At 64.0% G+C, this 56,648-nt stretch carries 44 protein-coding genes and 5 pseudogenes (1 of these 49 cut by a window edge); 19 read left to right on the forward strand and 30 right to left on the reverse strand.

Going from position 1 to position 56,648, the window contains the following annotated elements; all coding sequences use genetic code 11:
* Positions 1 to 180: 180 nt before the first annotated feature.
* Positions 181 to 1,044: a LysR family transcriptional regulator gene (locus M1B35_RS06325; protein ID WP_268261504.1), complete on the forward strand. Its 864-nt coding sequence runs from the start codon at positions 181 to 183 to the stop codon at positions 1,042 to 1,044.
* A 46-nt stretch (positions 1,045 to 1,090) separates the two neighbouring features.
* Here M1B35_RS06325 and M1B35_RS06330 read toward each other — a convergent pair whose 3' ends face one another.
* The 10 genes and pseudogenes from M1B35_RS06330 to arnB all read right to left on the reverse strand — a co-directional run bounded on the left by M1B35_RS06330 (position 1,091) and on the right by arnB (position 12,456).
* Positions 1,091 to 1,798 carry an HPP family protein gene (locus M1B35_RS06330; RefSeq protein ID WP_123332965.1) on the reverse strand — a complete coding sequence of 236 codons (708 nt, stop codon included), beginning with the start codon at positions 1,796 to 1,798 and terminating at the stop codon, positions 1,091 to 1,093.
* A 220-nt stretch (positions 1,799 to 2,018) separates the two neighbouring features.
* Entirely contained in the window at positions 2,019 to 3,632 is a 1,614-nt protein-coding gene (locus tag M1B35_RS06335; protein WP_123332967.1) for an ArnT family glycosyltransferase, read from the reverse strand.
* Positions 3,633 to 5,006, reverse strand: a complete 1,374-nt coding sequence (locus M1B35_RS06340; protein ID WP_268261505.1) for a UDP-glucose dehydrogenase family protein — start codon at positions 5,004 to 5,006, stop codon at positions 3,633 to 3,635.
* On the reverse strand, positions 5,003 to 5,422 hold the full coding sequence (arnF, locus tag M1B35_RS06345) for a 4-amino-4-deoxy-L-arabinose-phosphoundecaprenol flippase subunit ArnF (protein WP_268261506.1): 420 nt from the start codon (positions 5,420 to 5,422) through the stop codon (positions 5,003 to 5,005). The genes M1B35_RS06340 and arnF overlap by 4 nt, the downstream gene beginning before the upstream one ends.
* Positions 5,419 to 5,763, reverse strand: a complete 345-nt coding sequence (arnE, locus tag M1B35_RS06350; RefSeq protein WP_123332973.1) for a 4-amino-4-deoxy-L-arabinose-phosphoundecaprenol flippase subunit ArnE — start codon at positions 5,761 to 5,763, stop codon at positions 5,419 to 5,421. Before arnE ends, arnF begins: the two co-directional genes overlap by 4 nt.
* Positions 5,760 to 7,408 (reverse strand): annotated as a pseudogene (arnT, locus tag M1B35_RS06355) (lipid IV(A) 4-amino-4-deoxy-L-arabinosyltransferase). The gene arnE and the pseudogene arnT overlap by 4 nt, the downstream one beginning before the upstream one ends.
* The gene (arnD, locus tag M1B35_RS06360) at positions 7,405 to 8,289 is read right to left on the reverse strand and encodes a 4-deoxy-4-formamido-L-arabinose-phosphoundecaprenol deformylase (protein ID WP_268261507.1); all 885 of its coding nucleotides are present in this window, start codon (positions 8,287 to 8,289) and stop codon (positions 7,405 to 7,407) included. The pseudogene arnT and the gene arnD overlap by 4 nt, the downstream one beginning before the upstream one ends.
* Positions 8,289 to 10,295: a bifunctional UDP-4-amino-4-deoxy-L-arabinose formyltransferase/UDP-glucuronic acid oxidase ArnA gene (gene arnA, locus M1B35_RS06365; protein WP_268261508.1), complete on the reverse strand. Its 2,007-nt coding sequence runs from the start codon at positions 10,293 to 10,295 to the stop codon at positions 8,289 to 8,291. Before arnA ends, arnD begins: the two co-directional genes overlap by 1 nt.
* On the reverse strand, positions 10,292 to 11,311 hold the full coding sequence (gene arnC / locus M1B35_RS06370) for an undecaprenyl-phosphate 4-deoxy-4-formamido-L-arabinose transferase (protein WP_123332981.1): 1,020 nt from the start codon (positions 11,309 to 11,311) through the stop codon (positions 10,292 to 10,294). The genes arnA and arnC overlap by 4 nt, the downstream gene beginning before the upstream one ends.
* Before the next feature lie 5 nt (positions 11,312 to 11,316).
* Positions 11,317 to 12,456 carry a UDP-4-amino-4-deoxy-L-arabinose aminotransferase gene (gene arnB, locus M1B35_RS06375; RefSeq protein ID WP_268261509.1) on the reverse strand — a complete coding sequence of 380 codons (1,140 nt, stop codon included), beginning with the start codon at positions 12,454 to 12,456 and terminating at the stop codon, positions 11,317 to 11,319.
* Between the two features lie 573 nt (positions 12,457 to 13,029).
* On the opposite strand from arnB, the gene M1B35_RS06380 reads away from it, so the two are divergent.
* The 4 genes from M1B35_RS06380 (at position 13,030) to M1B35_RS06395 (ending at position 15,476) form a co-directional block, all read left to right on the forward strand.
* A complete protein-coding gene (locus M1B35_RS06380; protein WP_425273395.1) occupies positions 13,030 to 13,875 on the forward strand; it encodes a site-specific integrase in 846 nt (281 codons plus the stop codon).
* A 121-nt stretch (positions 13,876 to 13,996) separates the two neighbouring features.
* A complete protein-coding gene (locus tag M1B35_RS06385; protein WP_259740388.1) occupies positions 13,997 to 14,428 on the forward strand; it encodes a tetratricopeptide repeat protein in 432 nt (143 codons plus the stop codon).
* Between the two features lie 134 nt (positions 14,429 to 14,562).
* The gene (locus tag M1B35_RS06390) at positions 14,563 to 15,012 is read left to right on the forward strand and encodes a glucosaminidase domain-containing protein (RefSeq protein ID WP_185039236.1); all 450 of its coding nucleotides are present in this window, start codon (positions 14,563 to 14,565) and stop codon (positions 15,010 to 15,012) included.
* Positions 15,006 to 15,476, forward strand: coding sequence for a hypothetical protein (locus tag M1B35_RS06395; RefSeq protein ID WP_268261510.1), 471 nt, complete (start codon positions 15,006 to 15,008; stop codon positions 15,474 to 15,476). The genes M1B35_RS06390 and M1B35_RS06395 overlap by 7 nt, the downstream gene beginning before the upstream one ends.
* Positions 15,477 to 15,515: 39 nt before the next feature.
* On the opposite strand, the gene M1B35_RS06400 is transcribed toward M1B35_RS06395, so the two are convergent.
* From M1B35_RS06400 to M1B35_RS06425, 6 genes are all read right to left on the reverse strand, one after another.
* On the reverse strand, positions 15,516 to 15,833 hold the full coding sequence (locus M1B35_RS06400; RefSeq protein WP_123332989.1) for a hypothetical protein: 318 nt from the start codon (positions 15,831 to 15,833) through the stop codon (positions 15,516 to 15,518).
* Positions 15,830 to 16,540 carry an AzlC family ABC transporter permease gene (locus M1B35_RS06405; protein WP_268261511.1) on the reverse strand — a complete coding sequence of 237 codons (711 nt, stop codon included), beginning with the start codon at positions 16,538 to 16,540 and terminating at the stop codon, positions 15,830 to 15,832. Before M1B35_RS06405 ends, M1B35_RS06400 begins: the two co-directional genes overlap by 4 nt.
* Positions 16,541 to 16,579: 39 nt before the next feature.
* Complete coding sequence (locus M1B35_RS06410; RefSeq protein WP_123332993.1) at positions 16,580 to 17,317, reverse strand: 2OG-Fe dioxygenase family protein; 738 nt, start codon at positions 17,315 to 17,317, stop codon at positions 16,580 to 16,582.
* 29 nt (positions 17,318 to 17,346) lie between these two features.
* A complete protein-coding gene (locus M1B35_RS06415) occupies positions 17,347 to 18,852 on the reverse strand; it encodes a radical SAM/SPASM domain-containing protein (protein ID WP_185039238.1) in 1,506 nt (501 codons plus the stop codon).
* A gap of 564 nt (positions 18,853 to 19,416) precedes the next feature.
* Positions 19,417 to 20,220, reverse strand: a complete 804-nt coding sequence (locus tag M1B35_RS06420) for an AraC family transcriptional regulator (protein ID WP_123332999.1) — start codon at positions 20,218 to 20,220, stop codon at positions 19,417 to 19,419.
* Positions 20,221 to 20,514: 294 nt separating this feature from the next.
* Complete coding sequence (locus M1B35_RS06425) at positions 20,515 to 21,993, reverse strand: alpha/beta hydrolase (RefSeq protein ID WP_268261512.1); 1,479 nt, start codon at positions 21,991 to 21,993, stop codon at positions 20,515 to 20,517.
* Between the two features lie 402 nt (positions 21,994 to 22,395).
* Between M1B35_RS06425 and M1B35_RS06430 the strand changes: the two genes are divergently transcribed.
* Positions 22,396 to 23,079, forward strand: coding sequence for a substrate-binding periplasmic protein (locus M1B35_RS06430; protein ID WP_341870139.1), 684 nt, complete (start codon positions 22,396 to 22,398; stop codon positions 23,077 to 23,079).
* Positions 23,080 to 23,127: 48 nt separating this feature from the next.
* Here M1B35_RS06430 and M1B35_RS06435 read toward each other — a convergent pair whose 3' ends face one another.
* Genes M1B35_RS06435 through M1B35_RS06450 form a run of 4 tightly spaced genes read right to left on the reverse strand, consistent with a single transcriptional unit; the run spans position 23,128 to position 27,772 of the window.
* Positions 23,128 to 24,402 carry an efflux RND transporter periplasmic adaptor subunit gene (locus M1B35_RS06435; RefSeq protein WP_268261513.1) on the reverse strand — a complete coding sequence of 425 codons (1,275 nt, stop codon included), beginning with the start codon at positions 24,400 to 24,402 and terminating at the stop codon, positions 23,128 to 23,130.
* The gene (locus M1B35_RS06440) at positions 24,392 to 25,879 is read right to left on the reverse strand and encodes a TolC family protein (protein WP_268261514.1); all 1,488 of its coding nucleotides are present in this window, start codon (positions 25,877 to 25,879) and stop codon (positions 24,392 to 24,394) included. The genes M1B35_RS06435 and M1B35_RS06440 overlap by 11 nt, the downstream gene beginning before the upstream one ends.
* On the reverse strand, positions 25,872 to 27,071 hold the full coding sequence (locus M1B35_RS06445; protein WP_268261515.1) for an ABC transporter permease: 1,200 nt from the start codon (positions 27,069 to 27,071) through the stop codon (positions 25,872 to 25,874). The genes M1B35_RS06440 and M1B35_RS06445 overlap by 8 nt, the downstream gene beginning before the upstream one ends.
* Positions 27,068 to 27,772, reverse strand: coding sequence for an ABC transporter ATP-binding protein (locus M1B35_RS06450; RefSeq protein ID WP_268261516.1), 705 nt, complete (start codon positions 27,770 to 27,772; stop codon positions 27,068 to 27,070). The genes M1B35_RS06445 and M1B35_RS06450 overlap by 4 nt, the downstream gene beginning before the upstream one ends.
* Positions 27,773 to 28,119: 347 nt before the next feature.
* On the opposite strand from M1B35_RS06450, the gene M1B35_RS06455 reads away from it, so the two are divergent.
* Both M1B35_RS06455 and M1B35_RS06460 read left to right on the forward strand, forming a co-directional pair.
* Positions 28,120 to 28,869, forward strand: coding sequence for a TetR/AcrR family transcriptional regulator (locus M1B35_RS06455; protein WP_123333011.1), 750 nt, complete (start codon positions 28,120 to 28,122; stop codon positions 28,867 to 28,869).
* Positions 28,870 to 28,913: 44 nt separating this feature from the next.
* Positions 28,914 to 30,098 (forward strand): MFS transporter, encoded by a 1,185-nt coding sequence (locus M1B35_RS06460; RefSeq protein WP_268261517.1) that lies wholly within the window; start codon positions 28,914 to 28,916, stop codon positions 30,096 to 30,098.
* Positions 30,099 to 30,105: 7 nt separating this feature from the next.
* Here M1B35_RS06460 and M1B35_RS06465 read toward each other — a convergent pair whose 3' ends face one another.
* Positions 30,106 to 31,218: an FAD-dependent monooxygenase gene (locus M1B35_RS06465; protein WP_268261518.1), complete on the reverse strand. Its 1,113-nt coding sequence runs from the start codon at positions 31,216 to 31,218 to the stop codon at positions 30,106 to 30,108.
* Positions 31,218 to 34,184: a LodA/GoxA family CTQ-dependent oxidase gene (locus tag M1B35_RS06470; RefSeq protein WP_268261519.1), complete on the reverse strand. Its 2,967-nt coding sequence runs from the start codon at positions 34,182 to 34,184 to the stop codon at positions 31,218 to 31,220. Before M1B35_RS06470 ends, M1B35_RS06465 begins: the two co-directional genes overlap by 1 nt.
* Before the next feature lie 212 nt (positions 34,185 to 34,396).
* Here M1B35_RS06470 and M1B35_RS06475 point away from each other — a divergent pair, with 212 nt between their 5' ends.
* Positions 34,397 to 35,350 (forward strand): alpha/beta fold hydrolase, encoded by a 954-nt coding sequence (locus M1B35_RS06475; RefSeq protein WP_268261520.1) that lies wholly within the window; start codon positions 34,397 to 34,399, stop codon positions 35,348 to 35,350.
* 10 nt (positions 35,351 to 35,360) lie between these two features.
* On the opposite strand, the gene M1B35_RS06480 is transcribed toward M1B35_RS06475, so the two are convergent.
* From M1B35_RS06480 to M1B35_RS06490, 3 genes and pseudogenes are all read right to left on the reverse strand, one after another.
* Complete coding sequence (locus tag M1B35_RS06480) at positions 35,361 to 36,659, reverse strand: NAD(P)/FAD-dependent oxidoreductase (protein WP_268261521.1); 1,299 nt, start codon at positions 36,657 to 36,659, stop codon at positions 35,361 to 35,363.
* A pseudogene (locus M1B35_RS06485) lies at positions 36,656 to 37,745 on the reverse strand (polyamine ABC transporter substrate-binding protein). Before M1B35_RS06485 ends, M1B35_RS06480 begins: the two are co-directional and overlap by 4 nt.
* Positions 37,746 to 37,784: 39 nt before the next feature.
* Positions 37,785 to 39,143: a glutamine synthetase family protein gene (locus M1B35_RS06490; RefSeq protein WP_268261522.1), complete on the reverse strand. Its 1,359-nt coding sequence runs from the start codon at positions 39,141 to 39,143 to the stop codon at positions 37,785 to 37,787.
* A 152-nt stretch (positions 39,144 to 39,295) separates the two neighbouring features.
* Between M1B35_RS06490 and M1B35_RS06495 the strand changes: the two genes are divergently transcribed.
* The 3 genes and pseudogenes from M1B35_RS06495 to M1B35_RS32155 all read left to right on the forward strand — a co-directional run.
* Positions 39,296 to 40,201 carry a helix-turn-helix domain-containing protein gene (locus M1B35_RS06495; protein WP_268261523.1) on the forward strand — a complete coding sequence of 302 codons (906 nt, stop codon included), beginning with the start codon at positions 39,296 to 39,298 and terminating at the stop codon, positions 40,199 to 40,201.
* A gap of 226 nt (positions 40,202 to 40,427) precedes the next feature.
* Positions 40,428 to 41,111: pseudogene (locus M1B35_RS32150) on the forward strand (PAS domain-containing protein); the annotation flags it as partial.
* A 102-nt stretch (positions 41,112 to 41,213) separates the two neighbouring features.
* A pseudogene (locus M1B35_RS32155) lies at positions 41,214 to 41,651 on the forward strand (methyl-accepting chemotaxis protein); the annotation flags it as partial.
* 54 nt (positions 41,652 to 41,705) lie between these two features.
* Here the strand turns inward: M1B35_RS32155 and M1B35_RS06510 are convergent.
* Both M1B35_RS06510 and M1B35_RS06515 read right to left on the reverse strand, forming a co-directional pair.
* Positions 41,706 to 43,115, reverse strand: coding sequence for a heavy metal sensor histidine kinase (locus M1B35_RS06510; protein ID WP_268261524.1), 1,410 nt, complete (start codon positions 43,113 to 43,115; stop codon positions 41,706 to 41,708).
* A complete protein-coding gene (locus M1B35_RS06515; RefSeq protein ID WP_268261525.1) occupies positions 43,112 to 43,786 on the reverse strand; it encodes a heavy metal response regulator transcription factor in 675 nt (224 codons plus the stop codon). Before M1B35_RS06515 ends, M1B35_RS06510 begins: the two co-directional genes overlap by 4 nt.
* Positions 43,787 to 44,330: 544 nt before the next feature.
* Between M1B35_RS06515 and M1B35_RS06520 the strand changes: the two genes are divergently transcribed.
* The 3 genes from M1B35_RS06520 (at position 44,331) to M1B35_RS06530 (ending at position 50,034) form a co-directional block, all read left to right on the forward strand.
* Entirely contained in the window at positions 44,331 to 45,551 is a 1,221-nt protein-coding gene (locus M1B35_RS06520) for a TolC family protein (protein ID WP_268261526.1), read from the forward strand.
* A 73-nt stretch (positions 45,552 to 45,624) separates the two neighbouring features.
* Entirely contained in the window at positions 45,625 to 46,851 is a 1,227-nt protein-coding gene (locus tag M1B35_RS06525; RefSeq protein ID WP_268261527.1) for an efflux RND transporter periplasmic adaptor subunit, read from the forward strand.
* A gap of 24 nt (positions 46,852 to 46,875) precedes the next feature.
* Positions 46,876 to 50,034, forward strand: coding sequence for a CusA/CzcA family heavy metal efflux RND transporter (locus tag M1B35_RS06530; RefSeq protein ID WP_268261528.1), 3,159 nt, complete (start codon positions 46,876 to 46,878; stop codon positions 50,032 to 50,034).
* Between the two features lie 288 nt (positions 50,035 to 50,322).
* Here M1B35_RS06530 and M1B35_RS06535 read toward each other — a convergent pair whose 3' ends face one another.
* From M1B35_RS06535 to M1B35_RS06545, 3 genes and pseudogenes are all read right to left on the reverse strand, one after another.
* A complete protein-coding gene (locus M1B35_RS06535; RefSeq protein ID WP_123333039.1) occupies positions 50,323 to 50,541 on the reverse strand; it encodes a hypothetical protein in 219 nt (72 codons plus the stop codon).
* A gap of 191 nt (positions 50,542 to 50,732) precedes the next feature.
* A complete protein-coding gene (locus tag M1B35_RS06540) occupies positions 50,733 to 52,058 on the reverse strand; it encodes an OprD family porin (protein WP_268261529.1) in 1,326 nt (441 codons plus the stop codon).
* A gap of 182 nt (positions 52,059 to 52,240) precedes the next feature.
* A pseudogene (locus M1B35_RS06545) lies at positions 52,241 to 53,154 on the reverse strand (LysR substrate-binding domain-containing protein).
* Positions 53,155 to 53,362: 208 nt separating this feature from the next.
* On the opposite strand from M1B35_RS06545, the gene M1B35_RS06550 reads away from it, so the two are divergent.
* The 4 genes in view from M1B35_RS06550 to M1B35_RS06565 are tightly spaced (each overlapping or abutting the next) and all read left to right on the forward strand, a layout consistent with a single transcriptional unit that may run on beyond the window.
* Positions 53,363 to 54,310, forward strand: coding sequence for a branched-chain amino acid ABC transporter permease (locus M1B35_RS06550; protein ID WP_123333045.1), 948 nt, complete (start codon positions 53,363 to 53,365; stop codon positions 54,308 to 54,310).
* Positions 54,307 to 55,410, forward strand: coding sequence for a branched-chain amino acid ABC transporter permease (locus M1B35_RS06555; RefSeq protein WP_123333047.1), 1,104 nt, complete (start codon positions 54,307 to 54,309; stop codon positions 55,408 to 55,410). Before M1B35_RS06550 ends, M1B35_RS06555 begins: the two co-directional genes overlap by 4 nt.
* Positions 55,407 to 56,180, forward strand: a complete 774-nt coding sequence (locus M1B35_RS06560) for an ABC transporter ATP-binding protein (protein ID WP_268261530.1) — start codon at positions 55,407 to 55,409, stop codon at positions 56,178 to 56,180. The genes M1B35_RS06555 and M1B35_RS06560 overlap by 4 nt, the downstream gene beginning before the upstream one ends.
* Positions 56,173 to 56,648, forward strand: the 5' portion of a protein-coding gene (locus tag M1B35_RS06565; protein ID WP_268261531.1) for an ABC transporter ATP-binding protein. The gene runs 241 nt beyond the window's last position; the window shows 476 of its 717 coding nt (coding positions 1-476); it begins with the start codon at positions 56,173 to 56,175; its stop codon lies off the right edge, out of view. The genes M1B35_RS06560 and M1B35_RS06565 overlap by 8 nt, the downstream gene beginning before the upstream one ends.

The raw sequence follows: 56,648 nt of genomic DNA on the forward strand, positions 1-56,648 counted from the left end.
CGAAGTGGGCAACCTTCGTCGGCAACGCCGAGCGGCCCGTTGATCGAATGCGCCACGGGGGAGAACCGTACGGTGTGCGCAGTAAGCCTGGCGGTGCCGTCACGGCAAATGCATGCCGCTTAGGCGCGCAGCGGGGCGGGCGCCGCTACAATGGCGCTCGACTTTCGCTCCCGAGGCAGTATGGACATCGAACTGGCCCGCACCTTCCTGGAAATCGTCCGCAGCGGCAGCCTGATTGCCGCCGCCGAACGCCTGCACCTGACCCAGACCGCCATCAGCGCCCGGGTGCAGAACCTCGAAGGCCAGCTCAACTGCAAACTCCTGGTGCGCAACCGCGCCGGCGCCCGGCTCACGGCCGACGGCGAGGCCTTCATCGTCTATGCCAACCAGTTGGTGCAGACCTGGGAGGCCGCGCAACGGGATTTGCCGCTGTTGCAGGGCTATCACAACGTGTTGCGCATTGGCGGTGAGGTCAGCCTGTGCAACCCCCTCATGCTCAATTGGGTGCGCTGCCTGCGCCAAGTCATGCCCGGCCACGCCATCCGTACCGAGATCGCCGACGGCGCCAGCCTGCAACGTCAGCTGGAACTGGGGGTGCTGGATGCGGCACTGGTCTACCAGCCGGTGTATTGGCCGGGGCTGCAGGTTGAGCAATTGCTGGAAGAAAAGCTGATTCACGTGCGCCTGGCCGACAACCCGGAGCCTTACGTGTACATCGATTGGGGCGAGGATTTTCGCCGCCAGCACGATGCCGCCTTGCCGGATCAGGCCCGGGCGGCGGTGAGTTTCAACCTCGGGCCCCTGGCCTTGCAGTTCATCCTCGACAGCGGCGGCAGCGGCTACTTTCGTACCCGGGTGGTGCAGAGCTACCTGGACAGCGGTGTGCTGGAGCGGGTGGAGAAGGCCCCGGAGTTCAGCTTTCCGACCTACCTGCTGTATGCCCGTGAGCGCGATTCGGCAGCCTTGCAACAGGCCTGCGCCGTATTGCGCGAAGTGATCGCCAGTGACAACGATTGGTCCCAGCGTTGGGACCCGCTGCTCTGAAGCCGGCCTTGGCTATCGCGATGGGTGACCCGCGATCACGCGGCAATCAGAGACGTGGCTCCAGCACCTGGCCGATGCTACGCCGCCGTGCATGGGTTTCGCTGGCGTGAATCAGTTGCTCCAGGTCCTGGGGCGTGACATCGAAGAACGCTTCCATCTCGGCCAGGGCCTCCTTCAGGTCTTCGGCGGTGATGCCCAGGCTGTCCGTCGTGCGCGGTTCGGTCGGCACCGCCACTACGGGCTCACTGGCGCCCCTGGGGTAACGAATCCGCGTCAGGTTGTTGTACGCCAGGGCGCTGCACAACAAACCTGTGGCCCCGAGCATGACCGGGCCCAGGGCTTGCCAGTCGAGGGCGATGGTCGCCGGGTCGGCCAACACCAGGGTCAGGGCCAGGGCGCCGGCTGGCGGGTGCAGGCAACGCAGCCAACACATCAGGATCAGCGCCATGCCCGCCGCCAGGCAGGCGCTGCCCAGGGTCCGCCCGAGCACATGGGCCACCAGCAAGGCAACCACGGACGCACACAGGTAGCCGCCGAGAATCGACCAGGGTTGGGCCAGCGCCCCCGACGACACGGCAAACAGCAAGACGGCGGAGGCGCCGAGGGGGCCGATCAGGTGCAAGGCCACAGCGGTACCGAACACTTGGCCACACAGCCAGACACTGAACAGGGTGCCCAGGGCCATGCCGATGGCGGCGCGGCTCCATTCCGAAGGGCGGGTATTGACGACAGCGGGTTTCCAGCGAGCAAACATGAGCAACAGGATCCGGGGCAAAAGGCAGGCAAAAAGAAGGGCTTGCCTGGATCACCAGAAAGCCCTTTAACGTTCCAACATTTGGGGGAAGGAACGGCCACAGTGTGCCGTTCGAATGGGGTGCTGACAAATTCATAATAATGCTGGTTAAGTGCATTATTTTTGCAGTTAAACCCGAACCCTCCGTTCAAGGCGGATGACCGGCGTCAAGCGGCGGCCTTCAGTCGGCGCCCGGCACGGAGGCGGGCAGGCGCAGCAGCAGGTAATCGTTATTGTCGAAACGACCGCTCAAGGCCGGGGTAACGTGTTCCAGGGGCGTGCCTCGTACTGCGCTTTGATCGAGCATCAGCCAGGCCGGTTCCGGCGAGGCCAGCAACGACGGTAGCTGCTCGCTGAACCGCGGTTGCAGGTCCTGATCGAGGTTGACCATGAACTTGATCGCCTTGGCGTCCTTGCCCATGCCGTACAGCACCAGAGGCGCGGGGTCGGTCTGGATTCGTTGCAGCACGGCATGGCTGAACGCCTGGGTGTCATACAACTGCCGTTGCACTGGCTCGAAGACCCCGATGTAACAGGTCCACACCGCAAGCACGGCGCTGTAGGCCAGGCCCACCGCTCGCCAGCGAGCTCGCAACAGGCACAGGGCCAGTAGTTGCAGCCCGCCGAGGATCGCCAAGACCGTTGGCAGCGCCACCCCTTGCTGGGGAAACCGGCGCTGCAACAGCACCAGGGCCACCAAGAGGGCCCCTGGCAACAGCAGCCACAGGCCCTGCATCAATACTCGCAACGCGGTGAAGAGCGATCCGCGCTGAGCCTGAAATGGATAGGCCGCAATAATCGCCGCCATGGGCAGCATCGGCAGCAGGTAACGGGCCTTCTTCGCCTGGGGAATCGACAGGCCGATCATCACCACCAAACCGGCGGCGGTGCACAGGCGCAGCAACCTGAAGGCCGGGCCTTGATCACCGCGCCCGGCCAGTAACACACCCACCCAGGTCAACAGGGACAGAGGGTAGGCCAAGGCGTAGTTGCCCAGGGAGCTGGTGAAGTAGAAGAACAGGCCACTGGAGCCTTCGCTGCCGTCCATGCGCCCCATGAACTGCATGCGGATCACGTCCTGGACAAAACCCGGGCCGCCACTGAGCTGGGCCAGCCACAGCAACAGCGCCACACCGGCCATGAGCAATAGCAGGGCGCTACAGCCAAAACCCAGCAGGCGCCGCCATTGGCCGTTCAACAGGTAATAGCTGCACAGCATGCCGGTGGGAATCACCAGGCCAATGGGCCCGCGAATGGCAAACCCCAGCGCCAGCAACAGCAGGATCAGCCAGGTCCGGCGCGGCGCGGCGAAGTGCTCATGGGCGTACCCCAGGTAGAACACCGCCAGGGCCACAGCGGCGAGCATCTGGTCCAGGGACACGGCACGGGTTTCGCTGATAAAGGTGTTGCTCAGCAGCAGCAAGGCCACGCTGAGCAGGGCCCAGGGGCGGGAGTAGGGCGCCACCAGGCGATACATCAGGCTGACGATCAGGGCCGCAGACAGGGCGCTGGGCAGCCAGGCGCTGAGGGTGGTGACCTGGCCCAGGGGCAGCGACAGCAGGTACACCAGCCAGGTGGATGCCGCGCTGTAGTCCGCGTAGGGCTCCCCGTAGGTGGTGGGGAAAAACCCCGGCCCGTGGCGCAGCATTTCCTTGGCGAACAGCACGAATCGAGAGTCGAAGCCGATCACCGGCTGCTGATAGACGCCCGCGCTAAACAGCAGCAAGGCCAGCAACCCCAGCCCCAGCGCTTGCCAATAAAGGCGTTTGGACGGGGCGATGGGGTCGATGTCCATTCAGGCTTGGGCAGCGTTGCCGAGGACGGCTTGCCGGGCGATCGGCAAGTGGCGGGATTCACCACGGCCCATGGGGAAGTAGGTGAAACCGGCGCGGGCCAGGCGTTCGGCGTCGTACAGGTTGCGGCCGTCGAAGATCACTGGGGCCTTGAGGCGTTTTTCGATCAGCTCGAAATCCGGGGCCTTGAACTGCTGCCACTCGGTGCAGATGATCAGGGCGTCGGCACCGTTGAGCACCGATTCCGGGGTGCCCATCAGCATCAACTGCGACTCGTTGGGGTACAGGCGCTGGGTTTCCTGCATGGCTTCGGGATCGAAGGCCCGCACTTCGGCCCCTGCGGCGAACAGTGCTTCCAGCAACACCCGGCTCGGCGCGTCGCGCATGTCGTCGGTGTTGGGCTTGAAGGCCAGGCCCCAGAGGGCAAAGGTCTTGCCGCGCAGCTCACCCTTGTAGAACGCATGGATGCGCTGGAACAGCTTGTGTTTCTGCCGCTCGTTGATGGCTTCCACCGCTTGCAGCAGGTCGCTGGAGCAGTGGGCTTGCTCGGCACTGTGGATCAGCGCGCGCATGTCCTTGGGGAAGCACGAGCCGCCGTAGCCGCAGCCGGGGTAGATAAAGTGATAGCCGATGCGCGAGTCGGCGCCGATGCCCAGGCGCACCGATTCAATGTCGGCCCCCAGGTGCTCGGCCAGCTCGGCGATCTGGTTGATAAAGCTGATCTTGGTCGCCAGCATGCAGTTGGCCGCGTACTTGGTCAGCTCGGCGCTGCGCAGGTCCATGAACATGATGCGGTCGTGGTTGCGGTTGAACGGTGCGTACAGCTCGCGCATCACCTCGCGCACCTCTTCACGCTCGCAGCCGATGATGATCCGGTCCGGGCGTCGGCAATCGGCCACGGCCGATCCTTCCTTGAGAAATTCCGGGTTGGAGACGATATCGAATTCCAGGTTCCGGCCTTCCAGGGCCGCGTCGATATGGGCCTTCAGCGTGTCGCCGGTGCCCACTGGCACGGTGGATTTTTCCACCAGGATCACTGGCTGCTCGCGGTGCCGGGCCACGGCGTCGCCCACCGACAGCACATAACGCAAGTCCGCCGAGCCGTCTTCGCTAGACGGCGTGCCCACGGCAATGAACAGCACCTGGCCATGCTGCACCGCCAGTTGCTCATCGTTGGTGAAGCTCAGGCGCTTGGCTTCCAGGTTTTCCCGCACCAGGCTGGCTAGCCCCGGCTCGAAGATACTCACGAGCCCCTGTTGCAGTTGCTTGACCTTGTGCTCGTCGATGTCCATGCAGATGACATCGTGGCCGACTTCAGCCAATACGGCGGCTTGTACCAGCCCGACATAACCACTTCCAAATACGCTGATTTTCATGGGGTATTCCTGGGACTTGTCGCGGGAGCAGGTCGAGAGTTGATAACGATGACGCCGAGGATGACCAAGGCCACCCCCAGGCTTTTGGAGAGGCTGAAGGGTTCGTTGAACGCCGGCAGGGCGGCGGCCAGCAGGTAGACCAGGGCATAACTGATGCTCAGCAGCGAATAGGCGCGGCCCAGGGGCACGTCGCGCAGGGCCAGCAGCCAGCAGAGCATGGACAGGGCGTAGGCGCCGATGGCCGCCAGCACCAGCACCAGCCCCAGGGCCGCCAGGTCCAGGCTGCCGCCGCTGAGGGCCTCGAGCCATTGGGCCGGGGCGGGCAGGCGGGTCATGCTCCAGCGCATGCCCAGTTGGGCGGCGCTGACCAGGGCCACGCTGCCCAGGGCAAAGGTAAAACCGCGGAGCCGGCTCATGCGTGTTGACTCAACAACGCCACGCCGCCGATCACCAGGGCGACGCCCAGCCAGTGACGGCGGTCGATGTGTTCATGAAAGACGAAGCGGGCAATCAGGGTGATGAGTACGAAGTTCAGGCTGAGCATCGGGTAGGCCACGCCTACCTCCATGCGTTGCAGCACCAGCAGCCACACCAGCAGGCCCAAGCCCAGGCTGGCCAATGCCAGCCACAGCCAGGGCGAGCGCAGTTTGTCGCGCAGCGCGGACGGCCGGTCGCGCCAGCTTTCCACGGCGAACTTCTGCGCCACCTGGCCCAGACAGGTCAGCAGGCAGGCCAGAAGCAAGAGCAACAGGCTCATGGCTGTACCTGGGGGATGATGAAAATCACGATATTGCCGCGCTGGTAACGCTGGGCGTCCTTGGGCAGCAAGTCGACTTCGTGCAGCTCGTCATCACTCTTGACCCGCATCACCACGCCCACCGAACCGGTTTTTCGGGCCTCGCTGATCCAGCCTTGGACCTGGTTCAGGTCGACCTTGCGCGCGGCGCTGTCCGCGTAGCCCAGGCCGTACTTCACTTCGCCTTCGGTGTTGTACAGGGCCACATCGGGCCGACGCAGGCGCCAGGCCAGGGCCGACGCTGCCCCCAGGTCATTGCTCAGCAGCGCTTTGGCCTGGCCCAGTGCCTCTTGGTGCTCGAGGATAAACTGGTCGGGCATCTTGTTATCGACCACGGAGTGGGGCAGGCCGGCCGGTACCAGGGCCACCAGCAGCCAACTGCCAAGCGCCGGCGCGCCCACAGCTGCAGAGGGCGGAAGGCTTGCAGCAGGTTGGCCATGATCCAGCCGATCAGGGCGACGAATACCAGCACCAGATGCTGGGGTTCGCCCATGTACAGCGGCTTTTTCATCTGGAAGTACACCAGGGTCAGCAACCCCAGCAGGCCGCAGATCAGGTTGAGCAGACCGTTGAGGCTGACGGCGCGGGTTTTTCCGGCGGCCAGTGTGTCCATCAGGCTGCTGCCCATCAGCAGGGCCAGGGGCAGCAGGCACGGCAGGATATAGGCCGGCAGCTTGCCCTTGCTCAGGCTGAAAAAAGCCAGGGGCAATACCAGCCACAGGATCAGGAAACCGCTGCGGGCCTGGCGCCGCGACTGCCAGGCGTGCTTGAAGGTGGCCGGCAGCAGCAACACCCAAGGCACGCTGTAAGCCACGAGCAACGGCAGGTAGTACCACCACGGCGAGGCATGTTGGGCGTCTTCACCGGCAAAGCGACGGATGTGCTCGTGCCAGAAGAAGAACCGCCAGTAGTCCGGCTCCTGGGCGTGCACCGCCAGGGCCCAGGGCAGGCTGACCAGCAGTGCCACCAGCACGCCGACCCCGCCATAGATCAGCAACTCACGGAAGCGCTTCTGCCAGAGGGCATAGGGCAGGGCGACCAGCACCGGCAACAACCAGGCGAGAAAGCCTTTGGTCATGAAGCCCATGCCACAGGCCAGGCCGAGCAGGGCCCAGGCGCCGAGGCGCCCGGCCGGGGTCTGATTGTCGAAGGCGAACCACAGGGCCACCAGACTCAGGTTGACCCAGAAGGTGAATTGCGGGTCCAGGTTGGCGTAGCCGGCCGACGCGGCGATCACCGTGAAGCTCATGTAGAGCAGGGCGCTGGCCAGGCTCTTGCGCGGGTCGTTCCACAGGCGCCGGGCGATCACATAGGCCAGCAGCACGCTCAGGCCGCTGCTCAAGGCTGAGGCCACGCGCACGCCGAACAGGTTGTCGCCGAACAGGGCCTGGCCGAGGGCGATCATCCAGTAACCGGCCACGGGTTTTTCAAAGTAGCGGATGCCCATGAAATGCGGCGACGCCCAATGGCCGCTGAGGAGCATTTCCTGGCTGATCTGGGCGTAGCGGGTTTCATCGGGAATCCACAAACCGTGGGTGCCCAGCGGCAGCAGGTAGAACAAGCCGAAGGCGATCAATAGCAGGGGTAGGGCCCAACGTCTGGTCATGCGCCTTGCACTCCCAGCCAGCCTTCCCGACCGGGCAGGGCACCGCGTACCACCTGGCCCGAGGGCAGGCTGGCGGTGTCTGCGGGGAGCAATTGACCCAGGGGTTGGAACTGAATGTCGCGTTGCTGGGCACTGGCCAGCAACTGACGGAAATCATTGGCCATGAGAATCCCTTCCACTTCGGCGTGCACGGTGTAGACGTTGAGTTTCGCCGGGCTGAACCGGTCGAGGATAAAACCGTTGAAATCCTCGGCGCTGACCAGCGGCCCGACCACCTCATCAAAGGTGGGCAGCTCCACCGGGATCTGCGTGGCGCCCAAGCGGCCATCTGCGAGGCGCGGCCGGAACAGGCTCTGGCCCCGGCAATCGCTGTTGTAGCGGAAGCCGAAGGTCTGCTTGGCTTCGATCACACGCTCGTCGGCGCGCCAGCCGGCGGACGCCGAACAGCTCACCGCCTGGCCGAGAATGTCGTTGAGGCTGTCGACGCCTTGGCGAATCTGCTCGATCAGTTGGGCCTGGCTCCAGCGCCCGGCATTGGCCTGCCAACCGTGGTGGTCCCAGGCGTGCAGGCCGACTTCATGGCCGGCGGCCAGGGCCTGGCGCATCAGGTGCCCCAGGTCGCGACCGATGGGTTTACCCGGCCAGGCAGTGCCAGCCAGCAGGATGTCCCAGCCATAGAGGCCGGCGGCGTTGGAACGAAGCATCTTCCACAGGAATTGCGGACGAATCAGGCGCCATAAATGGCGCCCCATGTTGTCCGGCCCGACACTGAAGAAGAAGGTCGCCTTGACCCCGGCTTCCTCCAGGGAGTCGAGCAACCGTGGCACGCCTTCACGGGTGCCGCGGTAGGTGTCGACATCAATGCGCAGACCCGCCTGCATCAGCGTGCTTCTTCTTTTGTGCGCTCCGCGATTTCGAGCATGGCCTCGCGCAGGAAGAAGTCCAGGGTATTGCCGATGGTCTCGCTCATTTCCACGGTCGGTTCCCAGTTCAACAGGCGCTTGGCGTTGGCGATGCTCGGTTTGCGGTGCTCCACGTCCTGGTAGCCGGCGCCGTAGAAGGCCTTGCTTTCCACGTCGCGGAAACCCGCGAACGGTGGGAAGTTGCTGCGCAGCGGGTGGGCTTCGAACTGGCGCAGCAATTCTTCGCCCAGTTGACGGATGCTGGCTTCGTTGTCGGGGTTGCCGATGTTGATGATCTGGCCGTTGCAGGCGTCATGGTCGTTGTCGATGATCCGCGCCAGGGCTTCGATGCCGTCGGCGATGTCGGTGAAGCAGCGTTTTTGCTCGCCACCGTCGAACAGGCGGATCGGCGTGCCCTCCACCAGGTTGAGAATCAACTGGGTGATGGCCCGGGAGCTGCCGATGCGGGCCGAGTCGAGGCGGTCCAGGCGCGGGCCCATCCAGTTGAAGGGGCGGAACAGGGTGAAATTCAGGCCCTTGGCGCCGTAGGCCCAGATCACCCGGTCCAGCAACTGCTTGGATACCGAGTAGATCCAGCGCTGCTTGTTGATCGGGCCGACGATCAGGTTGGAGTGGTCTTCGTCGAAGTTCTGGTCCTGGCACATGCCATAGACTTCGGAGGTCGAGGGGAAGATCACCCGCTTGTTGTACTTGACGCAGTAGCGCACCAGCTTGAGGTTTTCCTCGAAGTCCAGTTCGAACACGCGCAACGGGTTGCGGGTGTATTCGATCGGCGTGGCGATGGCCACCAGGGGCAGGACCACGTCGCATTTCTTGATGTGGTACTCGATCCACTCCGAGTGAATGCTGATGTCGCCTTCGACAAAGTGGAAGTTGGGGTGGCTGCGCAGGCGCTCGATGGCGTCGGAGCCGATGTCCAGGCCGTAGACCTCGTAGCGGTCGTCACGCAGCAGGCGCTCGGACAGGTGGTTGCCGATAAAGCCGTTGACCCCGAGGATCAGCACCCGGGTGCGGCGCGCCTTGCGTCCGGATTCGGCGCCGCGCAGCAGCGAACCGTCCACCAGGCCCAGTTCATTGGCCAGTTGCGGACCCGCCAGGTACAGGCCGTTGGCGTTGCGCTGGCCCGAGGTGATGACTAGGGAGTCTTCGCCACAGGCGATGCGCAGCGGGTCGACGCTGATGACCCGGCCCGGGGCCTGGCCGTCGTTGCCCTTGGCGACTTCGGCGCTCCAGACGATCAGCTTGTGCTCGCCCACCGCGCAGAAGGCGCCCGGGTAAGGCTGGGTCACGGCGCGCACCAGGTTGAACAGTTCTTCGGCGGGACGTTTCCATTCGATCTTGCCGTCGGCAGCGCTACGACGACCGAAGTAGCTGGCTTGGGATTCGTCCTGAGCGGTTTCACTGACCTTGCCCTGGGCCAGTTGCGGCAGGGTGTCGCGCAGCAGGCTAGAGGCCGCATCACGCAGCTTGGCGTGCAGGCTCAGGGCGGTGTCGCTGCGTTCGATGGCCACACGTTCCTGGGCAATGATGTCGCCGGCGTCGGCGCGCTTGACCATGCGGTGCAGGGTGACGCCGGTTTCGGTTTCACCTTTGACCAGCACCCAGTTGGCCGGGGCCCGGCCACGGTAGCGCGGCAGCAGGGAACCGTGCAGGTTGAACGCGCCCTTGCGTGCGGTGGCCAGCAGCGGCTCGCTCAGCAGGTTGCGGTAGTAGAACGAGAACAGGTAGTCGGGGTTGAGCTTGCTGACGCGCTCGATCCACAGCGGGTGGTTGGCGTCTTCTGGCGCGTGCACGGCAATGCCTCGGCGTGCGCAGAGTTGTGCGACCGAACCGTAGAAGGTGTTTTCCCTGGGGTCATCGGCATGGGTGAACACCGCGGCAATCTCGTAGCCGGCGTTGAGCAGGGCTTCGATGCCTGCGCAGCCAATATCGTGGTAGGCGAAGACGACAGCTTTATTGCTCATGGCGAAACCTGATCAGTATGGGTGGAAGTTAAACCGTCGACAGTCACGCTGCGAACCGGGGCCGCGGGCTGGCTGCGCAAGACTTTCTCGATAAAAAAGCGCGGACGCGCCCGCACATCGCTGTACATGCGCCCCAGGTATTCCCCCAGCAGGCCCATGCCGATGAACTGGCCACCGGTGAACACGAACAGCACGGCGAACAACACAAAGGTGCCGTCACCGGCCCAGGTGGCGCCGAAAATCAACCGCAGGACGATCAGCATCAGGGCGAACAGACCACCGAGGCCGGCCATACCGAAGCCGATGATGCTCAGCAGCCGCAGGGGCGTGGTGGTCATGCAGGTGATCAGGTCGAACATCAGGTTGATCAGGCGCATCGGGCTGTACTTGGAGTCGCCGTGCTCGCGCTCGGCGTGCTCCACCAGCACCTCGGTGGTGTGCCGGGCAAAGCTGTTGGCCAGGATCGGGATAAAGGTACTGCGCTCGGTGCAGGCCAGCATCGCGTCGATGATGGTCCGGCGATAGGCCCGCAGCATGCAGCCGTAATCGCTCATGGCGACCCCGGTGGAACGCTGCACGGCCAGGTTGATCAGCTTCGACGGCCAGCGGCGCAGGGCCGAATCCTGGCGGTTGTTGCGCACCGTGCCGACCACGTCGTAACCCAGCTCGGCCTGGGCCACCAGGCGTGGAATTTCTTCCGGCGGGTTCTGCAGGTCGGCATCCAGGGTGATCACCACGTCGCCGCGGCACTGTTCGAAGCCGGCCATGATTGCCGCGTGCTGGCCGTAGTTGCGGTTGAGAATCACCGCCACCACCGGGCTGCCTTCGCGTTCGGCGGCGGCTTGCAGAATGTTCGCCGACTCGTCGCGGCTGCCGTCGTCCACCAGTACGATTTCAAAGTCGTAGGTCAGTTGGCGGCAGGCTGCTTCGGTGCGGCGCAACAGCTCGGGCAAGCTTTGTTCTTCGTTGTAGACCGGGATGACGATCGACACGAACTGAATGGGATAGGGTTTCAAAGGCTTCAGTCCAAGAGGGTTGCAATGGCACCGGTGACCCGCTCGACGTCGTCGAGGGTCATGTCCGGGAACAGTGGGATCGAACAGAGGCGTGCGGAGTTCCACTCGGTGTTGGGCAACTGCACCTGAGGGAAGCGCTGGCGGTAATAGGTGTGCAGATGGGTGGCAATAAAATGGATGCCGGTGCCGATGTTCTGCGCCTGCAGGCCTTGCATAAACGCCTCGCGGTCAAGGCCGCAGCGCTCGGCGTCGATGCGCAGGATAAACAGGTGCCAGGCGTGTTGCTGAGGGTAGACGGGCAGTGCCAGGGGTTGGACCGGCAGGTCCTTGAGGCGCTCCAGGTAGGCCTGAGCCAGGTGTTCACGCTTGGCGTTGATTTCGTCCAGGCGTTGCAATTGCACCAGGGCGATGGCCGCGTTGATGTCGGCCAGGTTGTACTTGAAACCCGGTTCGATCACCTGGGCCTGGGGTTTGCGGCCGTGGGTCAGGCGGTCGTAGGCGTCCACCCCCAAACCGTGGAACTTGAGCATGCGCACCCGATCGGCCAGGGCCTGGTCGTCGCTGACGAACATCGCGCCTTCGGCACAGGTCATGTTCTTGATCGCATGGAAGGAAAAGATCGCCGTGCCCTGGGCACCGATCGCCCGGCCGCGATAGAAGGTACCGGCGGCGTGGGCAGCGTCTTCGATCACCGGGATACCGTGGCGCTCGGCCAAGGCATACAGCGGGTCGAGGTCAAAAGCCGCGCCGGCGTAGTGCACCGGAATGATGGCTTTGGTTCGTGGGGTGATGGCGGCTTCGATGGCCGCGACATCGCTCATCAGGGTGTCGAGGTCGACATCGACAAACACCGGGGTCGCCCCCAGCAGGCAGATCATGTTCGCGGTGGAGACCCAGGTCTGGGACGGGGTGATGACTTCATCCCCCGGGCCGATGCCTAGGGCCAGCAGGGTAATGTGCATGGCGCCGGTGGCCGAGGACAGGGCCACGGCATGGCGGGCACCGACCCGTTCGGCGAATTGCTGTTCCAGCTCCTGGTTTTTCGGCCCGGTGGTGATCCAGCCGGAACGTAGAACCTGCTCTACAGCGGCGATCTCTTCATCGCCAATGCTCGGCCGTGAAAAGGGAAGGAAAGCCTGGTTCATAGGGACCTCGGAAAAAACTTATCGCAAGACTGGGAAGTCAGAAAAAATAGAAAAAGGGATGGAGATTTCAGAGGCTATTGAGGCGACATGTTTTCATCGTCAGCGACATCCGATTGTTGGGCCAACGTAGCGTTCCGTGCAAACCCTGATTAAAGACCATGTTGGCGAAAAGTAAATGTGGATCAAGATGTTATCTTCGCTTGGCGAGAATCGCATGCATTCAAATTTGGCTGATTTCGGTGGCTGAGATTAAGCGGGAAAATGTGAAACGAATATGAAAATTAGCGTAAAACGGCGTTTATCTTCGAGGCAGACAGCCAGTGTTCAGTTTGTGGGTCTCGAGGCTTGAATCAGTGAAAGAAACAGGTGGGCGCAGGGCATTCCGTGGCCACAAAACCGTACAAAAAGTGCAGGCGCTTATGACTCAGGTCAAACCGTGGCAAGAACCCGAGCGAGGATGCTGTGACTGACGCCGTCGATTCCGCCCCTGACAAGCACGGCCAGCCCGCGAGGACGGTACCCAACCCGTTGCGACTGTACCTGGCACGCCTGGCCCCATCGAGCCAGTCGACCATGCGCTACGTGCTGCAGGACGCGGCGGACCGCCTGGGGTTCGACGAGCTGGACATCGAGGACATCCCCTGGCACGGGTTGCAGCCCCAGGACGTCAGCGCCCTGGTGGCGGCCCTGCGTGAAGACGGTTATGCGCCCAATACCTCGTCGCTGTACGTCAACGCCTTGCGTGGGGTGATGAACGAGGCCTGGCGGGTCAGCCTGATCAGCCAGGAGCACCTGCTGAAGATGCGCTCGGTCAAGCCCATGGCCGGGACGCGCCTGTCCCAGGGGCGCAACCTGCGACGCAACCTGATCCAGGAACTGATGGCCGTCTGCGCCGCCGACCCGCGCCCGCAGGGTGTGCGTGACGCGGCAATCATTGCCGTGCTGTACGGCTCGGGAATGCGCAAATCGGAGTCGGTGAACATCGACCTCGATCAGGTGGACTTCGCCGAGCGCAGCCTGCGGGTCACCGGCAAGGGCAACAAGCAATTGATCAAATACGCGCCGACCTGGGCCTTTGCCAAGCTCCAGGCCTGGCTTGAACTGCGGCGTTCGCAACTGGGGGGCGGTGAGGCGGACGACGCATTCCTGTTCAACCGTATCCGTCGTGGCGGGCACATCACCCGCGAGCGCATCAGCAAACACGCGATCTACTACATTGCCCGCCAGCGTGGCGCGCAGATCGGTGTGCCGATCATGCCCCACGATTTTCGCCGTTCCTTCATCACCCGAGTGATCGAGGAATACGACCTGTCCATCGCCCAGAAACTGGCCCACCACACCAATATCCAGACCACCGCCAACTACGATGTGCGCGAGGACAACGAACGGCGCCGGGCCATCGACCGTTTTGACCTTTGACGGGGGCTCGCATGGCGTGCGCACCCGGTGAATTTTTTGCGACATCCGCGTAAGTGCCTTCGGCACTCGGCCACAATCAGGCTGTCCAAACCCACAGCCAATCCACACAGGAGTATCGACGATGGATGAGATGGAACTGCCCGACGCGCTGCACGAACAGATCAGCGACCTTTGCGAGCAAGGTGATGAGCTGGCCGAGTCGGGCGACTACCCGGCGGCGCTGGTTGAATACCGCCAGGCCTGGCAGCTGATCCCGCAGCCCAAGGAAAACTGGGAAGCGGCGACCTGGGTCCTGGCGGCCATCGCCGATGCCTTGTATCTCAGCGGTGACCTGGCCGGGGCCCGCGACACACTGGAACACGCCATGCATTGCCCTGATGCCCTGGGCAACCCATTCCTGCATTTGCGGCTGGGCCAGGTGCTGTTCGACAGCGGTGCACCGGACCAGGCCGCCGACCAGTTGATGCGTGCCTACATGGGCGCGGGTGCGGCGATTTTCGCCGAGGAAGACCCTCGCTACCTGGCGTTCCTTGGCACCCGGGCCCAGCTCTAGCCGGAAAACTGTGAGCCATTGCACAGTCTTGCCAGCCCTCGGCGAACCCGCTGAACAGTCGCTGAGGGCCGGCCTATACTGCGCCGCTTCAACGATCCACCCACGGAATCGAATCGTCCATTGAGGGAGCAAGCGTGAGCCTGTGTAATAACGTCAGTGCAGTGACCTTTGTCAGCAAGCACAAGGCTGTGTGCCAGCCGATAGCCGACCAGTTGAATGTCCCGGTGGAGAACATCCTCGGTCTCGCCGCCCAGGAGAGCCAATACGGCACCGGGCGCATTGCCCGGGAGATGAACAACTACTTTTCCCTGCACGCCCCGGCGCCCCTGCAGATCGGCGCTGAGGCGCCCCAGGGCAATGCGCGGATCAAAGTGGCGAAGTTCTCTTCATTCCAGCAATGCGCCCAGTCGTTCGCCACCCGCTACGGCTCGGCGGTGCGTGGCAAGCAGGACCCCATGGAGTTTGCCCTGGCCCTGGTGCAGATCGGTTTTAACACCGGTGACGCCGCCACTGGCGGGCGCAATGGCTTCGCCAAGTACCTGGCGGACATCATCAAGTCAGTCAAAGGACGCATGGCGTGCTGAACAGAACATTGACCCGCCTCGGCCTGGGCCTGTTGCTCAGCGCCGAGGCCCTGGCGGCCGGTCAGGCGGCGAGCCTGCAACCGGCGCAGATCGCCCCCAGCGGCCTGAACCAAGAGCAGGCGCAGCAAGTGTTGCGCCTGGCCCTCAAGCACCAGCGCCATGACCTGAACCGCCCCGGGGTGTTTATCGACGGTGACCTGCGGGATGACCAGGGGCGGCCGCCGCATCCGGGTTACTTCGATTTCAGCCTGGGCTACAACGACCCCAAGGCCGGCGCGACCGAGTACTGGGGCCTGTATGCGGTCAGTGTGCTGACCGGTGATGTCTGGGAAATCAACCGTTGCGAGCGCCTGGTGTTCGTTGAACTCAAGCACCTGCAGGGGCAGATCATGGCCCGGACGGGCAAGACCCAGGCCGATGAAGAGGCACAGCGCCAGGGCCTGGGATGTGAGGACGAGAACTGAGGCCTAAGCAGGCGGCGCTTGAGAGCACCGCCTTGGGTTTCAAGCCACGGCCAGCCAGTGGATGGCCGCGAAGTAGGCGGCGGTGCCGATGGCAGCAGCGCCGATCAGGCCCAGCACATTGCTCAGGGCAATGGCCCCGACGATGAGCAGGGACAGGCTGGCCGCCAGAGGCTCCTTGCTCATTTCGCTGTAGGCGATGTACACCGCGAAATTGATGAACACGGCCACTGGCAGCACTCGCTCCATCCCGCGTTGCAGGCCCGCCGGCAGGCGAACATTGACGAAGGCCGGAATGATTCGTACCAGGCAACTGGTGGCGAACAGGGCGGCGATGGTGATCCAGGTCGAGGTGGTCATAGGTTGGCCTTGCTCAATACGGCGGTGGCCAGCAACACGCTGGGGATCCAGAAATACACGGGGCCCATCCACAGGATCAGCAGCAGGGCCAGGCCCACGCACACGGCCACCAGGGCCAGCATCCCCACCAATCGGCTGCGTTCGACACTCAGCCGGCTGCGCAGTTGTGACAGCGACAGGTACATCAGCACCACGCTGGCCGGGTAGCCCAGGTTGACCTCGTTACCGATCCACTCCGGGGGCAACAGCTTGCCCAGCAGGGCACCCAGCACCCCGGACACCACCCAGGCAAAAAAGATCGTCGCGCGGATCAACAGCACCGTCGCCGGGCTGTCTTCCTCATGCTCGGTGGCATAGGCTTCGTCGCCGAGCATGTGCGCCACGCTGGCTTTTTGCAGCGTGGGCCGTGGCAGGCGAGCGGACGAGGTGAAGGCAATCGGCAAGTAACGACTGTTGATCGAAGCGGTCACCAGCAACAGGGTAAAGAAGCCGGCCCCGGACTGAGCCAGAGGCAGCACCGCGAACTGGCCGCTGCCGGTGAATCCCAGCAGGCCCACCAGTGCGACCTCCAACAGTGACCAGTCGGCCCGTGCCGCGAGCACCCCGAACAGCATGCTCACCGGCACAATGGCCAATGCCGCCGGGGCAACCCGGCGCAAGGCACTGGGCCGACTTTCCACCAACTCAAGTTCTTGACCGACTTCCATATCGCCTCCCTGGGCAATTTATTATGTGAGGCCTGTGACTCAGGCCTTCAGTGCTTCACGCTCGTGGGCAATGCCGTAGGCGCGGGTTTCCCAGCGGTTGATCTCGATCACCCAGATATCGCGGTAGCCAGTGGTGCCAGACTCGGCTTCGATCTCGCTGGCGTAATGGATGTAGCGCTGGTCATCGATGAGAATCGCCTGATTTTCTTCGAGGACGTCACGGTAAACCACCTCCATGGTTTTTGGATCGATGACCTGGGTTTCGCCGCCGCGGACATTTTCCCGCTTGGCGATGGCGATGACACTGTATTCGTGACCGTCGCGGTGCGGGCCTTCGGGCACGGTGACACCGCGGAACTCGTCGTTGACCACCACGCGGATCTGGTTGACGTTGATCTGGAACAGATCACGGCGGTCGATCGGCAGGTTGTCCAGCACCCGGGCGATCAGCGGCGAGGGATCGACTTCCATGCGCTCACGGTGGCGAGCCACGCCGCCGGCTTCCTTGAGCTTGATGTAGCGCGCCGATTGCACGTATTTACGCTGGGGCAGCAGGGCGAAGACCCATTCACTTTCATCCCAGTAGCCGAAGAACTGCGACAGGCGGATTTCCCGCAGGCGGCTGAGGCTGTGGCCGTCCCGCGGCATGTTGGCGAAGGACGCCTCGACTTCGGCGGACATTTTCGGCATCTCGATCACGCAGTAGCCTTGGCGTTCGTAGTCACTGTTGGCCGACACGGTCTGGAGTTGCGGTTGGGTAGCGATAGCGCTGAGCATGGATTGGCTTCCTTGGCTGGCCGAAAAGATCAGAGGTCGACCGATTGCAGGTCGAACGTGGCGATTTCGTAAGGTTTGAGCGATTCGATGTGCTTGCGGGTAATGCCCCGGTAGAAGTCGCAGGCCGAGGGCTCGACCACATTCACCGTGGCGTATTTCTTCTCCAGCGGGCCGAGGCACAGGCCACCGCAGAAACCCTCTATTTCACAACCTTTGCAGAACTCCGGATTGTCACGGCGCAGCCGGGCGTGGGCCTGATAGGGTTCGGCGTCGAGCAGTTGCTCGCCGTCGCGGATATTGCCCAGAAGGGTGGAGCCGGCCTTGCAGGCGAACACCGAGCCGTTGGGTTCGATGCTGAACTGCGCGCCCTTGGCCGAGCAGTTCTTGAAACCCCGGTAACTGACGCTGTCGAAACCCAGCATGACCTGGAAGATCTGGTGCCAGTAGCCGGTCAGTACCACGCCCCGTGAGCGGCCGTACTCGATCACCTTCCACAGGCGTTCGACGATGTTCTGGGTGCCGAAGGTGGAGTAGAAGGTCGGATCGAAATCCACCACCACGCCGATTTCCCGGGCACCGACATCCACCGCCAGGTCGACGATCGACTCGTCGAACTCGTACCAGGTGGCCGAGGTCAGCGCCGAGTTGATGGCCACGCGGTTGCCGTATTTTTGCAGCATGCGCAGGCCGGCGATCACCACCGGGGTGCTGTCGTCGCCATTTTTCAGCGGACGGCTGGGGCTGGTGGGGGAGTCGAAACTCACGCACACCGCCACTTGATGACGGGCAAAGTTCTCGGCGACTTCTTCGGTGATCAGCGAGCCGTTGGTGACCGTGGAGTAGGCGATGCGGATGCCGTCTTGCTGGCCGTTGCCGAAGCGGTCGAGCACCGCCTTGATGGTGCGCCAGTTGAGCAGCGGTTCGCCGCCAAAGAACTGCACCATGACTTCTTCGACCCCGGCGGACTTGGCCACGGCCAGCGCCGACTCGACGTAAGCGACGCCATCGGCGGGTTTCATCGAGCGGTTCTTGGGGTCGTACTGGTGGTCGAAGCGCTCCTTGGAGGCGTAGATGGAGTCTTCGATATTGACCTTGATGCCTTCGCGGGCGATCAGTCGGGATTCGTCCACCCGGTTGATTTCGTCCTCGGCGGACATTTCCTTGCCTTGCACCCCTTCAAAGCAATAGGTGCAGCCAAAATTGCAGGCGTTGGCCAGGATCAACTGGATGATGTTGACCTTTTTGTGCACTTCGCCTTCGGGAAACGGCGACACGCCCTGTTGCTCGGGACGCACCAGTACGCGGCGCGCGATCAGTTGCTGGATCAGTTCTTCCTGGCGGGTCTCGGCCTCGCTTTCCAACAGCTCCGGGTCCAGCAATTGCGGCCTGATAAAACTCTGCAACACCTGGGCACCGGCGGTATCAAGGAAAAACAACCCGCCCAGGTGGCGGTGATAGACGGCAAGTCGCTGGCCAACCTGCGTCTGGATAACATCACTGGAAAGAACGTAGGTGTCTTTATTAACGACTGTCATGGACTGCATGCTCCGTTTACCCCATACCGAATCAGGGAACAGGCGCTGTTCAGCACCTGTTCCCTGGTACTGCCTTACTTGCTCAGTCGCGACTTCAGCTGGACGCCGCCGAAGGAAGCAAAGGTGCCGCCTACGGTTCCGCCGACTGTTCCACCTACGGTGCCGCCTACCGTGCCTCCAACGGTCCCACCTACCGTGCCACCGACGGTACCGCCTACGGTGCCGCCCACTGTTCCGCCAATCACGGAGACGTTGATCATGGAGTTCATCCTGACTTCCTCGCTCAAAAGGGTTGATTGGGTGCCGGGGAAACCGCACACCCTGACCGCCGCCCTCAGGTTGAGGGTCGGCAGCGACGGCGCCGTTGACCGCCCGGAATCAGGCGGCTAGCTGCTGCAAAAAAAGGTGTTGGCTAAAAATTTAATTTCAATGAAATCAAATAATTAGCACAACAACCTGAAGTTGCATGAAGCATCGTTGCCGTGCGTTGAGGAGTGTAAGAAGGGGGCTGATGAGCGTCTTGTAAGATCGTGCAAGTTGCACAGTCGAGAGACGCCCCGACTGTCAGGCGGGGCGGATCATGCGCAGCCAGCGCGCAGGGGGCAGGCCGTAGGTGCGGGTGAAGTGCTGGGTCATGTGGCTTTGGTCAGTGAAACCGGCGATCAGCGCGGCGTCGGCGATGGATACACCAGACACCATCAACACTCGCACGTGGTCCAGGCGGCGCATGGTCAGGTAGCGGTAGGGGCTGGTGCCGTACAGGGCGCGGAAGTCACGGGACAGGCTCCAGCGATCGCGGCCGCTGGCTTGCTCCAGTTCATCCAGGGTCACCACCCGTTCCAGGGCACTGTGGATGTATTCCCGGGCCCGTTCTGCGGCGATGAAGTCCAGGGACTTTCGCCCGCGCTGCATGCCCGCCACCGCCGCCAGGGCCTGGGCCAGGTCGTACAGGGCATCGTCTTCCTCCAGGGGGTCGATCAGGGTGTCCATGCCCTGCATCAGCACCTGGGTAGCCTGGTACAGGCGCGGGTCGCGGGACAAGCCATCGGTGATAAAGGGCAGGGGTTTGCCGCCCAGGGCCTGTTGCAGCAGGGCCGGCTCGATATAGACGATGCGGTACTGGAAACCGTCCTCGGTGCCGGCTTCACCGTCGTGCAATTCATCGGGGTGCAGCACGATGGTGCCCCCCGGCAGGTTGTGCCGCATGCTCTTGCGGTAGTTGAAGTTGTGCACCCCGGCCAGGGTGCGGCCCACCGCATAGGTATCGTGGCGGTGGGGCTCGAACCCGTACCCGCTGAAATAGGCCTCGAAACGCTCGATGCGTCGCAATGTATGGCCACGTTTCGCCCAATCCTTTACGCCCGACATGTACCACTCCCACGTACTGCTATCGACCTGGCGTTCCCGATCCCCTTGCAGGACCGGGCACTGCCCAGGTTCATCTGTGTTTGAAAAAAAGCTGCCCGAATAGTGCAAGACACCGGCCGTCGACCCGCCAGTTGCGGTTCGCATATCGTCCGGAAACTGTCCGGGCAATCAGAATAAACGGCGTCGAGGGGCGGTGTCTTGTGCTTCAGGCACGATAGTTGCGATTTGCCATCAATGCAGCCGTGCACCCGCGTTAATGCCGATGAACGGCAGCCTCCGGGCCAGGCACAGCGCTTATGGCCTGGCCCCGTTGCCGGTCGGCGTCGACGCTATTGCGTCGTCGATGCGTTGCAGCAGATACGGATAGAACGGATTAGAGGTCAGGCGCTGTAGGTCATCCAGAGGGATTTGTAGCACCCCTCGTTCGCCCCGTGCGGCCAGGCGCCCCAGTTGGATGCCGAAATCCTCACCGGCCTTGGGCCTTGGGCCGTACAACGCGTCATCTTCGGGGAAGGGCAAGGCCACATGGGACAAGGAGAACACCCCCTGGGGATAGCTCAGGCCCAGGGGCTGCTCGATGGCCTGCACGCTGTCGGCTTCGGTGCTGGTGATCTGCATCTGCGCCTGCCCAGGGCCGGCATTGGTGATCAGTCGTGTGCGGTAGTGGCGGGGCGGTGCCGGCAACAGGTGGGCCAGGGCATCACTGGCTGCCGGGTCCAGCAGGCCGCCAAAGTCCATGGCGCGGTTGAGGTCGAACAGCACCAGTTCGCTGCCGTTCTCCGGCAAGTGGCGATACAGGCCGCTGATCAGCGCCGGGGTACTGACGGTGGCGTCGGCCACGGACTGAAAACTCAGGATCGGTGGCAGGGTCGCCAGTTGCCGCTGCTGGGCCAGTCGCGCCACCTGGCTCTGCAGCGCGTCGGTGAGCAGCCAGGATTGGCGCACCGCATTGGCCGGGAAGGAGTTGTACTTGAACGGGTTGTATTCCGGCAGGCGCAGCAACCAGGCGCTTTTGCTGAAGGCCGGGAACACCGCGGGCCAACTGATCAGCCCGGCAAAACGCGCGGACTGGGCCACGCCAATCATCGGCGACAGCAGCACCAGGCGGTCTGCCTGGGGCAGTTGCGGGTCTTGCACGGCATCCAGGGAGTATTTCACCGCCAGGGCGCCGCCATTGGAGTAACCCACCAGGTGCAGCGGCAAGGGCGCCGGCACCCGTTCCCGAGCGGTGCGCAGCGCCAGGCGCGTGGCCGCCAGCCAGTCTTGCCAATCCACCGCGGTGAGTGCCGCAGGCACGCTGCCATGGCCCGGCAGGCGCAGGCCGATGGCCAGGTAACCCTGTTCGCGGTAATGCTGGGCGATATGCCGCAGGCTGTAGGGCGAGTCGGTCAGGCCATGGAGCAACACCACCACGCCCTTGGGCGGGCCGTCCGGTTCCAGCACGTAGGAGCGGTTCCAGTCTTGGCTGAAGCGCGGCGGGTACACCGGGCTGTCAAGGCGATAGCGGTTCAAGGCCGGCACCTGTGTCAGGTCGAGCTGTTCGCTGACGTGCTGGCGGACCTCGCTGAACACCCGGTCCTCGGCTTTTAGCCAGCCCGACCAGTTGCTCCGGTCCAGCTCTTCGGCGTCCAGTTCATGAGGTACTTGCAGGTGCCAGGGTTGCAGGGCCGGCCCGCGCTCACTGTCATAAATGCGCCAGGCCAGCACCGCCACCAGGCTGACGCCGAGAATCAGCGCCGTTCGCTTGAGCAGGGGGATGAAGGTTACGCCCATGAATTGATCTCTCCTGACCCGACATCGTCCTTTAAAGGCGCTCACGATATCGTCACCCGCCAGATCAAACCAGCGCCGTAGAGCGGCTACCCTTCTGTCGCTTGCCGATGGCCACACCGGGTGGTGAAAGCCCGTGCGATTCCATGCTGTCCAACAGCCGTTCATCGCCTATATTGCAGTGCATGATGATCCCCAGGCTGCCGCCGGAGGTCCAAACCCACTGAAACCCACTGCCCAGCGCGTTTATGGAACCGTACCCTGGGCCGCTACCCCTGAAAACGACTGCCTGAAAACGACCGCCAAGAGATCGAGCCGGTGATTCAAACCCCACAGCGCCTATGCCGACTGTTGTTGTACCCCGGATGCCTATTCGGATGGCTGTTCACCGCCCAGGCCCAGGCCGTGCCTGCGCAGGTCGAGCTGTACCTGCCAGATGCGCCGCCCTTGACCATCATCAGCGAGGAACAGCGCCACGGCATTATCGGCGACCTCACCCTCAGCGCCTTGGCCAAGGCCGGTGTGGCTGTGCAACTGCGCGCCTTGCCCTGGGCCCGGGCGCAAAAGTATGTGCAAGAGAAAGACAACGCCCTGATCATTCCCCTGAGCCGCACCCCCGAGCGGGAGTCGCGCTACACCTGGATTGCGCCGGTCATGTCCATGGGCCGGGCGTTTTTCAGCCTCAAGTGGCAAGTCAAGGATTTCGAGGAGGCGCGTCAGCGTTTCCGGACCGTGGCCGTGGGGCTGGGCAGCGCCCAAGAGGAGATTCTTCGGGCCAACGGCTTCAGCAACGAGCAGATCTACGCCGTGAAGATTGGTGAAAACCCGGCCCAGTTGCTGTTGATGGGCCGGGTCGATGCCTGGTTCAACGGCATTCCGGAAACCACCTACATCTGGTCCAAATTGTCCCCGCGACGGTTGTTCCGCAGCCCGGAGCTGAGCACCTTGGACCTTTACCTGGCCTGTTCCCTGCAATGCGACCCGGAGTTGGTGGGTTCCTTGCGCCAGGCAGTGGAGCAACTGCGGCGCGACGGCACCCTTGAAGCACTCAAGCGTGAATATGCGCCCAGCCCCCATACCGCGCCTTGACGGCGAGGCCGGTGCGTTGGCCCGGCCCTGGGCTGGGAATGATGAGTGTCATTCAGGCAGGCGAACCTGCCCGGCAGAAAGCCCCAGGACTTCCACGCCTTCGGGTGTGGCCTGGCCGGTGCTGATGGGGATGCGCCGCGCGGGTTGGTCCACCGCCGGGCGGTAGTCCAGGCTCAAGCTCGCCCCCTCACGGTGGATTGCCGAAGGCGGCACGATCAGCGCCTGGTCGTTGCGGTAGGTGACGATGGTCAGCCGTGCGCTCATGCCCAGGCGCACCTGTTGCAGTTGCTCGGTGCTCAGTTCAGGGATCGACAGGGTCACCGGGAACTGCGCGCCGCCGCCCGAGCTGTCGCCCGCCAGGGCCAGGCTGCTGACAATCTCCACGGTGCCTTTCAGGCGTTCGCCGGCAAAACCATCGCCGAGGATCTCCACGCTTTGCCCTGGGTGCAGTTGGTTGATGTCCAGCTCCGAGACCTTGCTGACAATCTTCAGCCGCTCGATGTTGGCCAGGCCGAACAGCACCTGGCCCTGGCTGACTTTACTGCCGCTCTGCACCGGGCCACTGGCCTGGGCCGACGCCGCTTGGGACAGGTTAAGGCCGGGGGCGGGCACCACGATTCCGGCAAAGGGCGCGAGCACGTGCTGGCCCGCCAGCAGGCTGCGCAGGGCCTCGTATTTTACCGTGGCGTTGGTCAGTTCCATCTCGGCGATCTGCCGGTATTCGCCTTGGCCTTGGGCCAGCGCTTGCTGCAATTCGCCCTGGGCCGCGACCTGGTCCAGACGCTGGGCCTGCACCTGCTGCTGCAGGTCATCCAGTTCGTTGCGCGGGATGATGCCTCGGGCAAACAGGGTCTGGCTTTCCCGCAGTTTGCGCTCGGAGCTGGCCAGGGCCATTTCCGACGAGCGCAGGGCGCGCCGGGCTCGCGCCACCTGGGCGCCATTGTTCCAGTCCTGTAGTTCCTGCACGGCGCGCCGGGCCTTGAATTGGGCCGACAGGGCGTCGCGCAGTTGGATCTGCAGCAGGCTGGGGTCCATTTCCAGCAGCACCTGGCCGGCCTCGACCCGTTGCCCCTGTTCCACCCGATTGGCCAGGACATTGCCCTCGAACGGCGCGCTAAGGGTGATGGTCTGCTGCGGCTCGATCTTGCCCACCAAGCCAATCTGATGCACCAGTGGTGTGGGCTGGACATCGATCCAGCGGCCTTCGGCCACCGGGCCCGCCGTGCTGCTGCGATCGCCGAGCGCGAGGGCACCTGCCAGCACCAGCACGCCTAGCAGCGCCACGCCGTACAGGCGGCGTTTTTTATTCGGGTCAGTAGTCATTGAGGGCAATGTCCCAGCTCTCCAGCGTCATGCCCAGGGTCAGATCCAACTGGGTCTGGGCGTTGAGGTAGGCAATCAATGCGTTCAGCCGCGCATTTTGCGCATTGCGCAGGTCGCCCTCATAACTCAGCACCTGGAAGTTGCTGGAGCGTCCGGCGCCGAGCTTCTCCCGCTCGATCTCCAGCTTGCGCTGGGACAGGTCCACCGCGCGCTGGGCAATTTCGTACTGCCGCCAGCGGGTGCCGAGGTCGCGCACCACATCCGTGACACTGCGTTCCAGGGCCTGGCGAGCATCGGCCAGGAGGATTTCCTGGTTCTCCACATCGACCCGGGCGTGCACTTCGGCTTGGCGGGTGCTGAGGTCGCCAATGGGAATCTGCACCTGGACCCCGGCGTAACTGTCCCAGCGCCGCCCCGCGCCATTGCTGTCGTTGTTGTCGTAGCGGTCGCGGACCTGATTGGCCCCCGCCACCAGCGACACGTCCCAGCGGCCCTGGTCCTTGGCAATCACCAGGTTCAGGTCGGCCTGCTGGCTGCCCAGCAGCGTCGCCAGGTATTCCGGTTGCTGGACCTGGGCCAGACGCAGCGCCTGCTGCGGGTCGATGCTGACTCGGCTGGCTTCCAGGGCCTCACTGGCGCGGATCGGCGTCGACAGGTCCAGGGCCAGCAGGCGCAGCAGGCTCAAGCGATTGATGTCCACCTGGTTCTGCGCCTCTTCCACCCCCAGCTCCTGGGTGGCGATGTCGGCTTCGGTCTGGACGATTTCGAACTCGGCCATGCGCCCTGCGTCAATCAGCGCCCGGTTGACGTCCAGCAGGGCGCGGGCGCGTTTCAGCGCTTGCTGGACGATGCTCAATTGTTCCTGGGAACGCAGCAGTTCGCGGTAGGCGCTGATGATGTCGGTGATGGTCTGGCTCACCGTGGACTTGAGGTTAAGGCGGTTGGCCTGCTCGGTGATCCGCGCCAGGCGCAGGGGCGCGGTGGTCACGTCCCAGCCGGCACCGCGCAGCAGCGGCTGGATGATCGCCAAGTCGAGGCCGTCGCTGCGGTAACGCCCGGCGCGGTCGGCGCGGCTCAGTTCCTGGGTCCAGGCCATGCTCAGGCGGGTGCCGTATTGCCCCAGCAGGCTGGTGGTGGGGGACAGCCGCGCATCGCGCCCACGGTCATCGCTGCCCTGGTTGCTCAGGTAGCTGCCATTGATCAGCAGCTTGGGGTTGAAGGCGTCTTCAGAGACCCGCAAGTCGAACTTTTGCGCCACCCGTTGCAGGTAGGCACTGCGGATCCCTCGGTTATTGCGCAGCCCCAGGTACACCGCGTCGCCCAGGGTCAACTGGGTCAGTTGCTGGCTCAACAGCACACTGCGAGCCTGGGCACTGGCCAGGGACGGGGCCGACGCCGGGGCGGTGAGGGGCTTGGCGGCGAGGCATGCCGGGCTCAGCAGCAGTAATAGCAGCAGGCTGTGGCGGCGATTATTCATCACGCAAGGCCTCCACCGGTTGCAGGCGCGAGGCGGCAACGGCCGGGTAGAAGCCGAAGAACAGGCCGATCAGCAAGGTGCTGCCCACCCCAAGGGGCAAGGCCAGCGGCGCCAGGCTGAAGGGCCATCCCGAGAGCCGCGCATAGCTGTAGGCCGCCAGCAGCCCCAGCACCGCGCCGCACAGGGCGCCGAGGGCGGTGAGGGTGACGGCCTCCAGCAGAAACAGGTTGCGAATGTCTCGACGGCGGGCGCCGAGGGCCATGCGGATGCCGATCTCCCGACGTCGTTCGGCAACGTTCATCAACATCACGTTCATCACCCCAACACCGCCTCCCACCAGGGAAATGCCCCCCAGGGCCAGCAACAGGTAACCGAAGGTGCGGCTCTGGCGGGTCATGCCGTCGATGATCTGCTGAGGGATCTGCACCTCGACGTCCCGCCCCGGCAGTTGCCCCTGCAAGGCCTCGCGCAGCGCTCCGGCCACCGTGACCATGTCCTGTCCCGGGGCGGCCCGGGCAATCAGGTTGCTGACCTGGGCCGTGGTGCTGATGCGGCCCATGCCTTCCAGAGGCAGGAACAGCGAGTCGTCGGCCTGTACCGGCACCAGAACAGCACCCGGCTGGTGCTGCAGGATACCGATCACCAGGAACAGGTAATCGTTGACGCGGATCCGGTCCCCCAGGGTCAGTGGGTCGCCTGGTGCGCCCAACGCCCGGGCGAGCTGGGCACCGACCACCGCGTAGGTTTCATGACGGTCGTAGGCCGAGATAAAACGCCCAGCCTCTACACGCAGGCGCAGGGCATCGGGCAACTGTTCGGTGCTGCCCACCAGGTTGGCGTTGACGGTGCGGCCATGGAACAGCACCGGGCCGCTGAACAGCATCACCGGCGCCAGGTAGCGGACCCCGGGCAGGGCCTGCTGCAGGGCTGGGATATCCAGACGGATCGGCGCGCCGCTGCGCACGCCGCCGGACTCGGGAAACTGCACCGCCAGGGTGTCGGTGCCCATGTCCTGGAAGATCGCCGCGGCGTCGGCGGCGGCGTTGTGGCCGATATTGATCAGGGCCACCACCGACGAACTGCCGATGACGATCCCCAACAGGGCCAGGACCGAGCGCTTGCCCAGGGTCCGCAGGCTGATCCAGGCTTCATGGCACAACTGGCTGGCGCTGGGCTCGACCTTGAGGTTCATGCCGGGCAGGCCTCCCGCACGCGGCCTTGGTGCACGCGGATCTGCCGCGTCAGGCGCTGGGCGATCTGGGCATCGTGGGTGACGATGATCAGGGTCACCCGGCGCTCGCGGTTCAAGGTCAGGAGCAGGTCCATGATGTCTTGAGCGGTATGGCTGTCGAGGTTGCCGGTGGGTTCGTCGGCGAGGATCAGCGAGGGTTCGCCCACCAGCGCCCGGGCAATGGCCACGCGTTGGCGCTGGCCGCCGGAAAGGTCGGCCGGGCGATGCTCGGCACGCTCCGCCAGGCCGACCCGTTCCAGCAAATGCCGGGCCCGTTGCAGCGACTCGCCCCGGGGCACCCCGCGGTAGCTCAGGGGCAGGGCGACATTGTCCAGGGCGCTGAGGCGCGGCAGTAGGTTGAAGCTCTGGAAGACAAAGCCGATCTGTTGATTGCGCAGGGCCGCCAGTTGGTCCGGGCTGGCTTTGAGAATGTCGTGGCCGGCAAAGCGGTAGTGGCCGCTGTCGGGCAGGTCGAGCAGGCCGAGTATGTTCAGCAGGGTGCTTTTGCCGGAACCGGAGGCGCCTAGGATGGCGCAGCTTTCGCCGGCTTCGATGCGCAGGCAGACGTCTTGCAGGATGTGCAGCGGTTGCTCCGCCAGCCGATAGCTTTTGCCGATGCTTTGCAGGGAGATGAAACCCGGATCAACCATGGTGTCTGTCATTGCCTGGCGCGCCATCCGGCTCGACGCACTGCGGCAACGGGGCCCTCCAGGGTTAGCCGGAGGAGGGACGAAGGCAGGCTCAAGCTTGGTTTTATTTATTATTTTTAAAAAATTGTTTTGAATAGTAGCGGCGATCAACGGCCTGCGCCAGCCGTCCGGGGCCCCGGAAAATGGGTTTTTCTGCACCCTGATGCGGGCAAAACCGGCCAGTCAGAAAAAACCCGGGCTGGCCCCAGGCGTCTGGCAAACGCTTGCTTTTAGGGGACTTGACCGGTATAAAAAATCAAATTTTTTTTTAAAACACTGTTCGCTCGGTCAGTTTTTTACCCAGCCAAAGGTTAGCCTCCATGGTCGCAAAGAAGCTCAGTGCCCCCAACCTCACCAAGACCCGACTGCTGGAAGCCACCGAAGCACTGTTTATCAAATACGGTTATGACGCGGTGCTGCTGCGACAGATTACCGAACGTGCCCAGGTCAACCTGGCAGCCGTGAACTATCACTTCGGCGACAAGGATTCGCTGATGAAGGCCCTGCTGATGCAGCGCCTCGGCCCCCTCAACGATCAGCGTCTGGAACTGCTGGCCAAGTGTGAAGAACAGGCCAGCGGTCCCCTGGATTGCGAAACCCTGTTGGGGGTGCTGTTTGCCCCGGCCATGGGCCTGGAGCGCAGCGACGAATCCGGCGGCCAGGAAGGGCGTTCTTTTATCCGCTTTCTGGGCCGGGTCTACAGCGACACCTCGCCGTTTATCCAGGAATACCTCAAGGAGCACTATCAGCCGGTGTTCGAGCGCTTCTTCAAGGCGTTCGCCCTGGCCTTGCCGGACCTGCCGCGCAACGAACTGGGGGTGCGCCTGCAATTTGCCCTCAAGGCGATTTCCGGGGTCATGGCCGGCACCGAGCTGCGCCTGTTGATGCAGGCCATGAGCCTGGGCCGGCCGGCCACCGACGCGGAAGTCATGGCCAAGTTGATCAGCCTGGTGTCGGCGGCCATCCGCGCGCCCATGCAAGACCCGGAATCCGAACAGGCCCTGGAGCAGGTGCTGGCCACCCAACGCTTGTTGCGTCAGCAGACCCTGGGCGCACTCGCCGGCAGCTGACGGCTGTTTTACACTCGCCGCCATCCAGCGCAGGGGGAGCACAGATGGTCAACGGAATGTGGCGGGTATGGTCGGCGGTGGCGGTGTTGTGCCTGGCGTCATTCACCATGGTCACCAGTGAGTTCGCCCCCATCGGCCTGCTGTCGCTGATGGCCGCGGACCTGGGCCAGGACCCGGCCACCCTTGGGCTGACGGTGACCCTCTATGCCTGGATCGGCGCTGCCAGCGGCTTGCTGGCCCATTGGTTCAGTCGTCGGGTGCCACGCAAAGTCCTGCTGATTGCGCTGATGTTGATCCTTGCTGCGGCCAATGCCTTGTCGGCGCTGTCGGCAAACTTTCCTTCCTTGTTGGCGGCCCGTGCCCTGGGCGCGGTGGCCCATGGCGTGTTCTGGGCCACCGTGGCGGCCACCGCCGCCAGCATTGCGCCACCTCGGCGCCTGGGCCTGGCCACCTCGATCGTGCTTGGCGGCATCACCCTGGCCACTGTCCTGGGGGTGCCCCTGGTCAACCTGATCGGCCAATACAACGGTTGGCGCCAGGCCTTCCTCGGGCTGGGGCTGATGTGTTTGCTCAGTGCCGTGGCGATGTTCGCCAGCCTGCCATCCATGGCCTTGCAAGCCGCGACCGAGAGCGGCGGTTATGGCGCCGTGCTGCGGCGTCGGGACCTGCTGCTGACCTACCTGATCACCGGGCTGACTGCCGCTGCGCACTTTGCCGCCTACACCTTTATCGAACCCTATATCGGCCAGGTGCCGGGCATCACGCCGTATCTGATTGCCAGCCTGTTGTTCACCTTTGGCGCCGCAGGGTTTATCGGCAACCTGTTAAGCGCGCTGCTGCTGGATCGCTACCTCAAGGGGTTTATCCTCGTGACCTTGCTGGGGCTGGCCACGGCCCTGATGCTGCTGGGCGCTTATGGCCCGGCCTTGGGCCTGCCGATGGTGGTGGGCTTGCTGGGCCTGTGGGGCGTTTCCATTGCCGCGTTGTTCACGGCCTTGCAGACCTGGGTGCTGCGCATTGCCGGGCCCGATACCGTGCCGGCTGCAGCGCTGCACACCGCAGTGCTGAATGCTGCCATCGGGGTTGGGGTGATTGCCGGTGGGCACAGCCTGGCCAGCAGCGGCGTGGCCTCGGCCATGATGACCGCGAGCCTGGTGATTGTGCCGGCCCTGTTGTTGATGCTGTTTTTGCAGCTACGGGCCAGGACGCAGCCGTTGCCGGCTGCGTAAGGGTGCTTCAGGCCGCGGTCACGGCCCGTACCTGGCGGCGCTGCCAGAACGGTGCCTGTTGCCAGCGTTGTTCCTGCTGGTACCAGGCGCCCAAATGCGCCGTGTAGGCCTGTTCGATGCGGTTCAGCTCGGCCGCGTAATCCGTCAGCGCCGAAGGCTGCCCTTGCAGGCAGCGATAGGCCGTTTCAGCGCCGGCCAAACCGGTGTACAGCGCATTGAACAGCCCCTGGGCCGACAGTGGATCGAACGCCAGTGCCGCATCGCCCACCGCCAGCCAGCCGGTGCCGCAACAGCGGTCGAGGCGGGCACTGTGGGCCGCGCAAAAACCACTGCGCGGCGCCTGTCCAGGGTCAAGGAGATGGGGCAGGGCGCTGTCCGCCAGTCGAGCCAGTAACGCCTGCCCGGAGTGGGCGCTGGCGGCGGCCGGCAGGTCCGCGTCGGTGTAGAAATTCACCAGGCGCTGCCCGCCGGGCAACGCTGCGCTGTACCACCAACCCTGTGCTTCCGCCCACAGGTCGCTGATGCCGTCGCTGTCGGCCCGGTCCTTGCCCAGCAGCCAGCCACACACCAGCTTGTCGCTGACCCGGCGCTGGGCGCCCAAGTGCCGAGCCAGCCAACTGCCGCGTCCGCTGGCATCCACCAACACCCGACACTGCACCTCGAAGGTTCGCCCCTGGCGCTGCAACGCCACGCACCAGGGGTGTTCCTCGTCAGGGCGCGGGTGCACCCGAAGAATCCGGGTCTGCTGCAACAAGGCGGCCCCGCGGGCCTGGGCCACCGTCGCCAGCCAGGCATCAAAGCGTGGCCGGTCCAGGTGCCAGCCCGGACCGTCAAGGTTGCGCAACGCGTCCTGCTGCATCGGCTTGTCCGTACCCCAGGTGCTGCGGGTGCTGTAGCAGGGCGGGTGGCCCTGCTGCAAAAACGCCTGCTGCAGGCCCATGTCCCGCAGCAGCCGCCCGGCAGCCGCCGGCAGCGATTCACCCAACCCGGCGAAGGGCTCCAGCGCTTTGTCCACCAGCAACACCCTGGCTTGGGGCGCCAGGTTCAAGGCCAGCGTGCACGCCGCCGGCCCCGCGCCCAGCACCAGCACATCGGCGTTCAGCCGATTGCTGGCGGCCATCAGCCGGGCAGCCCGCGTGGGAAGCGCCGGACTTTCTCGATGGTCATGATGTCCACCGATCCCGCTCGTGTGCCAGTGATCGCCCCGACCTGCAAGGCCGTGTGCTCCTCGGACGTGGTGTGGGGCTTGGCACTCGGGTTGGGCTGATCGGGAATTGGCAGGTGCTGGTCCTCGACCTCGATCACAGCCGGGAAATGCTCGCGATCACTGGGCCCCGGGTGCACCTCCACCACGCCCAGGTGATCGAAGTGGTGAATCATGTTGTTGATCTGGTCGGTGTAGCTGGTGCTGCCCAGCGGGTCGATCCAGGCCGCGCGGTTGGCGAAGGCGGCAAGGCGTTCGCCAAGGGGTTTTTCCTCGTCCATGACGATGCGGTAGTTGTGCTTGGTCAGCACCTCATTGGGCACCCGCGCCGGCCAGAAGCTCGGCACATAGGGGTCGTAGTTCTTGTCGTAGCCGGAGCGGCAGCTGGCCGAGTCCGTCTGCCAGGGCACCGCCATCCAGCGCGTCAGGCCCCCGGCCTGCTGGCCGTACAACGGGCCGTTGGGAATGGTCAGCCAGTCGCTGGTGAACACCTCTCCCAGGCCCGGGGCGACCCAGCCGTCGAGGGCGTGGGCCAGGCGGAACGGGGCCATGTACATCGTGCTGCTGCGCACCGGCCAGGTGATTTCGCAACCGGGGTGGAAGGCGTCCGCGAGGCAGAACTCCAGGGCGGCGCGGGTCAGGGTGTCGCCTCGTTCCGCCAGGGGCACGTCGTCGATGTCCTGGGGCCATACACGCTCGGGGTCGTAGTCTTCAACGAAGTTACCCGCGGCCCACTCCCACAACAGGGCCATCTGGGTCTTGCCCAGGGTGCTGTTCTGCCGCGGCGTGTGGGCCGCCGGCACGGCCATGGCGTCGCCGTAGATCCACGGCCAGGGCTTGGGTGACCAGCTGTCCACCTCGTAGTTGCGGAACTGGTTGGCGATGCTGTGTCGCCAGTCGTGGTTGGCGGTGCTGCCATCGGCCAGGCGCGCCAGGGTTTCGGGGCTGCTCAGGTCGTTCACGCCTTTCCAGCCGAAGCCTGCGGCAAAGCCGGCGTTGACCCATTGCAAACCGGCCATGCGCTCGAAGATCGGCAGGATCTCCAGGGTGAAACTCGGCCGGCTCGGGCACGCCAGGGTGCCGGCGTCGATGGCCACGTCGCGCATCAGGTCCCACATGGTGCGCACGGATTTGCGCTGGGGCCCGAAGTTGGGCGGGCCGACGATGATCCAGGCCGGGTCCACCAGCAACGCCTTGCCGTCCAGGGTCACCTGGGCTGTTACCGGGCCATCGGAGACATCGTCGTGCCAGCCTTCGTTGTTGGCGAAGGTGATGGCCCGGCTGTCGTCCCAGGACGCAGACACGCCATGGCCGCCAAGCACCACCAGCCGCCCCTGTTTGTCGGTGAAGATTTCCCCCAGGTACACCGGGGTGCCCATGAATTGGCCGTCGTCGAAACGTTGCACCTTGGAATCCTTGCCCGTGACGCTGCGCGCCTTGGGGGTGATGGCCAGGCGAGTACGGTCGGCCACGGCGGCGTTGCGCAGGGTGCTGGGCGGCGCCGAGGCGGCTTCGGGAATGTCCAGGGCCAGCTGGAAGCCGTACCAGGCGGCCTTGGTGTTGGCCAGTTGCACCTGCCATTGGATTTTGGCGTTATCCGGGGTCAGTTCGCGGACGATCTCGCCCTTGGCATTGACCCCGTACACGCGAAAGCGCGCGGCCTGGCGTTTCAGGGCCTTCTTGGCGTCACGGTAGAAACCTGGTTTTTCCGGGGCCGGGTTGGGCACTTCGGGGCCGATGAACCATTCTGTCTGGCTATTGCCCACCCGGGCCACGCCGATTGCCGGGTAAATCACCGCCTTGACGATGCACTGATCCTTGACCTCGGGCTCGGGCCGATCCACCCGGGTGTCCGCGGCCGGGGCAAAGGGGCAGCGTGCCGGGCGCGGCTGGGGCGGGTCCTGCAGGCTCTGGCCGTTGGCTTCATGGCGCAGGTGTGCACCTGCGGCGTAGGCCATTTTGCGCGCCTCAGCGATGGAACCCACCGGGGTCTGCTCCAGGGGCAGGCGCCAGATGTTGAACCCCAGGCCCTGGCCGTATTCGGCCTGGCCGCGCTCGCTGACGTCCTGTTGCGCCAGGGTCAGGGTCGCCACGTGGACGAAGGGGCTCTCGGCTTCCGGCCACTCCACGGTGGCCTGGTCCAGGGGCATGCTGGCGTCGTTGGTGCGCAACTGCACCATGAAGCGGAAGCGGTATTCGCGCTGGGACAGGCGCTGGCCCAGGTCCACCGCCAGGTAGTCGAGCTGGTTGTTGGCGACGTTCTCCGGCGGGGTCTCGGGGTCCAGGCGGAACTTGACATAGCGCTGCTCGCCGGAATGGAACGGCAGGATCGCCCAGTACTGGGTGGTCAGCACGCTGCCTTCGATGGTGCGGCCCATGCGGTTGAGGATGTCGTTGGTCTTGGGGTGTTTCTTCAGGTAGCCGGGGTAATCCTGGGCGACCACGCCGGCGTAGGTGAACTCGACCATTTCCTGGGCGTTGTCGACAAAGAACACCGGGAAGTTCTGCATGATGAAATCGGCGGTGTCGCCGTCATCCCCCAGGGCCTTGGGGCCGGGCACGCCGAACAGCTTGATGCCGATGCCCAGGGTGCTGCCCAGGTCGGGGGACGTGGGCGTGGTGTCGCTGGAAAACCGTACCCAGGCCTGCAGGCTTTGATGGGCGAAGACCCCGACTTTCAGTTCATCGGGAATGTCCTTGCACATCTCCAGGCGCCCGTGGGCGACGCCGTGCAGCTTGCGAAACACCGCCCGTTCGGCAGGGTGCTGCCCCAGGTCGATGCGTTTTTTCTGCACGATATCGACGAACATTTCCGTCAGGCGTTCGGGGGCTTGTTCAGGCTGATCAAAACACGGGGGTGGCAGATAGGTGTCCTTGCTCATGGCATCGCTCCTTGCTGTGGTTCGAGCCGTCTGTCGGCTCAGCCAAAGCACTATAGCTGCCTAATGTCATTGCGCCATTTCCGCAGAAAAGTTGTTGATACCGAGCGCGGGCAAGGGCCGGGCGGAGTCATTCGACAGGTGAATACTGCTCGGGGGCGGAGCAGGCTTCTGCTAGGGTTCGGCGCGTGCGCAGGGCTTTAAGGGAGACCGCGATGGACCCGTACCAACAGCATGTTCTGAACGTCAACGGCATCCGCTTGAGTGTGCAAGTGGCCGGCCCCGAGCACGGTCGCCCCGTGTGGCTGCTGCATGGCTTTCCCGAGTGCTGGTACTCCTGGCGGCGTCAGGTGCCGGCACTGGTGGCCGCTGGCTATCGGGTGTTTGTCCCGGAGCTGCGCGGTTACGGCGCCAGCGATGCGCCCGACGCGGTGGAGGATTACGACCTGCTGACCCTGTGCGCCGACATCCAGGGCGCCATGGACGCCTTCGGCCAGCGCCAGGTGGCGATGGTCGGGCACGACTGGGGCGCCATGCTGGCCTGGTACCTGGCCTTGCTGGAGCCGGAGCGTATCCAGGCCCTGGTGACTTTGTCGGTGCCCTTTGCCGGGCGCCCAAGACGCCCGGCCACCGAGATCATGCGCGAACTGCATGGCGAGCGTTTCAACTACATCCTCTATTTCCAGACGCCGGGGGTAGCCGAGGCCGAGATGGATGCTGACCTCGACGCCTCATTGCGCCTGTTTATGGGCAATGCCGGGGCGCTGCTGCAACCACGCCCGGCTGACGCCCGCCTGTTCGACGGGATCCAGGTGCCGAGCGGGTTGCCGGCCTGGTGCAGCGAGGCGGACTTTGCCCGCTACCGCCAGAGCTTTGCCGGTCGGGGGTTTCGCGGGGCCCTGAACTGGTACCGCAACTTTGAACGCAACTGGCAGCGCAGCGAGTTTCTGGCCGGGGCCCAGGTGACGCAGCCCACCTTGTTCCTGATCGGCGACCAGGACCCGGTCGGCGTGCTTGAAGCCCACACCCTGAAGCGCATGCCCGACAGCGTGCCGCATCTGGAAACCCAGGTGCTGGCGGACTGCGGGCACTGGATCCAGAGCGAGCAGGGGGACGAGGTGAATCGCCACCTGCTGGCGTTCCTCAGTCGTACCTATCCGCCCCGCTGATACGCCGGCCCTAGCCGAGGGTTTCCCGCAGGCGATGCCAGAGCATGCCCAGGGCCAGCAACGGCGCGCGCAAGGCCGGGCCGCCGGGGAAGGTCATGTGCGGCACTGCGCTGAAAATATCCAGGCCCTGGCTGTGTCCGGCATGGATGGCTTCGGCCAGCAGCCGGGCGCTCCAGTGGGTCACGTTCAAGCCGTGCCCGGAATAGCCCTGGGCATAAAACACGTTGGGGTACTGGCGCAGCCGGCCGACCTGGGGGAAACGATTGGCGGTGATGCCGATCTTGCCGCCCCACTGGTAGTCGATGGCCACGTCCGCCAGTTGCGGGAACACCTTGAGCATCTTCGGCCGCATATAACCGGCGATGTCCGTCGGGTCCCGCCCGGAGTAGTGGCAGGCGCCGCCGAACAGCAAGCGCCGGTCTGCCGAAAGCCGGTAGTAGTCGAGGCCGACTTTCTGGTCGCACAGCGCCAGGTTCTGCGGAATCAGTTGCGCGGCCAGGGCCTCGGGCAAGGGGGCAGTAGCGATGATGTAGCTGCCCGCCGGCAGCACCTTGCCACTCAGGCGCGGTTCCAGATCGTCCAGGTGCGCGTTGCAGGCCAGCACCAGGCTGCCGGCACGCACCGTGCCCGTCGCGCACCGCACCTGCACGGTTTCGCCGTGGACCAGCTCCAGCACCGGACTGCGCTCAAACACCTTGACCCCCAGCGCCGCGGCCACCCGCGCCTCGCCCTGCACCAGGTCCAACGGGTGCAGGTGGCCGGAACCCATGTCCACCAGCCCTCCGGCGTAGGCCGAAGAACCCACCACCTGGGCCATGTCGGCACGGTTCACCAGGTGGGTGTCGTAGGTGTAACCCAGGGCGGCCAGGCTCGCTTGCTCGGCCTTGAATGCCGTGAACTGGGCCGGGGTATTGGCTAACTCGCAAAAGCCCCAGCGCAGGTCGCAGTCGATGCTGTAGCGGGCGATGCGTTCGGCCACCAGGGCCACCGAATCGATCCCCGCCCGTTGCAGGTACTGCACCCCCTGTTCGCCGACGTAGCGGGCAAAACCACTGACGTCGTGGCCGATGCCACGGATCAGTTGCCCGCCGTTGCGCCCGCTGGCGCCCCAGCCGATGCGCTGGCCTTCGAGCAGCACCACCGAAAGCCCGCGCTCGGCCAGTTCAATGGCCGCGTTGACCCCGGTAAAGCCACCGCCGACCACACACACGTCGGCCTGCAGGTCGCCGTCCAGGGCCGGGTAATCGGCCATGGAGCGGGCCGAGGCCGCGTAGTAGGAGCGGGCGTGTTCCAGGTTGGGCCTGCTCATTTGTTGGACTTCACTTTGCTCCAGGATCGGGTCATCACACGCATGATGGCCGGGCTCGGGGTGCTGGAGATGTAGAGCTTGTCCAGCACCTCTTGCGGCGGATAGACCTCGGGGTTGTTCACCAGCTCAGGGTCCATGAACGGTTTGGCCGCCGGGTTGGGGTTGGCGTAGCCGACGTAGGCGCTGACCTTGGCGATCACTTGCGGGTCCAGCAGGTAGTTGATGAAAGCGTGGGCCTCCTTGACGTTGCCGGCGTCGGCAGGAATGGCCAGCAGGTCGAACCACAGGTTGCTGCCTTCCTTGGGAATGGAGTAGGCCACGTTCACCCCATTCTTGGCTTCCTTGGCTCGGTTGGCGGCCTGGAACACGTCACCGGAGTAGCCGAAGGCCACGCAGATATTGCCGTTGGCCAGGTCGCTGACGTACTTGGAGGAGTGGAAGTAGGTGATGTAAGGGCGGATCGCCAGGAGCTTGGCCTCGGCCTTTTGATAGTCCTCGGTTTTCTCGCTGCGCGGGTCCAGGCCCAGGTAGTTGAGCACCGCCGGGAAGACTTCGTCCGGCGAGTCCATCATCGACACCCCGCACTGGCTGAGCTTTTTCAGGTTTTCCGGTTCGAACAGCACCGCCCAGGAGTCGATCTTGTCGATGCCCAGCACCTGTTTGACCTTGTCGACGTTGTAGCCGATGCCGTTGGTGCCCCACAGGTAAGGCACCGAGTGCAGGTTGCCCGGGTCGTTTTTTCTCCAGCAGGGCCAGGAGTTTCGGGTCCAGGTTCTGCCAGTTGGGCAACTGCGCGCGGTCCAGCTTGAGGAAGGCCCCGGCCTTGACCTGGCGCGCCAGGAAGTGGTTGGACGGCACCACCACGTCGTAGCCGGTGCGCCCGGCCAGCAACTTGCCCTCCAGGGTTTCGTTGGAGTCGAAGACGTCGTAGACCACCTTGATCCCGGTCTTGGCCTGGAAGTCGGCGAGGGTGGTCTCGCCGATGTAATCGGTCCAGTTGTACACGCTGACGCTGGGCGCGGCCTGGGCCAGGCCGCTGCACAGAACGGCCAGGGCCGCCGGAACCACTGCTTTGAATAGACGCATATCGACACCTCTTCGGGTTGTTTGCAGGTTATGGAGTGCTTACACGCTGAGCAGCAGGAACTCACGTTCCCAGGAGCTGATCACGCGCTTGAAGTTCTCATGTTCGGCACGTTTGACCGCCACATAGCCACGCACGAACTTGCGCCCCAGGTAGCGTTCGATGGTTGGGCAGTCCTCCATGTGGGCCAGGGCGTCCTCGATGGTGATCGGCAGGCGCAGGTTGCGCCGTTCATAGGCGCGGCCTTCGACCGGGGCGCTGGGCTCGATGCCTTCGATCATGCCCAGGTAGCCGCACAACAAGCTGGCGGCAATCGCCAGGTATGGGTTGGCGTCGGCGCCGGGCAGGCGGTTTTCCACGCGCATCGCCTCGGGGCTGGCGGTGGGTACGCGCAGGCCGACGGTGCGGTTTTCCTCGCCCCATTCCACGTTCACCGGCGCCGAGGTGTCGGGCAGGAAGCGGCGGAACGAGTTGACGTTGGGGGCGAACATCGGCAGCACCTTGGGGATGTACTTCTGCAGGCCGCCGATGTGGTGCAGGAACAGTTGGCTTTTCTCGCCGTTGGCGTCGACGAAAATCGGCTTGCCGGTACCGATCTCCACCACGCTCTGGTGCAGGTGCATGGCGCTGCCGGGCTCGTCGGCAATCGGCTTGGCCATAAAGGTCGCGGTGACGTTGTGCTTGAGCGCCGCCTCGCGCAGGGTGCGCTTGAACACGGTGATCTGGTCGGCCAGGTCGAGGGCGTCGCCGTGGCGGAAGTTGATCTCCATCTGCGCCGGGCCGTCTTCGTGGATCAGCGTGTCGAGGTCCAGGCCCTGGGCTTCGCACCAGTCGTAGACGTCTTCGAACAGCGGGTCGAATTCGTTGGCGGCGTCGATGGAGAACGACTGCCGGCCACTTTCGGCGCGGCCCGAACGGCCCAGGGGGGCCTTGAGAGGCAGGTCCGGATCTTCGCAGCGCTGGGTCAGGTAGAACTCCATTTCCGGGGCAACGATGGGCTGCCAGCCTTGGTCGGTGTACAGCTGCAGGACTTTTTTCAGCACGTTGCGCGGCGACAGCTCCACCGGGTTGCCGAACTTGTCGAAGGTGTCGTGGATCACGATGGCGGTGGGTTCGATGGCCCAGGGCACCACGTACATTCCCGCCGCGTCGGGGCGGCAAATCATGTCGATGTCGGCCGGGTCGAGCAGTTCGTAGTACAGGTCGTCGTCGACAAAATCCCCGGTTACCGTTTGCAGCAAGACACTTTCCGGCAGGCGCATGCCGCGCTCATGGAGGAACTTGTTGGTGGGGGCGATCTTGCCGCGGGCGATGCCAGTCAAGTCGCTGACCACGCACTCTACTTCGGTAATCTTGTGATCTTTCAGCCAGGAGGAAAGCTGATCGAAAGGGGCGTTCATAAAGACCTCGTCAATGGGTTCGGCTGCGTCGGGGGAGGTCGACAAGGCTTCCCCTGCGGCGCATTGGCGACTATCTTGGGCGACCCTTGTGTGTTCCATCTATCCACTTTAAGCAGCACCAAAACGCACCAAACGAGTGCGTAAGGTCTCCCATGACAGCGTCCAGTGCGTTCCAGGTCCAAGCCTTCAAGACCGTCGATGTGGCCGAGCAAATCCGCGCCACACCCGGTTGGGTCCAGCAATACCAGCAGATGTCCCCCGGGCATTTTGCCGGGCAGGTGCGCTACCTCGACCTGCAAGGCGTGGAGATCTACGAGGAGTGCATGAACACCCGGGTCGAGCAGAATTTCAGCGCGCCCCAGGGCGCCTTGGCGTTTTGTTTCGACCGCAGCGACAACGCCCTCTACCTGCTCAATGGCGAGAGCCGCAACATCTGGATCACCCCCGAGAACTACCAGGAAGTGGCGGTGGTGTTCGGCCCTGAATTCGTCCAGCGCCAGGGGCTGGGCATGGAACGCCTCAACGGCTTGTTCATGTCCCCCCTCAATGGCCAGCAGAACGCGCTGTTCGGCCGCTGGCTCAGCAGCACCCTGACCCAACTCTCGCAAACCTTCGACCCGCCCAGCCGCGAGGCCTTGACCCAGCAACTGCTGGAAGACTGCCTGTACCTGCTCGACAGTGCCTGCGTGGGCCTGGAACGTGGCGCCTTGCAGCGCCGCAGCGAGGAGCGGGCGATCATGCAGCGGGTTGGGGAATGGGCCGCAGACGCGGCGGAAGACAGCGTCAACCTGCTGCAACTGGCCGACGTTGCCGGGGTGTCCCTGCGCCAGCTGCAAAGTGCCTTCAAAGCCTTTACCGGCCTGGCCCCGGCCCACTGGCTGCGCCTGCGCCGACTCAATGGCGCGCGCCGCGAACTGCTGCGCCGCAATGCCGAAGACACCACCGTGGCCGAAGTGGCCATGCACTGGTCGTTCTGGCACCTGGGGCGCTTCTCCAGCAGCTACCGGGCGCTGTTCAAAGAGCTGCCCAGCGAAACCCTGAAGCGCCGCAGCGCCTGAGTGCCAGGCGCTGTTTCGGTTCAGCTTCAGTCGCCCCAGCACCTTCAGATAGTCGGTCTAAGCTAAGGCTCACCGGTGTCGATAGCCTGACAACGCAGTGACTCTTTCCCACACCACTGTCTGCAATGGGTGCCTTATGTTTAACAATGGACTGAAAAAAGACCTGCTGGCGAAAGATGCTGAACTCCTGTCCCTGCGACAGCTGCTGGCGGGGCTGAGTGAAGAAATGATTTCACTGACCATCGACACGGAATTTCGCATCCTGGCTTTCAACCCGTTATTCAGCAAAGCCCTGGGCTACCGCGACGACCAATTGATCGGTCGGCCGATGATGGACATCGTGCCCGGTTACGTTAAAAACCTGCCGTGTTTTCGCAACTTCCAGGACGCCGTCGCCCGCGGCACCTCGGTCAGCGACGACTACCGCTACCTGCGGGCGGACGGCAGCCTGGCCTGGTTTCGCGCGGCCTGGCAGCCCATCCGCGACATCAACGGCACGCTCTTGCATGTGCAATGCCTGGCCACCGACGTCACCGCCAGCGTCGAACAGGCCCGGGAAAACGAGTCCTTCATCAACGCCCTGTTGCGCTCCACGGCGGTGATCGAATTCGACCTGAGCGGCAAGATCCTCAAGGCCAACGACCAGTTCCTCAACGCCGTGGGCTACAGCCTGCCGCAGATCCTCGGCAAACATCACAGCATCTTCTGCGAACCCCAGGAAGCGGCCAGCCCGGCCTATGCCGAGTTCTGGAAAAAGCTCAACCGCGGTGAATTCGTTGCCGACCGCTTCAAGCGCATCGACAGCGCCGGCCGCGTGGTCTGGCTGGAAGCCACCTACAACCCGGTCTACGACACCGAAGACAACCTGTGCAAAGTGGTGAAGTTCGCCACCGTGGTCAGTGACGAAGTGGCGCGCCAGGAAGAGGTGAACAGCGCCGCCAGCACCGCCTTCGATATCTCGCAAAAAACCGACCTCAGCGCGCAACGCGGGGCCACGGTGGTCAAGGACACGGTGCAGACCATGAGCCAGATCGCCGAGGAAATGCAGGCCGCGTCCGAAGGCATCGAAGCCCTGGGCAAGCAGTCGCTGTTGATCAGCTCCATCGTCCAGACCATCGGCAGCATCGCCCAGCAAACCAACCTGCTAGCCCTCAACGCTGCCATCGAGGCAGCCCGCGCCGGCGAACAGGGCCGTGGTTTTGCCGTGGTCGCCGACGAAGTCCGGCAACTGGCCGGGCGCACCAGTTCGGCCACCGAAGAGATTGTCGCCGTGGTCCAGCAGAACCAGAAGCTGGTGGACGAGGCCGTGCGGGGTATGGCCAACAGCAAGGACAAAGCCGTGGAAGGCCTGGGGCTGGCTGCTCAGGCCGGGGACGTGATCGTCGAAATCCAGGAAGGCGCCCGGCAAGTGGTGGGGGCGGTAGGGCGCTTTGCCAAACAGTTGAACTGAGCCATGAGGGGAAGGCCGGGCAGTGTGCAAGCGCATGCACATTGCCCGGCATGGTCAAGCGGCGTGCCCGTCAGGTGCAGAAAACTTCAAGCTGAACACCGTGACTTGGCCCGGCGAACTCTGCACCTCGGCGCTGCCCTGGTGCAGGTTCATGATCGAACGCACGATGGCCAGGCCCAGGCCGGTGCCGCCCTGGGCCCGGGCGCGGCTGTGATCCACCCGGTAGAAACGCTCGAACAGGTGAGGCAGGTGCTGCGCCTCGATGCCGGGGCCTGGGTTGCTCACCCGCAGCATGACCTGAGCGGGCGCCTGCTCGATCTCGATGGCCACGACCAGGCCCGTTGGGCAGTGGCGTAGGGCGTTGGACAGCAGGTTGGAAATCGCCCGCTGGATCATCAAGCGATCCCCCTGTACCTGGCCGCTGCCGATCACCTTCAGGCGAATCTGTCGGTCTTCGGCCGCCAGTGAAAACAGATCGACCACCTTCAAGGCCTCATCCTCCAGAGCAATGCCGCGAAATGGCACCAGCGCCGCCGGGTGGCTGACCTGGGCCAGGAACAGCATGTCGCTGACAATCCGATTGACCCGTTCCAACTCCTCGATGCACGACTCCAGCACCGCCTTGTACGCTTCGGGCGGGCGCTCACGGGACAGGGTTACCTGGGCCTTGCCCATCAGGTTGGTGATGGGCGAGCGCAGTTCATGGGCCAGGTCATCGGAGAACTGCGACAGCTGCTGCACGCCATCATCGAGCCGGTGCAGCATGAAGTTAATGCCCTGGGCCAGTTCGCTGAGTTCCTGGGGCATCTGCACCACCGACAGGCGATGACCCAGGTCCTGGGCCGAGATCATCGCTGCCACCTTGCGAAACTGCCGCAGTGGTGCCAGGCCGCGTTGCACCACGGCCCAGGCGCTGAACCCGATCAAGATCAACAGCAACGGCAAGGCCATCAACGTCGAGCGCAGGTAGGCGCTGAGCAAAGCTTCATCGTGGCTGCCATCCATCGACAGCAGCACCGTGAGTGGCGCGCCGCTGGACAGGACAAAGACCTTGGACAGGGTCAGCACCTGGCGGTCTTGCTCATCGGTATGCCGGGCGTAAGCCGGAGTGGGCGTGGCCCGGCTGGCGATCCTGGAAAGCTGGCGTGGGTCGCTGCCACCGTTGCCGAACTGCAGCAGGGGACGGCCTGGCTGTTGCGGGTCGAGGATGCTCAGGCTCAGGTTGTCATGCCCGGTGACCTGATCCAGCAGCATGTGCGGCTGCGAGGTGATCTTGGCGCTGCTGGCGTAAAGCGACAGGCTGTGTTCGACCTGCTGCATTTTCTTTTCCAGGCTGCTGCGGGACAGGCTGTCCAGCTCATGGCTCAGGGCAAAAAACGCCAGCACAGCCAGCAACACAACCAGCAATGCGCCCAGCAGGCTGACGGTCAGGCCCAGGCGCAGCGACAGGCTGGCAGGCTTCATTCCCGAGCCTCCAGCACATAACCGACGCCGCGTAGGGTATGGATCAGTTTGCTGTCGAAAGGGTCGTCGATCTTGGCCCGCAGGCGCCGGATCGAGACCTCGACCACGTTGGTGTCGCAATCAAAGTTCATGTCCCAGACCAGGGAGATGATCTGGGTCCGCGACAACACCTCGCCGGATTGGCGCATCAGCAGGTGCAGCAGGGCGAATTCCTTGGTGGTCAGGTCAATGCGCTGCGCACCGCGAAACGCCCGGTGCCGGCCTGGGTCGAGCTCCAGGTCGGCGACCTTGAGCACCTCGGGCACGGCCCGTTGTTCGCTGCGTCGCAACAGGCTGCGCACCCGGGCCAGCAGCTCGGGAAATTCGAAGGGCTTGACCAGGTAGTCGTCGGCGCCCAGGTCCAGGCCGCGGATCTTGTCGGCCAGGCGCCCCCGGGCGGTGAGCATCATCACCCGGGTGTTGCTGCTTTGCCGCAGGTGCTCAAGCACCCCCCAACCGTCCATGTGCGGCAGGTTGACGTCGAGGATCACCAAGTCATAGATCTGCTGGCGGGCCAAGTGCAGGCCGTCGGTGCCGGAGTTGGCACGGTCCACCACATAACCACTTTCCGTCAGGCCCTGATGCAAGTATTCGACAGTTTTAAGCTCGTCCTCAACGACAAGGATTCGCATGGTGTTTTACCTTTTAAAGAGTGGGGATATTCAATAAGGCAGAAGGCTAAGTTGTTATTGTCGTGGGCTGCCGATGGATGTTGATAAACAGTACTTAGGGATCTTTCGAGGTTTTAAGTGATGGACTCCATCGAGGCGGTATGCACCGCAGGCTAAAGCCTATAGTCGCTACAGGGTCAATCGGTGACGTGATTTAAGTGCCGATAAATCAATGTCTTGTGACAATTCGCCGCAGCCTTTCAGGCTCGTTCAAAGCGCTGCATGGATGCCCTGAGACGACAAGTGCTGCCGGGCGGATATCTGCCCTGTATATGTTTCTACATATTGCCAATTAATGGGTTGAAGTCCCTTAGTTGGGCGGATATTAATCCACAACCCCTGTTCCTGACGGTGGATTACGGATTTGTAATAGTGCAGTCACCTTGCTGATAAGTGCCGACTTCTACATTCACGCCACAGAAGTCTGAGCACCACAGGAAGTTTGAAATTGCCTCGATATAAGCCGTTAGTGATTGTTTCGAAATTAACCGGCGCCTTGTTCGGCATGGCTGCGTGGAGCCTGCTGCTGGGCAGCGCCAGCGCCAGCGCCGACCCCGGCGATGCCGCGCTGACCGTGGACCAGGCCCTGGCGGCGGCCTTTGCCCACAACCCCGAACTGGCGGCGGCGCAATGGGAGCGGGGAATTGCCGAGGGCGACCGGCAACAGGCCGGGTTACGCCCCAACCCCGAGCTGAGCTGGGAGGCCGAGGACACCCGGCGCAACTCCCGGACCACCACCCTGACCTTCAGCCAGCCCCTGGAGTTGGGCGGCAAGCGCGGGGCGCGAATCGAGGTGGCCAGCCGCGCCCAGGAGATTGCCGCGATCGAGTGGGAGCAACAGCGCAACGCCCTGCGCGCCGAGGTGCTCCTGGCGTTTTACAGCGCATCCACGGCCCAGCAGCGGGTGGCCCTGGCCCGCCAGTCCCTGGCGCTCGCCGAGCGCGGACTGCAGGTGGCCGACGGGCAGATTCGCGCCGGCAAGTCTTCACCGGTGGAGGGCACCCGGGCCCAGGTACAGCACGCCCAGGTGCGCCTGGAGTTGCAGCGGGCCGAACGCGATGCCGCCAACGCCTATCTGCAACTGGCGACAGTCACCGGGTCGGCCCGGCCCGGCTTCAACCGTGTGCAAGAGTCCGCGGGGTCGCTGCCGACGGTGCCGTCCGAGGCATCGCTGCTGCAACGGATCGACGACACCGCCGAACTGCGCTTGGCGGTGCTGCGCATCGACCAGCGCGAAGCGTCCCTGGGCCTGGAAAAGGCCCAGCGCATCCCCGACCTGACCCTGAGCCTAGGCAGCCAATACAGCGAACTGGAGCGCGAGCGCGTCAACGTCGTGGGCGTGTCCATGCCGCTCCCGCTGTTCAACCGCAACCAGGGCAACGTGCTGGCCGCCGCTCGCCGCGCGGACCAAGCCCGGGACCAACGCAATGCCACCGCCCTGCGGGTACGCAGCGAGGTGCAAAACGCCCTGCAACAGTGGCAAGCCGCCGAGGCCGAAGTCAGCGCGTTCCAGCAACGCATCCTGCCGGCCGCGCAAAGCGCCGTGGACACCGCCACCCGGGGCTTTGAAATGGGCAAGTTCAACTTTCTCGACGTTCTGGACGCCCAGCGCACCTTGATCGGTGCCCGTGGCCAGTACCTGCAAGCCATCGCTGACAACACCGAAGCCTGGGTGCGTATCGAACGGATTTTCGGCGACTTGGGCCTACCCGGGCGCCTGCCTTGAGCGGCTTCTAACCGATTTTTTTGTGCTCGCCGCGCCCTCCCTGAACAGGGCAGGCGTGGCTTAGGGGGTTTTCATGAATAACACACAGATTCTGTCCCGGGCCTGGGTTCTGGCCTTGGGCATCGGCTTGGGCGGCTTGGGCGCTTTCGGCGCCAGCAGTTGGCTGGGCAGTCCCGCCGGAGCGGCCCATGCCGAGCAGTCGGCAACCTCGGAAGACGGTCATGGTCACGAAGAGGAGGCCGGCGCCGAACATGACGAAGCGCCGGCCGAGGAGGGTCTCTTGACCCTTAGCGAGGCGCAGATCCAGGCGGCAGGCATCCAGCTGGTGGCGGCCGCGCCCCAGGCAATCGGCCGTTCACTGGTGTTTCCCGCGCAGGTGGGGTTCGACGAAGATCGCACCAGCCATGTGGTGCCCCGGGTGCCCGGGGTGGTGGAGGCGGTGCGAGTGGACCTTGGCCAATGGGTGAAAAAGGGCCAGGTATTGGCGGTGATTGCCAGCCAGCAAATCTCTGACCAGCGCAGCGAACAGGCGGCCGCCCAACGCCGATTGGAATTGGCCCGCAGCACCTATGAACGTGAGCGGCAGTTATGGCAGGAGCGGATTTCCGCCGAGCAGGATTTCCTCCAGGCGCGCCAGGCCCTGCAAGACGCGGAAATAGCCTTGGACAATGCCCGGCAAAAAGTCAGCGCCGTGAGTGGCAATGCCCAGGCCAGCGGTGGCAACCGCTATGAACTACGGGCCCCCTTCGACGGCGTGGTGGTGGAAAAACACCTGGCCCTGGGGGAGGTGGTCAGCGAAAGCAGCAATGCCTTTACCTTGTCCGACCTGTCACGGGTCTGGGTGACTTTTGGTGTAGCGCCCAAGGACCTGGAGCAGGTTCGGGTGGGCAGGGCGGTCACCGTCAGCGCCACCGAACTGAATAGCGAAGCCAGTGGCAGTGTGGCCTACGTCGGCAGCTTGCTCGGCGAGCAGACCCGCGCGGCCACCGTCCGCGTGGCCCTGGACAACCCCCAGGGTGCGTGGCGTCCCGGCCTGTTCGTTAGCGTCAAGGTGGCCATCGACCGCCAGCAGGTCGCGGTCAGCGTGCCCGAAGCGGCGCTGCACAGCGTCGAGGACCGACCCACGGTGTTCGTGCGCAGCGCCGAGGGGTTTCGCGCCACGCCGGTGCAGACCGGGCGCCGCGCCGACGGCCTGGTGGAAATCACCCAGGGCTTGCCGGCCGGCACCCAAATCGCCAGCGCCGGCAGCTTCATCCTCAAGTCGGAACTGGGCAAAGCCTCGGCCCAACACGCCCATTGATGTGCCCTTCGCGAGACGTCCCTCATGTTCGAACGATTGATTCAATTTGCCATCGAGCAGCGCATCATTGTGCTGCTGGCGGTGTTGCTGATGGCCGGGCTGGGGATCGCCAGCTACCAGAAGCTGCCGATCGATGCCGTGCCCGACATCACCAACGTCCAGGTGCAGATCAACACCGGCGCCGCCGGTTTCTCACCCCTGGAAACCGAGCAACGCATCACCTTTGCGATCGAGACCGCCATGGCCGGCCTGCCGGCGCTGGAGCAGACCCGCTCACTGTCGCGTTCCGGATTGTCCCAGGTGACGGTGATCTTCAAGGAAGGCACCGACCTGTTCTTCGCCCGCCAGTTGGTCAATGAACGGTTGCAGAGCGCCAAGTCGCAATTGCCGCCCGGGATCGAGCCCAGCCTGGGGCCGATTTCCACCGGGCTGGGGGAAATCTTCCTCTGGACCGTGGAAGCCAGCGACGGCGCCCTCAAGGATAACGGCCAGCCCTACAGCGCCACGGACCTGCGGGAGATCCAGGACTGGATCATCAAGCCGCAATTGCGCAACGTGCCCGGGGTCGCGGAGATCAACACCATTGGCGGTTTTGCCAAGGAGTACCAGATTGCCCCCGATCCCAAGCGCCTGGCGGCCTACACGCTGACCCTGGCCGACCTGATCACCGCCCTGGAACGCAATAACGCCAACATCGGCGCCGGGTACATCGAGCGCAACGGCGAGCAACTGCTGATCCGTGCCCCCGGCCAACTGGCCAGCCCCGAGGACATTGCCAACATCGTCATGGCCAACGTCGACGGCACGCCGATCCGGGTGAAAAACGTTGCCAGCGTCGACATCGGCCGTGAACTGCGCACCGGCGCCGCCACCGAGAACGGCCGCGAAGTGGTGTTGGGCACGGTGTTCATGCTGATTGGCGAGAACAGCCGCACGGTCTCCCTGGCCGTGGCCAACAAGCTGGAACAGATCAATCGCACGCTGCCCAACGGGGTGACGGCGGTGACGGTGTATGACCGTACCCACCTGGTGGACAAGGCCATCGCCACGGTGAAGAAAAACCTGGTGGAGGGGGCGATTCTGGTGATCGTCATTCTCTTCCTGTTCCTGGGCAACATCCGCGCGGCGCTGATTACCGCCATGGTCATTCCGCTGTCCATGTTGTTCACCTTCACCGGCATGTTCAGCAACAAGGTCAGTGCCAACCTGATGAGCCTGGGTGCCCTGGACTTCGGGATCATCGTCGACGGCGCGGTGGTGATCGTGGAAAACGCCATCCGCCGCCTGGCCCATGCCCAGAAGCATCACGGGCGCATGCTCAGCCGCTCGGAACGCCTGCACGAAGTCTTTGCCGCCGCCCGGGAAGCCCGGCGGCCGCTGATCTTTGGCCAGTTGATCATCATGGTGGTGTACCTGCCGATCTTCGCCCTCACCGGGGTCGAGGGCAAAATGTTCCACCCCATGGCCTTCACCGTGGTCATCGCCTTGCTCGGCGCCATGCTGCTGTCGGTAACCTTCGTGCCGGCCGCCCTGGCGCTGTTTGTCACCGGCAAGGTCAAGGAAGAAGAGGGGCGGGTCATGGGCGCAGCGCGGCGCTGCTATGCCCCGGCGCTGGGCTGGGTCATGGGCCATCGGGCCCTGGCGTTTGTCGGCGCATTGCTGATGATCGGCGCCAGCCTCGGCGTGGCCGGGCGCATGGGCAGCGAGTTTGTGCCCAGCCTCAGTGAAGGTGACTTTGCCTTGCAGGCCCTGCGCGTGCCGGGCACCAGCCTGAGCCAGTCGGTGGACATGCAGCAGCGCCTGGAACAGCAACTGCTGCAACAGGTGCCGGAAGTGCAGCGGGTGTTTGCCCGCACCGGCACCGCGGAAATCGCCTCCGACCCGATGCCGCCCAATGCCTCTGACAGCTACGTGATGCTCAAACCCCGGGAGCAGTGGCCGGACCCGGATAAATCCCGTGAAACCCTGATGGCCGATATCCAGCAGGCCACCGCACAGTTGCCAGGCAGCAACTACGAACTGTCGCAACCTATCCAATTGCGCTTCAACGAGCTGATTTCCGGGGTGCGCAGCGACGTTGCGGTCAAGGTCTTTGGCGATGACATGGCGGTGCTCAACCGTACGGCGCAGAGCATTGCCAGCACCTTGCAGGGCGTCAGCGGCGCGACGGAGGTCAAGGTCGAGCAAACCACCGGGCTGCCGGTGCTGACCATCAATATCGACCGTGACCAGGCGGCTCGTTACGGGCTGAACGTCGGTGATGTGCAAGACACCATCGCCGTGGCCCTGGGCGGACGCCAGGCCGGCACCCTGTACGAAGGGGACCGGCGCTTCGCCATGGTGGTGCGCCTGCCCGAGGCCATGCGCCAGGACGTCGAGGGCTTGGGGCAACTGCTGATACCGGTGCCGGCCCTGGCCGGTGGCGACGCCGGGCAGATCGGCTTTATCCCTCTGGCCACCGTGGCCAGCCTCGACCTGGTCATGGGCCCCAATCAGGTCAGCCGGGAAAACGGCAAGCGCCTAGTGATCGTCAGCGCCAACGTGCGCGGGCGCGATATCGGCTCCTTCGTCGAAGAGGCCAGCCAGCGCCTCGACAGTCAGGTACAGATCCCCGCCGGTTACTGGACCCTTTGGGGCGGCCAGTTCGAACAACTGCAATCGGCGGCCAAGCGCCTGCAGATCGTGGTGCCGGTGGCCTTGCTGCTGGTGTTCGCCTTGCTGTTCATGATGTTCAACAACCTCAAGGATGGCCTGCTGGTGTTTACCGGCATTCCCTTCGCCTTGACCGGCGGGGTCATGGCCCTGTGGCTGCGGGACATCCCCTTGTCGATCTCCGCGGGGGTCGGCTTTATTGCCCTGTCCGGCGTGGCGGTGCTCAACGGCCTGGTGATGATTGCCTTTATCCGCAACCTGCGTGAACAAGGGCGTAGCCTGGACGTGGCGATCCATGAAGGTGCCTTGACCCGCCTGCGACCGGTACTGATGACCGCGCTGGTGGCGTCCCTGGGCTTTGTGCCCATGGCCCTGGCCACCGGCACCGGCGCCGAAGTGCAACGGCCCCTGGCCACCGTGGTGATTGGCGGCATCCTGTCGTCCACGGCCCTGACCCTGTTGATCCTGCCGGCGCTGTATCACTGGGCCCACCGACGCGAAGAGGAGCCCCTGGCGCAGACTGCCGATTAAGGCTGACACCGCTGCACCCGAAGCCCGCTGGCGAAGCTGCCAGCGGGCTTTTTTGTGCCTGGGTTTCACCTTGCTGATCGCCGTGGTCAGCGGGTACTGCCGGTGAAGGCCCTGCGCTCTGAGGCCATGCAACGTGAAGTTCTAGGTGCAGTGCTCGGGCTGGCCGATCACCACGGCCGACAAATCCCGGGCAAAAAAAAGGCACCCCGCAGGGCGCCCTAAAAATTCACCTTTTTCCAAAGGAGCCAATCAGCTACCAAAGGTGAATGACGACAGCTCGGTAAGGCCTCAACCCTCGGACTTGTTACCGGACTGGATCGACTCGTCGTTCTCGGCCTGGGCCGTGGCTTCAATGCCGGGCGCGGTCTGTTCGGCGCCATGAATCTGTGCCTGGCGAAGTTGGAACTGGGCCAGGTATTCCTGAGCGCGTTCGCTGCCACCCTCGGCCAGGGCGGTGTTGGCGGTGAAGATAAAAAGGCCGGCAAAAACAAGTTTGGAAAGTTTCATAAGGGCAGTCTCTTTTAATCGGAGAGGGTGTTTCAGTTATTTAACTAACTGCAACTTTCGAGTACCGGCCAATTATAAAAAACCGAAACTAACGCGAGGATGATGGGCTTATTACATTCCTGACATTATTCAGCGCCAGGCAAAAAAAGAGCCGGGGCACACAGGTGCCCCGGCTCTTGTTGGTCAGCGGGTCAAAGCATGCTCAGGGGGTATTCGACAATCAGCCGCACTTCGTCCAGGTCCGACTCAAACGCCGTGGCCCGGGTGGTGGCCTGGCGCACGCGCAACGACAGGTCCTTGAGGGAGCCGGCCTGCACCACGTATTTGGCCTCGATATTGCGCTCCCAGCGGTGCTGGCCGGTCAACGGATTGCCGGCGGCATCACGGCGCATGTACACGCTGTTGGCGTTGGAGTAGTCGGCACCACTGCCGCGGCCATAGCGGGTCATGAACGACAGCCCCGGCACACCGAAACTGGCCATGTCGAGGTCATAGCGCAGCATCCATGAGCGCTCCTTGGGGGAGTTGAAGTCGCTGTACTGGATCGAGTTGTCGAGGAAGATCGAGTCTGACTGGCGCAAATAATCGAAGTCATCGTCGCCATTGTTGCGCTGGTGAGAGAGGGCTAGGCTGTGGGCGCCGAACTTGACCCCGGCCTTGCCGCTCCAGATCGAGTTATTGAAACTTCCCAGCAACTGTTTGCCTTCGTCCACGGCCTTGTAATAGTTCAGGCCGCCAAACAGCGACAGGCCTTCAGAGAGTGGGTAGGTCCAGGTATTGCCGGCGTAGTACTGGTTCCAAGCGTCTTTCAAACGGCTGCTGTAGAGGCTGAACCCGAGGTTGTCGTTAAGGCTGTAGTCGCCACCGAAGTAGCCGATCCACGGCGAGTTGACCGGGCCACCATAGAACGTCACGAAGTTGTCCCGTGGGTTGCTCGATACCGGCTGGCTCATGGCGTGCAAACGGCCGCCCTGGAGGCTCAGGCCGCTGATGCTGGTGTTGGTGGCCGTGACCCCGCGAAAACTTTCCGGCAACAGCCGCGAATCGCCCGCGGCCACCACCGGCGTGGCGGGGAACACATCCCCGACCTTGACCACGGTGTCCAGGGCACGGACTTTCACCGCGCCACCGGCCTTGCTGTACTCATCCCGGGCTTCGCCGTCGCGATTGACCGGTAGCACGTCGAATGAGCTGCGACCGCCATTGCGGCCATCGCCGGTGTCGAGTTTCAGCCCGAGCATGGCAAAGGCGTCCACCCCGACGCCGACGCTGCCCTGGGTGAAACCGGACTCGAACTTGCCGATCAAGCCGTGGGCCCAGGCTTCCGAGTAACCATTGCCGGTGGGGCTGGATTCGCCATTGCGGTGATCGCGGTTGAAGTAAAAGTTCCGGTTGAGCAAGGTCAGGCTGCTGCCCTCGATAAAGCCCTCGGCGGCTTCTTGCGCCACCCCCAGGGAGGGCCCGGAACTGACCAGCGTGGCCAGGGCGGCCAAGGTGAGTTTTTTGTGTTTGATCATCAATCGCTCCTTAAGGTCGGCAGAACGGAACAGCGTCTTCGGCTTGGGTCTTATTGTTCCCAGGCAGGGCAAAGCCCGCCTCGGTGCCGAGCGACATCGTTGCAACCTGGAGATAACGCGAGGGTGATCAGCTCATTACAATTCTGCAAGAAAGCCCCTGTCGGCAGGGGCGATCGGAGGGGTTACGACGGTGCCGGCGTGTCGGCCAGCAACCCTTGCTTGATCCACTCGTACAGGCCATGCCCGGCCGCCGAGAGTTCGCTGCCGACCCGACGGCACAGGTAGTACTGGCGGCCATCGTCCACCGGCAGGTCGAACAGTTTGACCAACTCGCCACTGGCCACGTGGGGCGCGACCAGGGGCTCGCGCAGCAGCGAGCAGCCGAGGCCGGTGAGGGTGGCAGTCAGGGCCAGCTGGCCATCTTCCAGCAGCAACCCGTTGAGGGCGCCGCCGTGCTGCACGTCGGCCGCCTGGAACCATTGGCCCCAGGTGCCGCGCTCTTCATCGTGGAGCAGGGGCAGGTCAGCCAGGGCCTGGGGTGAATCGATGGGCCCGTGGCGCTCCAGAAAGGCCCGGCTGCAATAGGGGCGGACGGCGCCGGACATCAGCGGCTCGCTGTGGTAGCCAGGCCAGTGCCCGGTGCCGAAACGGATCGACAGTTCCGCCGCGTCGCTGGGGTAGCTGCGGTGGTTGGCGTAGGTGATGTTGATGTCCAGCTCCGGCTGGTCGCGCAAGAACTCGGCGAGCCGGGGGATAAACAGGTTGATCCCGAACAGCGGGATCAGGCTGATGGTGATTTGCCGCGTGGCACTCTTTTCCCGCACGTGCTCGGTGGCGCTGCGCAGCACCGCAAAGGCCGAGCGAATGGCGCGGTAATACTCGCGCCTTCCTCGGTGAGAATCAGGTTGCGGCCCTGGCGCAAGGTCAGGGGTTGCTGCAGAAAGCTCTCCAGCAAGTGCAATTGATGACTCACCGCCGAAGGCGATACATCCAGCTCGCGAGCGGCCGCATTGACACCGCCATGGCGGGCAAAGGCTTCGAAGGTGCGCACGGCACGCAGGGGAGGGTCATTGGCTAACTGTTCTAAATTATTCATGTGTTGAATTAAACACCAAGCAAAAACACAAATAAAGCGCGGTAAGTGCCGGATTTAAGGCATTTATGCCCTGTTTATTATTTCGAATAACCATATGAAATTCTGATATTTGATAAAAACAGAATAAAAACTTAGTGTGCCGCGTTCTTCAGGTCCGGCCGGCGCCTTGTGCAGTCCGGCCCTTTGTACGCGGGGTCGATGGTCTTCCATGGATGTGTTTATCCAGCAACTGCTCAACGGCTTGATGTCGGGCAGTCTCTACGCCTTGGTGGCCTTGGGTTACACCATGGTCTACGGCATTTTGCGGATCATCAATTTCGCCCACGGCGATGTGTTGATGGTCGGCGCCCTGGTGGGGCTGTCGGCGATTCGCCTGTTGCAGGTGGCCTTTCCCCAGTTACCCGAGATGGCGGTGTTGCTGCTCGCTACCTTGATCGCCATGGCCCTGTGCGCGGCGCTGGCCATGCTGATCGAGCGCGTGGCCTATCGCCGCCTGCGCCAGGCGCCGCGCCTGGCACCACTGATCAGCGGCATCGGCGTGTCCCTGCTGTTGCAGACCATCGCCATGCTGATCTGGAGCCGCAACCCGCAAATGTTTCCCCAATTGCTGCCCCTGGACCCGATCGAAGTGCTGCCCAGCGGCGACGGCCATGCGGCTATTACCCACGCCACGGCCTTGACCTCCATCGGTGTGGCCCTGGCGGTGATGCTGGCCCTGGTGCTGCTGGTGGAGCGCACGCGTTTTGGCCGGGCCATGCGCGCCGTGGCGGAAAACCCGCAAGTGGCCAGCCTGATGGGCATCAACCCCAACCGCGTCATCGTTATCACCTTCGCCATCGGCGGTGCCTTGGCCGCCCTGGCCGGAATCATGATGGCCAGCAATTACGGCAGCGCGCACTTCTACATGGGTTTCCTGCCAGGGATCAAAGCCTTCACCGCTGCGGTGCTGGGCGGCATCGGCAACCTCAAGGGCGCCATGCTCGGCGGCCTGCTGCTGGGGCTGATTGAAGCCCTGGGCACCGGCTACCTGGGCGCCGCCACAGGCGGGGTGTTCGGCAGCAATTATCAGGATGTGTTCGCCTTTATCGTGTTGATCGCGGTGCTGGTGTTGCGTCCTTCGGGGATTCTTGGCGAACGACTGGCGACCCGGGCATGAGTATTTCCAGCGCAATCAGCGCACCTTCCCGCCAGCGCGCCCATTTCGGCCTGCTGCTGTTCACCCTGGCGCTGGTCCTGGCGCCGTGGATCGTCGGCCATGCCGGCGGCAACACCTGGGTCCGCACCCTGGATTTCGCCTTGCTCTACATCATGCTGGCCCTGGGGCTGAACATCGTGGTGGGCTACGCCGGGCTGCTGGACATGGGGTTTATCGCCTTCTATGCGGTGGGCGCCTACCTGGCGGCGTTGTTGTCGTCGCCCCATCTGCTGACCCAATTCCCGGCCCTGGTGGCCTGGCTGCCGGACGGGTTGCACACCTCGCTCTGGCTGATCCTGCCCCTGGCGGCGCTGCTGGCGGCCGGCTTTGGCGTGCTGCTGGGGGCCCCGACCCTGCGCTTGCGGGGCGATTACCTGGCCATCGTGACCCTGGGCTTTGGCGAGATCATCCGCATCCTGCTGCGCAACCTCGACCGTCCGGTCAACCTGACCAATGGCGCCAAAGGCATCGCCCAGGTCGATCCCGTGCAGTTGCTGGGCGTCAACCTGGGGCGTACCCAAGAGTTGTTTGGTCTGCGCCTGCCCTCGGTCTACCTGTACTACTACCTGTTCGCCGCCTTGGTGCTGTTGATTCTCCTGGCCTGCATGCGCCTGCAGGACTCACGCATTGGCCGCGCCTGGATGGCGGTGCGTGAAGACGAGGAGGCGGCCCAGGCCATGGGCCTCAATACCCGGCGCCTGAAGTTACTGGCCTTTGCCATCGGCGCGGCGTTTGGCGGCATCAGCGGGGCCTTGTTCGCTTCGTTCCAGGGCTTTGTTTCGCCGGAGTCTTTCACCCTCAACGAATCCATTGCCGTGCTGGCCATGGTGGTGCTGGGCGGCATGGGGCACATCCCCGGGGTGATCCTCGGCTGTGTGCTGCTGGCGGCCTTGCCCGAAGCCCTGCGCGCCAGCATGGGCCCACTGCAACAGGCGCTGTTTGGCCAGGTGCTGCTGGACCCGGAAGTGATCCGCCAACTCTTCTATGGCCTGGCACTGATCCTGGCCATGCTCTATCGCCCGGCCGGGCTATGGCCGGCCCGTACTGGAGGCCTGCGATGAGCCTGCCGTTGCTGCAAATCGACCGGGTGCACAAACGCTTCGGCGGGGTCGCTGCGCTGACGGATGTCAGCCTGCGCATCCAGTCGGGGGAAATCTATGGGCTGATCGGCCCCAACGGTGCCGGCAAAACCACCTTCTTTAACGTCATGACCGGGCTCTACACCCCGGATTCCGGGCGCTTCCAACTTGACGGCGAGGACTATCGGCCCACCGCCGTGCATCAGGTGGCCCAGGCCGGTATTGCCCGGACCTTCCAGAACATTCGCCTGTTCAACGCCATGAGCGCCCTGGAAAACGTCATGGTCGGGCGCCATGTGCGCACCCGCAACGGCCTGTGGGCGGCCCTGAGCCGGCATCGTCGGGCCCGGGAGGAGGAGGCCCGTACCCGTGAGCAGGCTCAGCAGTTGCTGGCCTATGTGGGCTTAACCGAGTTCGCGGATTACCGCGCCGACTCCCTGTCCTACGGCCACCAGCGGCGCCTGGAAATTGCCCGAGCCCTGGCCACCCAGCCGCGCCTGCTGGCCCTGGACGAGCCGGCGGCGGGCATGAATGCCAGTGAAAAAGTGCAACTGCGTGGCCTGCTGGAAAAAATCCGTGGCGATGGCCACACCTTGTTGCTGATCGAACACGACGTGAAGCTGGTGATGGGCGTGTGCGACCGCATCAGCGTGCTGGATTACGGCCAGGTGATTGCCGTGGGCGCGCCGGCCGAGGTGCGTCGCGATCCGGCGGTGATCCGCGCCTACCTGGGAGCCAGCGCCAATGCCTGAGCCACTGCTGCACATCGAAGGCCTCAAGGTGCGATACGGCGCCATCGAGGCGGTCAAGTCCGTGGGCCTGCACATTGCCGAGGGCGAGCGGGTGACCCTGATCGGTGCCAATGGTGCCGGCAAGAGCTCCAGCCTCAAGGCCTTGACCGGCTTGTTGCCGGCGGCTGCGGGGCAGATCCGTTTCGCCGGGCGCTCGATCCTTGGCCAGGCGCCCCATGACCTGTTGCGTGCCGGGATCGCCATGGTCCCGGAAGGCCGCGGCATCTTTGCCCGCATGAGCGTGCTGGAGAACCTCCAGGCCGGGGCCTACCTGCGCCGCGACAAGGCCCAGGTGCAGGCGGAGATTCGCCAACTGTTCGAACACTTCCCGCGCCTGGAAGAGCGCTTGCAGCAATCGGCGGGACTGCTGTCCGGCGGCGAGCAGCAAATGCTCGCCCTGGCCCGGGCACTGTTGTCGCGGCCGCGCCT

Origin of the sequence: Pseudomonas morbosilactucae (genome assembly GCF_023241665.1) — a bacterium.
Classification (GTDB): Bacteria; Pseudomonadota; Gammaproteobacteria; order Pseudomonadales; family Pseudomonadaceae; genus Aquipseudomonas; species Aquipseudomonas morbosilactucae.

Excerpts from the sequence above, each read along its gene's own strand:
- M1B35_RS06475 (WP_268261520.1), top strand. The coding sequence starts at position 34,397 with ATGGACCCGTACCAACAGCATGTTCTGAACGTCAACGGCATCCGCTTG.
- M1B35_RS06530 (WP_268261528.1), top strand. The coding sequence starts at position 46,876 with ATGTTCGAACGATTGATTCAATTTGCCATCGAGCAGCGCATCATTGTG.
- M1B35_RS06410 (WP_123332993.1), bottom strand. The coding sequence starts at position 17,317 with ATGCTCAGCGCTATCGCTACCCAACCGCAACTCCAGACCGTGTCGGCC.
- M1B35_RS06550 (WP_123333045.1), top strand. The coding sequence starts at position 53,363 with ATGGATGTGTTTATCCAGCAACTGCTCAACGGCTTGATGTCGGGCAGT.
- M1B35_RS06470 (WP_268261519.1), bottom strand. The coding sequence starts at position 34,184 with ATGAGCAAGGACACCTATCTGCCACCCCCGTGTTTTGATCAGCCTGAA.
- M1B35_RS06560 (WP_268261530.1), top strand. The coding sequence starts at position 55,407 with ATGAGCCTGCCGTTGCTGCAAATCGACCGGGTGCACAAACGCTTCGGC.
- M1B35_RS06525 (WP_268261527.1), top strand. The coding sequence starts at position 45,625 with ATGAATAACACACAGATTCTGTCCCGGGCCTGGGTTCTGGCCTTGGGC.
- M1B35_RS06385 (WP_259740388.1), top strand. The coding sequence starts at position 13,997 with ATGGATGAGATGGAACTGCCCGACGCGCTGCACGAACAGATCAGCGAC.
- M1B35_RS06440 (WP_268261514.1), bottom strand. The coding sequence starts at position 25,879 with ATGAATAATCGCCGCCACAGCCTGCTGCTATTACTGCTGCTGAGCCCG.
- M1B35_RS06480 (WP_268261521.1), bottom strand. The coding sequence starts at position 36,659 with ATGAGCAGGCCCAACCTGGAACACGCCCGCTCCTACTACGCGGCCTCG.
- M1B35_RS06515 (WP_268261525.1), bottom strand. The coding sequence starts at position 43,786 with ATGCGAATCCTTGTCGTTGAGGACGAGCTTAAAACTGTCGAATACTTG.
- arnA (WP_268261508.1), bottom strand. The coding sequence starts at position 10,295 with ATGAGCAATAAAGCTGTCGTCTTCGCCTACCACGATATTGGCTGCGCA.
- M1B35_RS06335 (WP_123332967.1), bottom strand. The coding sequence starts at position 3,632 with ATGGACATCGACCCCATCGCCCCGTCCAAACGCCTTTATTGGCAAGCG.
- M1B35_RS06520 (WP_268261526.1), top strand. The coding sequence starts at position 44,331 with ATGGCTGCGTGGAGCCTGCTGCTGGGCAGCGCCAGCGCCAGCGCCGAC.
- M1B35_RS06510 (WP_268261524.1), bottom strand. The coding sequence starts at position 43,115 with ATGAAGCCTGCCAGCCTGTCGCTGCGCCTGGGCCTGACCGTCAGCCTG.
- M1B35_RS06555 (WP_123333047.1), top strand. The coding sequence starts at position 54,307 with ATGAGTATTTCCAGCGCAATCAGCGCACCTTCCCGCCAGCGCGCCCAT.
- M1B35_RS06495 (WP_268261523.1), top strand. The coding sequence starts at position 39,296 with ATGACAGCGTCCAGTGCGTTCCAGGTCCAAGCCTTCAAGACCGTCGAT.
- M1B35_RS06455 (WP_123333011.1), top strand. The coding sequence starts at position 28,120 with ATGGTCGCAAAGAAGCTCAGTGCCCCCAACCTCACCAAGACCCGACTG.
- M1B35_RS06465 (WP_268261518.1), bottom strand. The coding sequence starts at position 31,218 with ATGGCCGCCAGCAATCGGCTGAACGCCGATGTGCTGGTGCTGGGCGCG.
- M1B35_RS06435 (WP_268261513.1), bottom strand. The coding sequence starts at position 24,402 with ATGACTACTGACCCGAATAAAAAACGCCGCCTGTACGGCGTGGCGCTG.
- M1B35_RS06450 (WP_268261516.1), bottom strand. The coding sequence starts at position 27,772 with ATGACAGACACCATGGTTGATCCGGGTTTCATCTCCCTGCAAAGCATC.
- M1B35_RS06540 (WP_268261529.1), bottom strand. The coding sequence starts at position 52,058 with ATGATCAAACACAAAAAACTCACCTTGGCCGCCCTGGCCACGCTGGTC.
- M1B35_RS06425 (WP_268261512.1), bottom strand. The coding sequence starts at position 21,993 with ATGGGCGTAACCTTCATCCCCCTGCTCAAGCGAACGGCGCTGATTCTC.
- M1B35_RS06420 (WP_123332999.1), bottom strand. The coding sequence starts at position 20,220 with ATGTCGGGCGTAAAGGATTGGGCGAAACGTGGCCATACATTGCGACGC.
- M1B35_RS06380 (WP_425273395.1), top strand. The coding sequence starts at position 13,030 with ATGCGCTACGTGCTGCAGGACGCGGCGGACCGCCTGGGGTTCGACGAG.
- arnD (WP_268261507.1), bottom strand. The coding sequence starts at position 8,289 with ATGCAGGCGGGTCTGCGCATTGATGTCGACACCTACCGCGGCACCCGT.
- M1B35_RS06400 (WP_123332989.1), bottom strand. The coding sequence starts at position 15,833 with ATGACCACCTCGACCTGGATCACCATCGCCGCCCTGTTCGCCACCAGT.
- M1B35_RS06405 (WP_268261511.1), bottom strand. The coding sequence starts at position 16,540 with ATGGAAGTCGGTCAAGAACTTGAGTTGGTGGAAAGTCGGCCCAGTGCC.
- M1B35_RS06490 (WP_268261522.1), bottom strand. The coding sequence starts at position 39,143 with ATGAACGCCCCTTTCGATCAGCTTTCCTCCTGGCTGAAAGATCACAAG.
- arnB (WP_268261509.1), bottom strand. The coding sequence starts at position 12,456 with ATGAACCAGGCTTTCCTTCCCTTTTCACGGCCGAGCATTGGCGATGAA.
- M1B35_RS06340 (WP_268261505.1), bottom strand. The coding sequence starts at position 5,006 with ATGAAAATCAGCGTATTTGGAAGTGGTTATGTCGGGCTGGTACAAGCC.
- arnF (WP_268261506.1), bottom strand. The coding sequence starts at position 5,422 with ATGAGCCGGCTCCGCGGTTTTACCTTTGCCCTGGGCAGCGTGGCCCTG.
- arnE (WP_123332973.1), bottom strand. The coding sequence starts at position 5,763 with ATGAGCCTGTTGCTCTTGCTTCTGGCCTGCCTGCTGACCTGTCTGGGC.
- M1B35_RS06330 (WP_123332965.1), bottom strand. The coding sequence starts at position 1,798 with ATGTTTGCTCGCTGGAAACCCGCTGTCGTCAATACCCGCCCTTCGGAA.
- M1B35_RS06535 (WP_123333039.1), bottom strand. The coding sequence starts at position 50,541 with ATGAAACTTTCCAAACTTGTTTTTGCCGGCCTTTTTATCTTCACCGCC.
- M1B35_RS06325 (WP_268261504.1), top strand. The coding sequence starts at position 181 with ATGGACATCGAACTGGCCCGCACCTTCCTGGAAATCGTCCGCAGCGGC.
- M1B35_RS06415 (WP_185039238.1), bottom strand. The coding sequence starts at position 18,852 with ATGACAGTCGTTAATAAAGACACCTACGTTCTTTCCAGTGATGTTATC.
- M1B35_RS06445 (WP_268261515.1), bottom strand. The coding sequence starts at position 27,071 with ATGAACCTCAAGGTCGAGCCCAGCGCCAGCCAGTTGTGCCATGAAGCC.
- M1B35_RS06460 (WP_268261517.1), top strand. The coding sequence starts at position 28,914 with ATGGTCAACGGAATGTGGCGGGTATGGTCGGCGGTGGCGGTGTTGTGC.